The sequence below is a fragment of the Streptomyces sp. NBRC 109706 genome, assembly GCF_000974485.1.
Taxonomy (GTDB): domain Bacteria; phylum Actinomycetota; class Actinomycetes; order Streptomycetales; family Streptomycetaceae; genus Streptomyces.
In genome coordinates, this window is the sequence record NZ_BBOM01000017.1 from 1 (window position 1) to 40,826 (window position 40,826).

General features: G+C 71.0%; 27 protein-coding genes, 1 tRNA gene and 2 rRNA genes. 9 read left to right on the forward strand and 21 right to left on the reverse strand.

Annotation, left to right across the window (positions count from 1 at the left end):
• Together AOM46_RS31010 and miaB are read right to left on the reverse strand one after the other, a co-directional pair.
• The coding region (locus AOM46_RS31010) for an IS701 family transposase (RefSeq protein ID WP_234314152.1) at window positions 1–661 on the reverse strand (661 nt) is incomplete at its 3' end.
• Window positions 662–808: 147 nt separating this feature from the next.
• Window positions 809–2,329, reverse strand: a complete 1,521-nt coding sequence (miaB, locus tag AOM46_RS31015; RefSeq protein WP_062218216.1) for a tRNA (N6-isopentenyl adenosine(37)-C2)-methylthiotransferase MiaB — start codon at window positions 2,327–2,329, stop codon at window positions 809–811.
• Window positions 2,330–2,405: 76 nt separating this feature from the next.
• On the opposite strand from miaB, the gene AOM46_RS31020 reads away from it, so the two are divergent.
• Both AOM46_RS31020 and AOM46_RS31025 read left to right on the forward strand, forming a co-directional pair.
• Window positions 2,406–3,425 (forward strand): TAXI family TRAP transporter solute-binding subunit, encoded by a 1,020-nt coding sequence (locus AOM46_RS31020; protein WP_234314151.1) that lies wholly within the window; start codon window positions 2,406–2,408, stop codon window positions 3,423–3,425.
• A 147-nt stretch (window positions 3,426–3,572) separates the two neighbouring features.
• Window positions 3,573–6,617, forward strand: coding sequence for a glycoside hydrolase family 38 C-terminal domain-containing protein (locus AOM46_RS31025; RefSeq protein ID WP_062218219.1), 3,045 nt, complete (start codon window positions 3,573–3,575; stop codon window positions 6,615–6,617).
• Here the strand turns inward: AOM46_RS31025 and AOM46_RS31030 are convergent.
• Both AOM46_RS31030 and AOM46_RS31035 read right to left on the reverse strand, forming a co-directional pair.
• A complete protein-coding gene (locus tag AOM46_RS31030) occupies window positions 6,583–8,031 on the reverse strand; it encodes a HAMP domain-containing sensor histidine kinase (RefSeq protein WP_062218222.1) in 1,449 nt (482 codons plus the stop codon). The genes AOM46_RS31025 and AOM46_RS31030 overlap by 35 nt on opposite strands.
• Before the next feature lie 59 nt (window positions 8,032–8,090).
• Complete coding sequence (locus AOM46_RS31035) at window positions 8,091–8,789, reverse strand: response regulator transcription factor (RefSeq protein WP_062218225.1); 699 nt, start codon at window positions 8,787–8,789, stop codon at window positions 8,091–8,093.
• A 274-nt stretch (window positions 8,790–9,063) separates the two neighbouring features.
• Here AOM46_RS31035 and AOM46_RS31040 point away from each other — a divergent pair, with 274 nt between their 5' ends.
• From AOM46_RS31040 to AOM46_RS31060, 5 genes are all read left to right on the forward strand, one after another.
• Window positions 9,064–9,849: an amino acid ABC transporter ATP-binding protein gene (locus tag AOM46_RS31040; protein WP_062218228.1), complete on the forward strand. Its 786-nt coding sequence runs from the start codon at window positions 9,064–9,066 to the stop codon at window positions 9,847–9,849.
• A 67-nt stretch (window positions 9,850–9,916) separates the two neighbouring features.
• On the forward strand, window positions 9,917–10,768 hold the full coding sequence (locus AOM46_RS31045; RefSeq protein ID WP_062218231.1) for a glutamate ABC transporter substrate-binding protein: 852 nt from the start codon (window positions 9,917–9,919) through the stop codon (window positions 10,766–10,768).
• Between the two features lie 87 nt (window positions 10,769–10,855).
• Window positions 10,856–11,527 (forward strand): amino acid ABC transporter permease, encoded by a 672-nt coding sequence (locus AOM46_RS31050; RefSeq protein WP_062218234.1) that lies wholly within the window; start codon window positions 10,856–10,858, stop codon window positions 11,525–11,527.
• Window positions 11,524–12,513, forward strand: coding sequence for an amino acid ABC transporter permease (locus AOM46_RS31055; protein WP_078857371.1), 990 nt, complete (start codon window positions 11,524–11,526; stop codon window positions 12,511–12,513). Before AOM46_RS31050 ends, AOM46_RS31055 begins: the two co-directional genes overlap by 4 nt.
• A 69-nt stretch (window positions 12,514–12,582) precedes the next feature.
• On the forward strand, window positions 12,583–14,142 hold the full coding sequence (locus tag AOM46_RS31060; protein WP_062218237.1) for an FAD-dependent monooxygenase: 1,560 nt from the start codon (window positions 12,583–12,585) through the stop codon (window positions 14,140–14,142).
• A gap of 37 nt (window positions 14,143–14,179) precedes the next feature.
• Here AOM46_RS31060 and recX read toward each other — a convergent pair whose 3' ends face one another.
• The 6 genes from recX to AOM46_RS31090 all read right to left on the reverse strand — a co-directional run bounded on the left by recX (window position 14,180) and on the right by AOM46_RS31090 (window position 18,343).
• Window positions 14,180–14,773: a recombination regulator RecX gene (recX, locus tag AOM46_RS31065; RefSeq protein ID WP_062218240.1), complete on the reverse strand. Its 594-nt coding sequence runs from the start codon at window positions 14,771–14,773 to the stop codon at window positions 14,180–14,182.
• A gap of 3 nt (window positions 14,774–14,776) precedes the next feature.
• Window positions 14,777–15,922 carry a recombinase RecA gene (recA, locus tag AOM46_RS31070; RefSeq protein WP_062218242.1) on the reverse strand — a complete coding sequence of 382 codons (1,146 nt, stop codon included), beginning with the start codon at window positions 15,920–15,922 and terminating at the stop codon, window positions 14,777–14,779.
• Window positions 15,923–16,129: 207 nt separating this feature from the next.
• The gene (locus tag AOM46_RS31075) at window positions 16,130–16,324 is read right to left on the reverse strand and encodes a DUF3046 domain-containing protein (RefSeq protein ID WP_062218245.1); all 195 of its coding nucleotides are present in this window, start codon (window positions 16,322–16,324) and stop codon (window positions 16,130–16,132) included.
• 64 nt (window positions 16,325–16,388) lie between these two features.
• Window positions 16,389–16,700 (reverse strand): AzlD domain-containing protein, encoded by a 312-nt coding sequence (locus AOM46_RS31080; RefSeq protein WP_062218248.1) that lies wholly within the window; start codon window positions 16,698–16,700, stop codon window positions 16,389–16,391.
• On the reverse strand, window positions 16,697–17,431 hold the full coding sequence (locus tag AOM46_RS31085; RefSeq protein ID WP_062218250.1) for an AzlC family ABC transporter permease: 735 nt from the start codon (window positions 17,429–17,431) through the stop codon (window positions 16,697–16,699). Before AOM46_RS31085 ends, AOM46_RS31080 begins: the two co-directional genes overlap by 4 nt.
• Before the next feature lie 12 nt (window positions 17,432–17,443).
• Window positions 17,444–18,343: an AraC family transcriptional regulator gene (locus tag AOM46_RS31090; RefSeq protein WP_078857374.1), complete on the reverse strand. Its 900-nt coding sequence runs from the start codon at window positions 18,341–18,343 to the stop codon at window positions 17,444–17,446.
• Between the two features lie 47 nt (window positions 18,344–18,390).
• Here AOM46_RS31090 and AOM46_RS31095 point away from each other — a divergent pair, with 47 nt between their 5' ends.
• Window positions 18,391–23,088, forward strand: a complete 4,698-nt coding sequence (locus AOM46_RS31095) for a DEAD/DEAH box helicase (RefSeq protein ID WP_062218253.1) — start codon at window positions 18,391–18,393, stop codon at window positions 23,086–23,088.
• A gap of 141 nt (window positions 23,089–23,229) precedes the next feature.
• Here AOM46_RS31095 and AOM46_RS31100 read toward each other — a convergent pair whose 3' ends face one another.
• The 8 genes from AOM46_RS31100 to AOM46_RS31135 form a co-directional block, all read right to left on the reverse strand.
• Window positions 23,230–23,607: a helix-turn-helix domain-containing protein gene (locus tag AOM46_RS31100; protein ID WP_062218255.1), complete on the reverse strand. Its 378-nt coding sequence runs from the start codon at window positions 23,605–23,607 to the stop codon at window positions 23,230–23,232.
• Between the two features lie 95 nt (window positions 23,608–23,702).
• Window positions 23,703–24,263: a CinA family protein gene (locus AOM46_RS31105; RefSeq protein WP_062218257.1), complete on the reverse strand. Its 561-nt coding sequence runs from the start codon at window positions 24,261–24,263 to the stop codon at window positions 23,703–23,705.
• On the reverse strand, window positions 24,253–24,894 hold the full coding sequence (pgsA, locus tag AOM46_RS31110) for a CDP-diacylglycerol--glycerol-3-phosphate 3-phosphatidyltransferase (RefSeq protein ID WP_062218259.1): 642 nt from the start codon (window positions 24,892–24,894) through the stop codon (window positions 24,253–24,255). The genes AOM46_RS31105 and pgsA overlap by 11 nt, the downstream gene beginning before the upstream one ends.
• A complete protein-coding gene (rimO, locus tag AOM46_RS31115; RefSeq protein WP_062218261.1) occupies window positions 24,891–26,402 on the reverse strand; it encodes a 30S ribosomal protein S12 methylthiotransferase RimO in 1,512 nt (503 codons plus the stop codon). Before rimO ends, pgsA begins: the two co-directional genes overlap by 4 nt.
• A gap of 52 nt (window positions 26,403–26,454) precedes the next feature.
• Entirely contained in the window at window positions 26,455–27,273 is an 819-nt protein-coding gene (locus AOM46_RS31120) for a helix-turn-helix domain-containing protein (protein ID WP_062218264.1), read from the reverse strand.
• A gap of 119 nt (window positions 27,274–27,392) precedes the next feature.
• Window positions 27,393–30,167, reverse strand: coding sequence for a DNA translocase FtsK (locus AOM46_RS31125; protein WP_062218267.1), 2,775 nt, complete (start codon window positions 30,165–30,167; stop codon window positions 27,393–27,395).
• A gap of 100 nt (window positions 30,168–30,267) precedes the next feature.
• A complete protein-coding gene (locus tag AOM46_RS31130; RefSeq protein WP_062218271.1) occupies window positions 30,268–30,945 on the reverse strand; it encodes a two-component system response regulator in 678 nt (225 codons plus the stop codon).
• A 382-nt stretch (window positions 30,946–31,327) separates the two neighbouring features.
• A complete protein-coding gene (locus AOM46_RS31135) occupies window positions 31,328–36,772 on the reverse strand; it encodes a HAMP domain-containing protein (protein ID WP_234314156.1) in 5,445 nt (1,814 codons plus the stop codon).
• Between the two features lie 361 nt (window positions 36,773–37,133).
• On the opposite strand from AOM46_RS31135, the gene AOM46_RS31140 reads away from it, so the two are divergent.
• Window positions 37,134–39,743 carry a SpoIIE family protein phosphatase gene (locus AOM46_RS31140; protein ID WP_062218277.1) on the forward strand — a complete coding sequence of 870 codons (2,610 nt, stop codon included), beginning with the start codon at window positions 37,134–37,136 and terminating at the stop codon, window positions 39,741–39,743.
• A gap of 80 nt (window positions 39,744–39,823) precedes the next feature.
• On the opposite strand, the gene AOM46_RS31145 is transcribed toward AOM46_RS31140, so the two are convergent.
• From AOM46_RS31145 to AOM46_RS31155, 3 genes are all read right to left on the reverse strand, one after another.
• Window positions 39,824–39,896 (reverse strand) — tRNA-Thr (locus tag AOM46_RS31145).
• Between the two features lie 5 nt (window positions 39,897–39,901).
• Window positions 39,902–40,018, reverse strand: a 5S ribosomal RNA gene (gene rrf / locus AOM46_RS31150).
• A 51-nt stretch (window positions 40,019–40,069) separates the two neighbouring features.
• Window positions 40,070–40,826: ribosomal RNA gene (locus tag AOM46_RS31155) — 23S ribosomal RNA — on the reverse strand; the annotation flags it as partial.

Genomic DNA, 40,826 nt, shown 5'->3' on the forward strand with positions numbered 1-40,826 from the left:
CGGCCAGCACGTAGCCGACGCCGGCTTCCTCCAGCATGCGGCGAAAGCGCCACTCCTGGCCGTAGGCGGAATCCGCGGTCACCCAGGCGATCGGCAGGGGTGAGGCCAGGGCGCGGGCCACTATCACCTTGGCGAGATCGCCCTTGGTGGCGAACTCCCGCTCGTGGGGGATCTTCGCCGCGGTGCAGCGGTCCGCATCCTGTGTCCAGGACTTCGGCAGATACAGCTCCCGGTCGACCAGTGCCCGCCCCTTGCTGGTTGCGTAGGCGGCGAACACGCCGATCTGGCAGTTCTCCGTGCGGCCGGCCGTGCCGGAGTACTGCCGCTGCACCCCAGCCGACGTGGTGCCCTTCTTGATGAAGCCCGTGTCATCGACGATCAGCACGCCAGCCCGATCCCCGAGCCTCTCAGCAACGTATTCCTGCAGGTCATCCCGTAACTCGTCAGGATCCCAGCACGCCCGGCCGAGTAAGTGCTGCAACCCAGCCGGCGTGCTGTGACCTGCGTACTCGGCCAGCTGCCAGCCGTTCTTCCGGCCCACCTGGCCGAGCAGGCCCCGCACGTAGGCGCGCATCCGCCGCCGCAGATCGACCCGGCTGAACCGGTGGCCGACCCGCACGAGCACTTCTTCCAGCTCCGACAACCAGACATCGGGCTGCACATCATCCTGCACGACCAGCACAACGGCCCGCCACACCCGAAGTCACGAACCCGCTGAAGATAACGGCCCGTTACACCGCTACACTCAGAAACAGGCTCCTGACCAGCAGCGATAGCGAACTGCAACTGGAGTACTAGGGCAGCGCTCTCAGGAGTGCGCGACGCCACAGCCCCCGGTGGGCTCGGGCAGCGGCGCCGGCACGCCGACCTTGGGCAGGCCGAGGAGCACGCCGCCCGAGGAGTCGGCCGGCGCCTCCTGCCGCCGCTCCCAGGCGTCGCCGGCGCGGCTGCGGCGGACGGCCAGCGGGACGCCCTCGGCCAGCAGATGGTGCGGCGCCGCGTAGCTGATCCCGACCGTGACCAGATCCCCGGGCCGGACCGGCTCCTCGGGGCGGGTGAAGTGGACCAGGCGGTTGTCGGGGGCGCGCCCTGAGAGCCGGCGGGTGGCGTCGTCCTTGCGGCCCTCGCCCTCGGCCACCAGCACCTCGACCGTGCGGCCGACCTGGCGCTTGTTCTCCGCCCAGGAGATCTCCTCCTGGAGCGCGACCAGCCGCTCGTAGCGCTCCTGGACGATCTCCTTGGGGATCTGTCCCGGCATCTCGGCGGCCGGGGTGCCGGGGCGCTTGGAGTACTGGAAGGTGAACGCCTGGGCGAACCTGGCCTCGCGCACCACGTGCAGCGTCTCCTGGAAGTCCTCCTCGGTCTCGCCGGGGAAGCCCACGATGATGTCGGTGGTGATCGCGGCGTCCGGGATGGCGCGGCGGACGTTCTCGATGATGCCGAGGTAGCGGTCCTGCCGGTAGGAGCGGCGCATGGCGCGCAGCAGCCGGGAGGATCCGGACTGGAGCGGCATGTGCAGCTGCGGCATCACGTTGGGCGTGCCGGCCATCGCCTCGATCACGTCGTCCGTGAAGTCCCTGGGGTGCGGGGAGGTGAAGCGGACCCGCTCCAGGCCCTCGATCGAGCCGCAGGCGCGCAGCAGTTGGGAGAACGCCCGGCGGTCGCCGATGTCGGAGCCGTAGGCGTTGACGTTCTGGCCGAGCAGGGTGATCTCGATGACGCCCTCGGCGACCAGCGCCTCGACCTCGGCGAGGATGTCCCCGGGCCGGCGGTCCTTCTCCTTGCCGCGGAGCGCGGGCACGATGCAGAAGGTGCAGGTGTTGTTGCAGCCGACGGAGATGGCGACCCAGGCCGCGTAGGCGCTGTCCCGGCGGGTGGGCAGGGTGGAGGGGAACGCCTCAAGGGATTCGGCGATCTCCACCTGCGCCTCGCGCTCGATGCGGGCGCGCTCCAGCAGCACCGGGAGGCTGCCGACGTTGTGGGTGCCGAAGACCACGTCCACCCAGGGGGCGCGGCGGGTGATGGTGTCCCGGTCCTTCTGGGCGAGGCAGCCGCCGACGGCGATCTGCATGCCCGGGCGGGCGGCCTTCTTGGGCGCCAGCTGGCCGAGGTTGCCGTAGAGCCGGTTGTCGGCGTTCTCCCTGACCGCACAGGTGTTGAAGACCACGATGTCGGCGACCTCGTCGCGCTCGCCGGCCGGCACATAGCCGGCCTCCTCCAGCAGCCCGGCCATGCGTTCCGAGTCGTGCACGTTCATCTGACAGCCGAACGTCCGGACCTGGTAGGTGCGGTGGCCCGAGGCGGCGGAGGGCGCGGAAGGAAGGGGCATGGGGAGGACTCGATCCACATCGGTCTGGGAGCAGCTGGCCATGCCCAAGTCTATGGTCCGCTGATAGCTTGCTCGGGTGGCCTTGGGAGCACCGGATCAGCGAGGGGCCCGGCCTCGTTCGCCGCGCCGCCGTCGGCTGCTGCTCGGGGTGGTTCTGGCGCTCACGGCGCTGGTCGCCGTGTTCCTGCCGCCGGTGGTCAGGGACGACGGGCGGCCGTCGGGCGAGGTGACGCTGAGCACCGGGGTGAGCAGCGGAGTGTACGCCAGGTACGGGCAGTTGCTGCGCGGGCAACTGGCGCGAGACGCGCCGCAGTTGGCGATGGAGCTGCGGCAGAGCGCCGGTTCGTTGGAGAACATCGAGCGGCTGCTGGCCGGGGAGGCCGACTTCGCCATCGCCACCGCCGACTCGCTCGCCTCCTACCAGGCGGCTGGCGGCGAGGGCGCGGAGCGGCTGCGGGCCTGCGCGCGGCTCTACGACGACTACATGCATCTGGTGGTGCCGGCCGACTCCCCCGTCGAAAGGACCGCGGATCTGGCCGGGCTGCGGGTCGGGGTCGGCCAGGACCGGTCGGGGGTGCAGTTGGTGACGGGCGAGCTGCTGCGGGCGGCAGGGCTGGACGAGGGGTCGGATCTGGAGGCGGTCCGGGTCGGCATCAACAGCATGCCCAGGATGTTGGAGGCCGGCCGGCTGGACGCCTTCTTCTGGTCGGGCGGGCTGCCCACCTCGGCGATCGAGCAGCTGGCGGATCTCACCGCGATCCGGCTGGTGCCGCTGGGCGATCTGCTGCCGGTGCTGACCGAGTGGGGCGAGAACACGGCGCACTACCGGGCGGCCGTGATGCCGCCGGACGCCTATCCGGAAATTCCCGGCACCCAGGGCATCGACACCCTGGCGGTGGCGAACCTGCTGATCACCACGGACGGGACGGACGACCGGCTGGTGGAGCAGATCACCCGGTCGGTGATCAACGGGCGGGACCGGATCGGCCAGCAGGTGCACGCCGCGCAGCGGGTGGATCTGCGGAGCGCGATCTACACCCAGCCGCTCGCCCTGCACCCGGGCGCCCGGGACTACTACCGCTCGGTCAAGTCGTAGGCGACGGTCCTCGACGGCAAGTCCGGGCGCCGGTGGGTTGTTCATTCTTCCTGATATTTTCTGCGTTCTTTTCCGTTTGCTTCTGTTCTTTCTGGTCCACCTCTAACCGGGAACGTCCCGCACACGATGATCAGGGAGTGACGCGTCATGCACGACGACCGTGACCTTGTCGAGAAGCGACTCCGCAGAGTCCTCGACGAGCGGATCAGGCCGGCCGTATACGGCGAGGCGGTGCCGCTCGCCCTGGAACGTTGGGACGCGCCGGGCGAACCGGTGCCGGCGGCCGAGGCGTTGGCCGCCGACTACCGCCCGGCCCGGGTGGGCGAGCGCTGGGGACCGGCCTGGGGCACCACCTGGTTCCGGCTGACCGGACGGGTGCCCGACGGATGGGCGGGACGGGCCGTGCAGGCCCGCGTCGACCTGGGCTTCGACCGGCGCCTCCCCGGCTTCCAGTGCGAGGGGCTGGTGCACCGGCCGGACGGCACCGCCGTCAAGGGCGTGCATCCGTACAACGACTGGGTGCCTGTGGCCCGGGAGGCGGTCGGCGGCGAGGAGGTCTCCTTCCTGGTCGAGGCCGCCGCCAACCCGATCCTCAACGATCCGGTGCCCAGCGATCTCGGCGACCGGCTGACCGCCGGCGACGAGCCGCTGTACCGGGTGCTCAGGGCCGAGTTGGCGATCTTCGAGGCCGAGGTCTGGGAGCTGGTACGGGATCTCGAAGTGGTCGGCTCGCTGATCGCGGAGCTGTCCACCGAGGACGCCCGGCGCTTCGCGCTGACCCGCGCCGTGGAGAACGCGTTGGACGCACTCCGGCTCGACGATGTCGCCGGCACCGCCACGGCGTCACGCGCCCGGCTCGCGGATGTGCTGTCCGCGCCGGCGCACGCCTCGGCGCACCGGCTGAGCGCCGTCGGTCACGCGCATATCGACTCCGCCTGGCTGTGGCCGCTGCGCGAGACCGTGCGCAAGGTCGCGCGCACCACCGCCAATGTGGTCGGGCTGCTGGACACCTCCGACGAGCTGGTGTTCGCCATGTCCCAGGCCCAGCAGCTGGCCTGGATCAAGGAGCACCGCCCCGAGCTGTACGAGCGGGTCAAGCAGAAGGTCGCGGAGGGCGGGTTCGTCCCGGTGGGCGGCATGTGGGTGGAGTCGGACACCAACATGGTCGGCGGCGAGGCGATGGCCCGGCAGTTCGTCCACGGGAAGCGCTTCTTCCTGGAGGAGTTCGGGATCGAGACCGAGGAGGTCTGGCTGCCCGACTCCTTCGGCTACACGGCGGCGCTGCCCCAGCTGGTGAAGCTCTCCGGATCCAAGTGGTTCCTCACCCAGAAGATCTCCTGGAGCCAGACCAACGCCTTCCCGCACCACACCTTCTGGTGGGAGGGCATCGACGGCACCCGGGTCTTCACCCACTTCCCGCCCGTCGACACCTACAACTCCGACCTCGGCGGCGGCGAGCTGGCGCATGCCGCGCGCAACTACCGGGAGAAGGGACGGGGCACCCGTTCGCTGGTGCCGTTCGGCTTCGGCGACGGGGGTGGCGGCCCCACCAGGGAGATGCTGGGCCGCGCCCGTCGGGTGCGGGATCTGGAGGGCTCGCCCCGGGTCGAGATCGAGCCGCCGGCCGACTTCTTCGCCAAGGCGCACGAGGAGTACCCGGACGCGCCGGTGTGGGTGGGCGAGCTGTACCTGGAGCTGCACCGGGGCACCTACACCTCGCAGGCCAAGACCAAACAGGGCAACCGGCACAGCGAGTCGCTGCTGCGCGAGGCCGAGCTGTGGGCGGCCACCGCGGCCGTGCGGGTCCCCGGCTACGCCTATCCGTACGCCGATCTCGACCGGATCTGGAAGACGGTGCTGCTGCACCAGTTCCACGACATCCTGCCCGGCTCCTCCATCGCCTGGGTGCACCGGGAGGCCAGGGAGACCTACGCGCGAGTCCGCGAGGAGCTGCTGACCCTGGTCGACACCGCGCAGCGGGCGCTGGCCGGCGACGGCGCGGGCACCGTCGTCTTCAACGCGGCGCCGCACGAGCGCGACGGCATCCCGGCCGGCGGCGCGGGTCCGCGCCCGGCGCGCGAGTCCGCGCCGGTGACCGCCGGCGCGCGCGCCGGCGGCGGCTTCGTGCTGGCGAACGGGCTGCTGCGGATCGAGATCGACGAGCGCGGCCTGGTCGTCTCGGCGGTGGACGCCGACAGCGGGCGCGAGGCCATCGCCCCCGGCGGCGCCGGCAACCTGCTCCAGCTGCACCCCGACTTCCCCAACGCCTGGGACGCCTGGGACCTGGACGCCTTCTACCGCAACCGGGTCACCGACCTGGTGGACGTCGAGGCACTGACGCTGGCCGAGGCCGACGAGGAGGCGGCCACGGTCCGCCTGGAGCGCGCGTTCGGCGCGTCCCGGGTGGTGCAGCTGCTGACGCTGCGCGCCGGCGCGCGCGTGCTGGACATCGACACCACCATCGACTGGCGGGAGACGGAGAAGGTGCTCAAGGCCGCCTTCCCGCTCGATGTGAAGGCCGACCAGTCGGCCGCCGAGACGCAGTTCGGGCATGTGTTCCGGCCCACCCACACCAACACCTCGTGGGAGACCGCCAAGTTCGAGATCTGCGCGCACCGCTGGGTTCATGTGGGCGAGCCGGGCTTCGGCGTGGCCCTGGTGAACGACTCCACCTACGGCCATGACATCACCAGGGATGTACGGCCCGACGGCGGGCAGACCACCACGGTCCGGCTGTCCCTGCTGCGCGCCCCGCGCTACCCCGACCCGGAGACCGACCAGGGCGAGCACCGGCTGCGGTACGCCCTGGCGCCCGGCGCGGACCTGGGCGACGCGGTGCGCGAGGGGCATCGGATCAACCTGCCCGAGCGTGCGGTGCCCGGCGGGAACGAGGTGCCGCCGCTGGTCGAGGTCGAGAACACCCCGGGGGCCGCCAGCCTCACGGTGTCGGCGGTCAAGCTCGCCGACGACGGCAGCGGGGACCTGGTGGTCCGCCTCTACGAGTCGGGCGGGCGGCGCGCGGCGGGCGCGCTGCGCCTCACCGTGCCGGTGGAGTCGGCGACCGTCACCGACCTGCTGGAGCGCCCGCTGGCGGACGCGCCGGCGCACGAGGTGGCGGACGGGCGCGTGGAGGTGGCCCTGCGCCCCTTCGAGATCCTCACGCTCCGCCTGGGCCCGACCGCTCGGGACTGATCGGCACGAACGTGGCGGGCTCCGGCGCGTGCCGGGGCACCGTCACGGTCACCCGCAGCCCGGTCGGCTCGTGGTGGGCGTAGTCGATCCTGGCGCCGCCGGCGGCCAACAGCGCGCCGACGATGGAGAGGCCGAGCCCGGACCCGGACACGTTCTGGTGCCGCTGGCTGCGCCAGAAGCGCGAGCCCACCCGTTCCAGCTCGTCCTCGTCGACCCCGGGCCCGGTGTCCGCCACCTCCAGGACCACCCGCTCCCGGTGCGGGGTCACCGTCACCGTCACCAGGCCGCCCTCGGGGGTGAACTTCAGCGCGTTGTCGACCACCGCGTCCAGCGCGCTGGAGAGCCCCACCGGGTCGGCCCAGCCGGTCACCGCCGAGGCGCCCTCCAGGCGCAGCCGGACACCGCTCCGGTCCGCGACCGGCCGCCAGGCGGCGACCCGCTCGGCGACCAGCGCGGCCACGTCCACCACCCGGGTGTCGGCCGCGCTGTGCTCGGCGAGCGCCAGGCCGAGCAGCCCGTCCAGCACCTCGGCCAGCCGCTTGCCCTCGGCCCGCACCGAGGCGAACTCCTCGTTGCCCTCGGGCAGTTCGAGGCCGAGCAGGTCGATCCGCAGCAGCAGCGCCGCCAGGGGGTTGCGCAGCTGGTGGGAGGCGTCGGCGACAAAGGCCCGCTGCTGTTCCAGCACCTCCTCCACATGGTCGGCCATCTCGTTGAAGGAGACCGCCAGCCGGCGCAGCTCCGGCGGCCCGCCGGCCGGCGCGACCCGGGCCGTCAGCCGGCCGGTCGCGATGTGGTGGGTGGCCCGGTCCAGCACCCGCACCGGGCGCAGCACCCAGCGGGTGAGCTGGAAAGCGGCCACCAGCGCCAGCAGCAGCGCCGCGGCCTCGCCGACCAGGATCGGCAGCCAGCTCTGCAGGATGGTGGAGCGCAGCGGACCGGTGGGCGACTCGGTGACCACCACCGCGATCACATCGCCGTCCCTGATCACCGGCGAGGCCACCACCAGCGTGCGCTGGTCGTCCCAGGGCCAGACCTGCGCCGGGCCCTGGCTGCGGCGCCCCGCCAGCGCCTCGGTGAACTCCCGCCCCGCCACGCCCCCCGGAGCCTCCCAACGGTCCGGCGCCACCGCCATGGGGCGCCCGTCCCTCCGAAAGACGCCGGCGCTGATCCCGTACACCTCGTGGTAGCGGTTCAGTTCCTCCCGCAGCGTGGCCAACGGCCTGAGGTGGCTGCCGTCGTTGGGCGACTCGGCGGCGAACTGGGCCAGCGAGGCGAACCGCGCCGTATCGTCGATCCGGTCCACCACCACCCGCTGCTGCTCGCTGTGCGCCTGGCTGGTGGCCAGCGGGATGCCCAGGGCCAGCAGCACGCCCGTCAACAGGACGATCAGCAGCGGAAGCAGACGCGCGCGCACGGGGGGAGGTCCTGTCGTCTAGTCCTGGTGGTCCGGTCCTGAGGTTCGTGGCGGCCGGGTCAGCCCGTTCCCCGGGCCGGCAACGCCAGCCGGTAGCCGACGCCCCGGACGGTCTCCACCAGCTCCGGGCGGCGCAGCTTGGCGCGGAGCGAGGCGACATGCACCTCCAGGGTGCGCCCGGTGCCCTCCCAGCTGGTCCGCCAGACATCGCTGATGATCTGCTCCCGGCGGAACACCACCCCGGGACGCTGGGCCAGGAGCGCCAACAGGTCGAACTCCTTGCGGGTGAGCTGGACCCGCTCGCCGTCGACCCGCACGCTGCGGGTGGACAGCTCCACCTCCATCGGGCCCAGGGCGAGCACCCCGGGCGCCGGCTCCTCCGTCGGGGTCGACTCGTCGGCGCCGGTGCGACGGCTCACCGCGTGGATGCGGGCCAACAGCTCGGCGGTGTCATAGGGCTTGACCACATAGTCGTCGGCGCCGAGGTTGAGGCCGTGCACGCGGGATCTGACGTCGGCCCGGGCGGTGACCATGATCACCGGGGTCGAGGTGAGGCGTCGGATCCGACCGCAGACCTCGAACCCGTCCAGGTCGGGGAGGCCGAGATCGAGCAGGACCACGCCGAAGCCACCGGCCCGCACCTGGGCCAGCCCGTCCTCGCCACAGCGCACCCGCACCACGTCGAAGCCGTGCCGGCTGAGCACCGCCACCAGCGCGGCACCGACATGCTCGTCGTCCTCGACCAACAGCAGTCGCATCCTGCCTCCCTTCCGCCCGCTCCGCACACCGCCCGGCAGGATCCCCCCGGAACCCTGAAGCAGCGCTACGAGAACGATTGAAGCAGGAGCGAACACCACTCGGACGTCACGGAACAATTCCGTAACCCCACGCCGACCGTAGGCCACAGGCGGTCACTGCCCGTAGAGAGACGCGACCGGATCGTTATGCTCAATTTCCGCTCAGATCTGCAGACGCTACGTTGTACAGCTGGCTAGGGTCCCTGCCAACCGACGAGGATGGAGCTACTCCACGATGAGCGATGCGCCGCTGACCAAGGACCCCGCGGATGCCGCGCCCCTGGCGGAGGACCTGGTCGTCCTGGACAGCGTGAACAAGCACTTCGGTGCGCTGCACGTCCTCCAGGACATCAATCTGACCATCAAGCGCGGCGAGGTCGTCGTCGTGATCGGCCCCTCGGGCTCGGGCAAGTCCACGCTCTGCCGGGCCATCAACCGCCTGGAAACCATCGACGACGGCACCATCACCATCGATGAGAAGCCGCTGCCCGCTGAGGGCCGGGAGTTGGCCAGGCTCCGGGCCGACGTCGGCATGGTCTTCCAGGCGTTCAACCTCTTCGCGCACAAGACGGTGCTGCAGAACGTGACGCTCGGCCCGGTCAAGGTGCGGGGCGTCGCCAAGGACGAGGCGGAGGCCAAGGCCAGGCAGCTGCTGGACCGGGTGGGCGTGGGCAACCAGGCCGACAAGTACCCGGCGCAGCTCTCCGGCGGCCAGCAGCAGCGCGTCGCCATCGCCCGCGCCCTGGCCATGGAGCCCAAGGTGATGCTCTTCGACGAGCCCACCTCGGCGCTGGACCCCGAGATGATCAACGAGGTCCTTGAGGTCATGCAGCAGCTGGCTCAGGAGGGGATGACCATGGTCGTGGTCACCCACGAGATGGGCTTCGCCCGGTCGGCGGCGAACCGCGTGGTCTTCATGGCCGACGGCCGGATCGTCGAGGAGGCCGAACCGCACCAGTTCTTCGACAACCCGCGCAGTGACCGGGCCAAGGACTTCCTGTCGAAGATCCTCCAGCACTGAACCCCCAGACGAGCCGCTTGTTCTGTCAGCCCCCAAGCCCCCTTCTCGACATAAGGACATATGCACCATGAGACTCCGTAAGGCCACCGCCCTCGCCGCCAGCGTGCTCGCCCTCTCCCTCGCCGCCACCGCCTGTGGCAGCGACGACGGGGACGGCGACGGCGGTGACGGCGGCACCGGCAGCAACGCCGGCGAAAGCATCAGCATCGGCATCAAGTACGACCAGCCGGGCCTGGGCCTGAAGACCCCGGACGGCGAGTTCGTCGGCTTCGACGTCGACGTGGCCACCTTCATCGCCGGCGAGCTGGGCTACGAGCCGTCCCAGATCGACTGGGTCGAGTCCCCCAGCGGTGACCGCGAGACCATGCTGAGCCGTGGCGATGTCGACTTCATCGTGGCCAGCTACTCGATCACCGACGAGCGCAAGGAGCAGGTCGACTTCGCCGGCCCCTACTTCATCGCCAACCAGGACCTGCTGATCCGCGCGGGCGAGTCGGTCCCCGACGAGGAGGCCATCAACGACCTGAACCTCTGTTCGGTGGGTGGCTCGACCTCGGCGGCCAAGGTCAAGGAGAACATCGCCCCCGACGCGGACCTGATCGAGCTGGCCACCTACTCCGAGTGCCTCACCGGCCTGGAGAACGGCACCGTGGACGCGCTGACCACCGACGACTCCATCCTGGCCGGCTACGCCGCGCAGGAGCAGAACGTCGGCAAGTTCGAGCTGGCCGGTCTGGCGCTCGGCCCGGAGCACTACGGCGTGGGCGTCCCCAAGGGCGAGACCGAGCTGCGGGACGACATCAACGCCGCCATCACCAAGATGGTCGACGAGGGCGCCTGGGACGAGGCGGTCGAGGCCAACTTCGGCCCGGCCAACTACAACGCCGAGCCGGCCCCGGAAATCACCGAGACCAGCTGACCCGTTCCGGTTTCACTCGGTGGCGTGCCGTCCCAGCGGTGGCACGCCACACTCTTCCCTACCCTCTAGGCGAGACTGAGAGATTCCGTGTTCGATTTCCTTGATCTCGACCAGTACGACCTCTTCGGGGCGTTCTGGACCACGGTGCAGCTCACCGTTTTCTCCGCGATCGGCTCCCTGATCTGGGGGACCGTCCTGGCCGCGATGCGGGTCAGCCCGGTCCCGGTGATGCGCGCCTTCGGCACGGCCTATGTGAACATCGTGCGGAACATCCCGCTCACGCTGATCATCGTGGCCTGCTCCCAGGGGTTGGCTCTCACCCTGGGCCTGAACATGTGGGCGGACGACTCGGGGACCACCGCGTTCCGTCTGGCGGTGCTCGGCTTCTCCGCCTACACGGCCACCTTCGTCTGCGAGGCGCTGCGCTCCGGCATCAACACGGTGCCCGTCGGCCAGGCCGAGGCGGCCAGGGCGCTCGGGCTCAACTTCAGCCAGGTGCTGACCCTGGTGGTGCTGCCGCAGGCGTTCCGCTCGGTGGTGCCGCCGCTGGCCAACGTGCTGATCGCGCTCACCAAGAACACCACCGTGGCCGCGACGATCGGCGTGGCCGAGTCCGCGCTGCTGATGAAGGACATGATCGAGCGGGAGGCCCAACTGCTCCCGATCGCCGCCGTGTTCGCCTTTGGATTCATTGTCCTCACCCTTCCGACCGGGATCTTCCTCGGCTGGGTGAGCAAGCGTGTGGCGGTGAAGCGATGAGTAAGCCCTCTGTTCTGTATGACGTCCCCGGGCCGCGCGCCAAGGTGCGCAACTGGCTGCTGACCGTACTGTTCATCGTCGCCCTGCTGCTGCCCCTGTGGTGGCTGCTGACCGTGCTCAACGACAAGAACCAGCTCGACGCCTCGCGCTGGGACCCGTTTGTCACCGACTCCCGGATCTGGACCACCTATCTGCTGCCGGGACTGCAGGAGACCATGACCGCCGCCGCGCTGGCGCTGGTCATCGCGCTGCCGTTGGGCGCGCTGCTGGGGATCGGCCGGCTGTCCGACCACTGGTGGATCAGCCGGCCGGCCGGCACGGTCGTGGAGTTCTTCCGTTCCATCCCCGTCCTGATGCTGATGCTGTTCGCCAACCAGGCGTACGCGGAGTGGTCCAACATCGCTCGGGACAGCCGCCCGATGTACGCGGTGGTCACCGGTCTGGTGCTCTACAACGCCGCGGTGCTCGCCGAGATCGTCCGAGCCGGGGTGCTCTCACTGCCCCGGGGCCAGACGGACGCGGCACAGGCGATCGGCATGCGCAAGAGCCAGACCATGCTCTTCGTGCTGCTGCCCCAGGCGGTCACGGCGATGCTGCCGGCGATCGTCAGCCAGCTGGTGGTGATCGTCAAGGACACCGCACTGGGCGGCGCGCTGCTCGGCTTCGCCGAACTGCTGAGCGCAACGCGGCTGGTGTCGAGCAACTACAGCAACACCATCGCCGCCTACACCGTCGCCGCGATCCTCTTTGTCGTGGTCAACTTCCTGCTGACCGCCTTCGCCAGCTGGCTGGAGGGACGCATCCGGCGCGGTCGACGCGGCACCGGAGCGGTCGTGCCGCACGACATGGCCGAAGAGACACAGGCCGGCGGCGGCGGCATCGCGGCCCCCGTGCTCGGCACGGGAGCGACGGGCGCCATCGGCGCCGACCCCGACGCGCGTGACGACGACCCGGACCGTGGCGGCGCACGCGACGGGGGTGGCTAGGCCGCCGCGCAACCGGCGCGTTCCGACGCCGACTTGACGGTTGCGGCGGGGCTGGGTTGCATACGTGCTGTGCTGCCCGTGATCATCGTCGGCGCGGGCCCTACGGGGCTCGCGCTGGCGCTTGCCCTGGCCGGGCACGGCGTCCCGTCCGTCGTCCTCGACGGATCGACCGACCCGCCGACCTCGCGGCTGGCCCGCAGCTGTGTGCTGGCGCCCGACGTGGCCCGGTGGGGCGCGCTCCCCGGGGCCGCCAGGGAGGCGGCCGGCTGGGCCGGTTGGCGTGGCACCCACCGGGGGCGGACCGTCGCACACCGGGCATTCGAGCCCGCCGACGCGCCGCTCCATCTGCCGCAGCATGTGCTGGAGGCGACGCTGCGGGACGCCGTCGTCCGGCAGGAGCTGGTGCGGATGGCGCGGGGCCACCGGCTGACCGACTTCGAGCAGCACGGCGAAGAGGTGCTGGCGCACAGCGTGTCGCGACGCTCCGACGGGCGGCCCGAGGAGAGCAGGCAGTGGCGCGGCCGCTATCTGGTGGGGTGCGACGGCGCGCGCTCCACGGTGCGCAAGCTGTTGGGCGCGCCGTTCCCCGGGCGTACGGCGGTCGAGCGCTACGCGGTGGCGGCCCTGCGCGCCGAACTGCCGCACCCGGGCGAGGTGGGCCTCCATCGAGGGCTCCCGGTCGGCGAGGTCACGGCGCGGCCGCTGACCGAGGGCCGCTGGCGGCTGGACTGGCCGCTGCCGGCGGACGAGGGCCTTGTCACCCCCGAGGCCCTGCTTCAACGGGTGCACGGCACATTGGCCGCCTGGCACGACGGCGAGGTGCCCGACCACGAACTGCTGGACACCGGGGTGCACACCTGCCATCAGCGGCTCGCCCGCGCCTGGCGGGTGGACCGGGTCTTTCTCGCCGGGGACGCGGCCCACCTGTTGGGGGCCCTGGGGACGCAACAGGTGACGGAGGGGCTGCGGGACGCGGAGAACCTCGCCTGGAAGCTGGCCGTCGCCTGCCGCGAGGGGAACGCGGAACGGCTGTTGGACAGCTACCAGACGGAACGCAGGGGCGCCGTCGGCAGGCGGCTGCGCGCCGTGGACCAGGCGCTTCCGCTGGTGCGGGGGCGGGGCGGGCTGGCCACCAGGCTCGCCGGCCGTGGGCGGGGCAGGCTGGCGCTGCTCGGCGAGGCGCACGCGGGGCAGGGCGCGCTGGGCGGGCCGGCCGACTACGGGAACTCCCCGCTCAACGGGGCCGTCACCGCGGCCTCGGCCACTCGCCCCGGCACGCCGGTGACCGATGTGCCGGTGACCGCGCTCGACGGGACCAGGAGCCGGCTGCGGGATCGGCTGGGCGGGCCGCTGCTCCTGGTGCTGACCGCGCCGGGCGCCCGGGTCTGGGACGCCAGACACTGGCTGTCGGCCGGCCTGATGCCGGAGTTGGCCGCCGTCGCCGAGACCTTGGAACTACCGGCCGAACTGCTGGTCACCGAGGAGTACCCGGGCGCCGGGGCGCACACGCTGCTGGTGGTACGGCCCGACGGGCAGCTGACGGCCAGCCTGCCCGGCGCCGACCAGCGGGCCCTGCGCGAGACCGTGCACTGGCTGCGCGGCGCACCGGCCCCGGCGGCGCCGCGCTGACGCCCCCGGCCGCCCCGGCGCCCGGGATGCCGGCGTTTCAGGGGGTATCGGGGGCATAGTCCTCCCAGCTCTCCAGGGACTGGCCCTCGGCTTCCAGCGCCTCGCGCACCAGCCGTAGCGCCAGCCCCTCCGCGTATCCCTTGCGGGCGAGCATCCCCACCAGCCGGCGCATCCGCTTGACCGGCGGCAGCCCCCGGGTGGCCGGGAGCCGGCGCGCGACCAGCGCCCGGGCGGTCTCCTCCTCCCGCTCCGGATCCAGCTGGTCGACCGCCTGGTCGATCACCGCCGGAGCCACCCCCTTGGTGCGCAGCTCACGGGCCAGCGCCCGCCGGGCCAGCCCCCGGCCGTGGTGCCGGGACTCCACCCATGCCTCCGCGAAGAGCGCGTCGTCGATCAGGCCGACCTCCTCGAACCGGTCGAGGACCTCGGCGATCGCCTCCTCCGGGATCTCCCTGCGCCGAAGCGCCTCGGCCAACTGCCGTCTGGTGCGCGGCGTTCCGGCGAGCAGGCCCAGGCAGATGCTCCGGGCCCGCTGCACCGGATCGGCCGGCTCCGCCGGCGGGCCGGCCGGCCGGGCCTGGGCCGGCGCCGGCCCAGGCCCTGGCTCGGGCCAGTCGCTGCGCCGGGTCACGCGTCAGCTCTTGGCCGCGACGGCCTTGGCCGCCCGGGGCGCCTTGGCCGCTGCCTGCGCCTTGGTGGCCTGGGCCGGCGGGGCGGGGATGTCCTTGGCGGCGGCCTTGGCCGCGTCCTCGGCCGGCTCGCCCTCGGGCGAGACCTCCGGGGGCTTGGGGCCGATGCCCAGCTTCTCCTTGATCTTCTTCTCGACCTCGTCGGCCAGATCGGGGTTGTCCTTGAGGAAGTTCCGCGCGTTCTCCTTGCCCTGGCCCAGCTGGTCACCGCCGTAGGTGTACCAGGCGCCGGACTTGCGGATGAAGCCGTGCTCGACGCCCATGTCGATCAGCCCGCCCTCGCGGCTGATGCCCGTGCCGTAGAGGATGTCGAACTCGGCCTGCTTGAACGGCGGGGCGACCTTGTTCTTGACGACCTTGACGCGGGTGCGGTTGCCCACCGCGTCGGTGCCGTCCTTGAGGGTTTCGATGCGCCGGATGTCCAGCCGCACCGAGGCGTAGAACTTCAGCGCCCGACCACCCGTGGTGGTCTCGGGAGAGCCGAACATCACGCCGACCTTCTCCCTGAGCTGGTTGATGAAGATGGCCGTGGTCTTCGACTGGCTGAGCGCACCCGTGATCTTCCGCAGCGCCTGGCTCATCAGCCGGGCCTGGAGGCCGACATGGGAGTCGCCCATCTCGCCCTCGATCTCCGCCCTGGGCACCAGGGCCGCCACCGAGTCGATGACGATCAGGTCGAGCGCGCCGGAGCGGATCAGCATGTCCGTGATCTCCAGCGCCTGTTCGCCGTTGTCCGGCTGGGAGAGGATCAGCTGGTCCACGTCCACGCCGAGCCGCTTGGCGTACTCGGGGTCGAGGGCGTGCTCCGCGTCCACGAAGGCGACGGTGCCGCCGGCCTTCTGCGCGTTCGCCACCGCGTGCAGGGTGAGGGTCGTCTTGCCCGAGGACTCGGGGCCGAAGACCTCCACCACCCGGCCACGCGGCAACCCACCGACGCCCAGAGCCACATCGAGGGCCGTGGATCCGGTCTCGATGATCTCGATCGGCTCGTCCGGCCGCTCGCCCAGCCGCATCACCGCGCCCTTGCCGAACTGCCGTTCAATCTGCGCGAGTGCGGCGTCGAGCGCCTTCTCGCGGTCCGTACCTGCCATGGGTGCCACCCGGTCCGTCTGATTTGATCGCTTCACAACCACGGACGCTAGCGCCCGCCACTGACAATCGGCACGCGCCCGGGGCTCGCGGAGGGCTGGACGCCGTATCCGCACCCCCATAAGAACTTCCGTTCGATTTACGTGTCAAGCGAGCGGGCCGGCCGGAGCACCCTCCTGACAGCCCGACAAACCCGCAGGTCAGAGCCGTCAGCGCAGGTGGTGGGGCACGTCGATGGTGGAACACAGCGCGCGCCAGACGTCCTTGGGATCCCAACCGGCGTCCAACGCCTCGTACACCGTGCGTCCGCCCAGTTGGGACATCACATGATCCCTGGCGAAGGAGTCCGCGTAACCCGCGCCGAACTGCTCCGTCATCCGCTCCCAGAACTCCGTCAACCGCATGCCCCCAGTATCCCCAGCCGGCGCGGCGGGCCGGCACCGCCGGCCCGCCGACTCAGCCGCTGACTCAACCACCGAGTGTCCGACAACCGGCCGTGACCAGCACCGCCACCCCGATCACCAGCAGGAAGGGAGCGCGCAACAGCAGCGCCACCCCGGCCGCCGTCAGCCCGGCCACCCTGGCGTCCAGCGCCAGGGCGCCGTTGCCGTCGTCGACGGTCTGCAGGGCGGTGAGCGCGGCCAGCAGCGCCACCGGCAACAGGGCGGCGAGCCGGCGCACCACGGGGCGTTCCAGGGACGCCGGCGGGATCGAGAGGCCGAGCAGCTTGGCCAGATAGCAGCCGACCGCGGTGAGGCCGATGGCGACCCAGGCGGTCATGGCGCCACCTCCGGCCCCTCCGGCGCGGCATCCGCGCCGCCGCCCCTCCGGGCCGAGACGGCCAGCACCAGCGGCGCGGCGAGCGCGGCCACCAGCACCGGCACCCCGGAGGGCAGCACCGGCAGGCAGACCAGGGCCAGCACCACCGCGACGGCGGCGGTCGCCCGCTCGCTCGTGGTCCGCAGCATGGGCGCCAGCAGCGCCAGGAAGACCGCGGGCGAGGCGGCGTCGAGGCCCCAGGCGTCGGGGTCGCCGATCGAGTCGGCCCCGACGGCGCCCAGCAGCGTGGTCACGTTCCAGCAGACGAAGAGCGTGCTGCCGCTGACGGCGAAGCCCAGCCTGGCCAGCCGGGGTCCGCGCTGGGCGAGGGCCACCACCGAGGTCTCGTCGATCACCCAGTGCGCCGCCAGGGGGCGTATCCGTCGGGGCAGCCGCAGCAGGGCGGAGAGCCGCAGTCCGTAGAAGCAGTTGCGGACGCCGAGAAAGAACGCGCCGGCAGCCGCCGTGACCGGGCTTCCCCCCGCGGCCAACGCGCCGACCAGCGCGAACTGGGAGGCGCCGGTGAAGACGAGCAGGCTGAGCACACAGGCCTGTGGCACGCTCAGCCCGTTGGTCGCGGCGGTGATACCGAAGGCGAATCCGGAGATCCCCACGGCGAAGCCCACGCCGAGGGCGTCCCTGACCGTGGCGCGGCGCTCCTCCACGGTCGGCTGATCTGTCAGGTTTTCCATCACGGCTGAACGTTATGCGCCCGGATGGTTCTGTTTCTTGTACGTTCTTGCACCTTGAACGACATCGGGAGGAAGCGCCGTCGCGCGGCGTTCCCGCTGGTAGGCCCCGGGTGGCACGCCGACGGTGCGCCGGAAGTGCCGGTGGAGATGGGACTGGTCGGTGAAGCCGACGGCGAGCGCGGCATCGGCGGGACGCACCCCGCTATCGAGCAGCTCCCTGGCCCGGTGCACCCTGGCATCGGTCAGCCAGGCGTGCGGCGGCATCCCGTACCGCTCGCGGAACGCCCGCAGCAGGGCGAAGGGGCTGGTGTCCAGCCCCGCGGCCAACCGTTCCAGGGTGGGCGGTCGAGCCATCCGCTCCAGCAGACACTCCCGGGCGCGTTGAGCCAGGCGCGCGCCGGCCTGGCGCCTCACCCGCCGGGGGCGCGCGCCACCGGCGGTCAACAGCAGCCGTGCGACGGTCAGTCGAAGGAGGCTGTCGGCGGCCAGCGCGTTCCCCTCCTCGGTGGCCCGCAGCACCCGCCCCACCAGCCGCACCGCCTTCGGATCGTGCACCACGGGATCGGTGAACCAGGCGGCTCCGCGCAGCCCGACCACCTCGGCGGCGATCGCGTCCACCACCTCGGGCGAGGGGTAGAGGGCGCCGTAGGCCCAGCCCTCGGGCACGGCGGCGTGCCCGGTGTGCGGAACATCCGGATTGATCATCACCAGCCCGCCCGCCCCGGCCCGCTCCACCGTTCCCCGATGGTGGAACGCCTCCACGCCCTGGGTGATCCCGGCGATCACAAAGGTGCGGTGGGTGTGCCGGATGAAGGTCCGCCGGACATAGCGGGCCCGCAGCAGGTCGACGCCGGGGAGTTCCGGCGCCAGCCAGTGCCGGGCCGTCTCCTGCCCGGGCTCGGAGGAGGTCATGGCCGCCATTGTGCGTCGCTGTCAGTGGTCGGGTGCACGATGGGCCCATGGACAAACGGAGCACTCCGGGGTCGAGCACCGTGCTCGACGGCTTCTCCCCGGCCACCAGGGCGTGGTTCACCCATGCCTTCCACGCGCCCACCGCCGCGCAGGAGGGCGCCTGGCTGGCGATCCGGGAGGATTCCGATGCGCTGGTGGTCGCTCCCACGGGCTCGGGCAAGACGCTCGCCGCCTTCCTCGCCTCGCTCGACCGGCTCGCGGCCACGCCGCCGCCGGCCGAGCCGCACAAGCGCTGCCGGGTGCTCTATGTCTCGCCGCTCAAGGCCCTCGCGGTGGATGTGGAGCGCAACCTGCGCAGCCCGCTCACGGGCATCCGGCAGGAGTCGGCCAGGCTCGGGCTCCCCGAGCCGGATATCCGGGTCGGCATCCGCACCGGGGACACCCCGGCGGCGGACCGCCGCACGCTGGCCAGACGGCCGCCCGACATCCTGATCACCACGCCGGAATCGCTCTTCCTGATGCTCACCTCGGCCGCCAGAGAAGCCCTCTCCGGCGTGGAGACGGTCATCCTGGACGAGGTGCACGCCGTCGCCGGCACCAAGCGCGGGGCCCATCTGGCGCTCTCCCTCGAACGGTTGGACGCGCTGCTCCCCCGCCCGGCGCGCCGGATCGGGCTCTCCGCCACGGTCCGCCCGGTCGACGAGGTGGCGCGCTTCCTCTCCCCGCAGCGCAAGGCCACGGTGGTGCAGCCGCCCGCCGGCAAGGAGTTCCAGCTGTCGGTCGTGGTGCCGGTCCCCGATCTCGGGGAGCTGGGCGGCTCCCCGGTGCCGGATGCCGCCGGCTCGGAGGATCGCCCCTCCATCTGGCCCTCGGTCGAGGAGCGCATCGTCGATCTGGTGCTGGCGCACCGCTCCACGATCGTCTTTGTCAACTCCCGGCGGCTGGCCGAGCGGTTGTGCAACCGGATGAACGAGATCGCCCATGAGCGGTCCACGGGAGAGGCGCTGCCCGCCGATCACTCCCCGGCCGAGCTGATGGGCGGTTCGGGCGCGGGAAAGGGCGCTTCCGCCGTGCTGGCCCGGGCCCACCACGGTTCGGTGGCCAAGGAGCAGCGGGCCGGCATCGAGGAGGATCTCAAGGCCGGCCGGCTGCCCGCCGTCGTCGCCACCTCCAGCCTGGAGTTGGGCATCGACATGGGCTCCGTCGATCTGGTGGTGCAGGTCGAGTCCCCGCCCTCGGTGGCCTCCGGGCTGCAGAGGGTCGGCCGCGCGGGCCACCAGGTGGGCGCGGTCTCGGCCGGCGTGGTCTTCCCCAAGTACCGGGGCGATCTGGTGCAGTCGGCCGTGGTCACGGAGCGCATGCGGGCCGGCGCCATCGAGGCGCTGCACGTCCCGGCCAACCCGCTGGACGTGCTGGCCCAGCAGATCGTCGCCAGCACCGCGATGGATTCCTGGGACGTGGACGAGCTGTTGGCGCTGGTGCGCCGCGCCGCCCCGTTCGCCGCGCTGCCCGAGTCGGCCTACCACTCGGTGCTGGACATGCTCGCGGGGCGCTATCCCTCCGACGCCTTCGCCGAGTTGCGCCCGCGGCTGGTCTGGGACCGGGTGGCGGGCACCCTCCAGGGCCGCCCTGGCGCCCAGCGGCTCGCCGTCACCTCCGGCGGCACCATCCCCGATCGTGGCCTCTTCGGCGTCTTCCTCGCCGGCTCCGACCCCAGAAAGGGCGGCGGCCGGGTCGGCGAGCTGGACGAGGAGATGGTCTACGAGTCCCGCGTCGGCGACGTGTTCACGCTGGGCACCACCTCCTGGCGGATCGAGGACATCACCAGGGATCGGGTGCTGGTAACCCCCGCCCCCGGCGTCCCCGGCCGGCTGCCCTTCTGGAAGGGCGACCAGCTGGGCAGGCCGCTGGAGTTGGGTCGTGCCCTCGGCGCCTTCCTCCGGGAGATCGGCGCCCTCGACGAGAAGGCCGCCCGCGCGCGCCTGGCGGAGGCCGGGCTCGACGCGTGGGCGGTGGACAACGTCCTGTCCTATCTCGACGAGCAGCGCCGGGCCTGCGGTCATGTCCCCGACGACCGCACCATCGTGGTGGAGCGGTTCCGCGACGAGCTGGGCGACTGGCGGGTGGTGGTGCACTCCCCGTTCGGTGCCCAGGTGCACGCCCCCTGGGCGCTGGCGCTCGGCGCCCGGCTGAGCGAACGGCACGGCCTGGACGCCCAGGTGCTGCACGCCGACGACGGCATCGTGCTGCGGCTGCCGGACGCCGATCCGCTCTCCGCCGACGCCGGCTGGGACGAGGACGCCCCCGCCGGCGGCCCGCTGGACGCCGCGTTCGACGACGGCCGGGCACCGGTCGGCGCGCAGGACGTGCTCTTCGAGGCGGCCGAGGTCGACCAGCTGGTCACCGAGCAGGTCGGCGGCTCGGCGCTGTTCGCCGCGCGCTTCCGGGAGTGCGCCGCCCGGGCGCTGCTGCTGCCCAGACGCGACCCGGGGCGCCGCACCCCGCTCTGGCAGCAGCGCCAACGCGCCTCCCAACTGCTCTCCGTCGCCAGCGAGTTCGGCTCCTTCCCCATCGTCCTCGAAGCGGTCAGGGAGTGCCTGCAGGACGTCTTCGACGTGCCGGGGCTCGCCGAGCTGATGCGGGACATCGAGGCCCGCCGGGTCCGGCTGGTCGAGGTGACCACCCCCGATCCGTCGCCCTTCGCCCGCTCCCTGCTCTTCGGCTATGTCGCCCAGTTCCTCTACGAGGGCGACTCCCCGCTGGCCGAACGCCGGGCCGCGGCCCTGTCGTTGGACTCCCGGCTGCTGGCCGAGCTGCTGGGCCGCGCCGAGCTGCGCGAACTGCTCGACCCCGAGGTGCTCACCGAGCTGGAGCGCGAGCTGGGCTGGCGCACGGAAGAGCGCCGGGTGTCGGACGCGGAGGGCGTCGCCGATCTGCTGCGGGTGCTCGGCCCGCTCACCGACGAGGAGTTGGTCGAACGCGGCGCCAGCCGTGCGTGGGCCGAGGAGCTGGCGACGGCCCGTCGGGTGCTGCCGGTGCGGATCGCGGGCGAGCCCCGCTGGGCCGCCATCGAGGACGCGGGGCGGCTGCGCGACGCCCTGGGCACCGCCCTGCCCGTCGGGGTGCCCGAGGCGTTCACCGAGCCGGTCGCCGACCCCCTGGGCGATCTGCTGGCCCGGCACGCCCGCACCCACGGCCCCTTCACCTCGGCCCAGGCCGCCGCCCGGCTCGGCCTCGGCACCGCCGTCGCCGACGGGGCACTGCACCGGATGGCCGCCGAAGGCCGGCTGGTGCAGGGCGAGTTCCGCCCGGGGGCGAGCGGTCAGGAGTGGTGCGATCCCACGGTGCTGCGCCGGTTGCGACGCCGCTCGCTGGCGGCGCTCCGCCAGGAGGTGGAGCCGGTCGCCCCCGGCGTGCTGGCGGCCTTCCTCCCCGCCTGGCAGCATGCGGGAGCCCCCGCCGGCCGAGGGGAACTGCGCGGCCCCGAGGGGCTGTCCCGGGCCGTGGAGCAGCTGCAGGGCGCCTCAGTGCCGGCCTCGGCCCTGGAGCGGCTGGTGCTGCCCGCCCGGGTCTCCGGCTACACCCCGCAGATGCTGGACGAGCTGACCGCCTCGGGCGAGGTGGTGTGGGCGGGAGCCGGCGCGCTCCCCGGCAAGGACGGCTGGATCTCGCTGTTCCTGGCCGACACCGCGCCACTGCTGCTTCCCGCCCCGCATCCCCTGGAGTTGACGGAGGAGCACCGCGCGGTGCGGAGCGCGCTCGCCGGCGGCTACGGCCTCTTCTTCCGTCAGATCGTCGAGCAGGTCCGGGCGTTGGGCCTGGAAGCCTCCGAGGCGGCGCTGGCCGAGCGGGTGTGGGAGCTGGCCTGGTCGGGCCGGCTCACCAACGACACCCTCAGCCCGTTGCGTGCCCTCCTCGGCTCGGGTCGCACCGCCGGGGCCACGGCGCATCGCGCCAGACGCGCCACGCCGCGTGGCCGCTATGGCGCGCTGGCCGTGGGCGCGGGCGGCGCGATGCGCCCCACCGCCTCGCGCGGCGGCCCGCCCACGGTGGCCGGCCGCTGGTCACTGCTGCCGGAGCGGGAGGCCGATCCCACGCTGCGCGCGCACGCCCTGGCGCGCACCCTGCTCGACCGGCACGGCGTGGTCACCAGGGGCGCGGTGGCCACCGAGGGTGTCGCCGGCGGCTTCTCGGCGGCCTACCGGGTGCTGTCGGTCTTCGAGGAGAACGGCCAGGCCAGACGCGGTTATGTGGTCGAGGGCCTGGGGGCGGCCCAGTTCGCGATGGACGGCGCGGTGGACCGGCTGCGGGCCATCGGCTCCGCCGCTGACCGCTCGGCCGGCCAGGCCGCCCCCCGGGCGGTGCTGCTGGCCGCCGCCGATCCGGCGAACGCCTATGGCGCCGCGCTGCCCTGGCCGGAGCCGCCGGCGGGCGCACGGCACAAGCCGGGGCGCAAGGCGGGCTCCCTGGTGGTGCTGGTCGACGGGGCGCTCACGCTCTATGTGGAGCGCGGCGGTCGCACCCTGCTCGCCTGGCCGGGTGGCGAGGAGCAGCCGGAGGCGGCGGAGGCCCCGCTGCGCGCGGCGGCCGAGGCCCTGGCCCAGGCGGTACGGGCCGGCATGGTCGGCACCCTCACGGTGGAACGGGTCAACGGACAGCCCGCACTCACCGATACGTGGTGGGTGGGCCTGCTGGAGAGCACGGGATTCCACGCGACACCGCGCGGTCTGCGGCTGCGCCGCTGAGCACATCGGGCAAGCCGGGCACGAGGGGCGGGAAGAGCACGAAGAGCGGGCGAGAGAGCCCCGGGCGCCGCCGCAACTACCCGGCACAACACACGACAACGGCCGGTGCATCTGCTCCGGCCGAGGCGCGTTGTGTGGTTGTCAGGCGGCGACCACGTCCACGGCCTCGGAAGGGGCCTTGATCGTGACGCGCTCTTCGGGACGGTGGGTGACGCTGGTGACACGCACCGGGTTCAGCATGGGACGCATCGGGGGCACCGTGTCACTCGCGGCGGACTGGGCCAGCTCGGCGAGGGACAGCTCATCGCTGACCTCCCGCATGAGCTCCGACATCCGCAGTTCGAGAGCATCGCAGATGGCAGCCAGCAGCTCGGAGGAAGCTTCCTTCTGCCCGCGCTCCACCTCGGAGAGATATCCGAGGGACACGCGAGCGGAAGAGGACACTTCGCGCAGGGTGCGGCCCTGACGTTGGCGCTGCCGACGCAGCACGTCACCCAACAGGCGACGGAGCAGGATCATCGGTGGCTCCCTCCTCGGACCGTTGGCCTCGCTTGCTTCATGCCCCACCGTACCGCCTCGGACTCCCCCCGTGCGGGGAGCGATGTCTTGTTCACTCAGGGCTGCAAACATCCATCCTCTCCGTTCTGTTCCGTATCCTGACCCGCTTCGAAGTCCGCATGAATCAGTTCGTTGCGAAGCAGGGCGAGCACGGCCCGAACGCTGCCGGCTCGGATCGCCGCCCGGTCACCCCGCAGATTCAGCCGCTGAGCCACGACTCCCCCCATACGAGGCGCCGAAACCGCCACATGGACCGTGCCGACCGGCATTCCGTCCTGCTCCTCGGGACCGGCGACCCCGGTGGTCGCAAGCCCCCAGTCCGCGCCCAGCCGGGTCCGGACGCCGACGGCCAGCTGCCGGGCCACCTCGGCGTCCACCGCACCCCGCTCGGCGAGCAGGGTGGCGTCCACCCCCAGCACCTCCCGTTTGACCTCGGTCGCATAGGCCGTCACCGAGCCGCGAAAGGCCCGCGAAGCCCCGGGAACGTCCGTGATCGCCGCCGCCACCAGACCGCCGGTGAGAGACTCAGCGACGGCGAGGGTCTGCCCGCGCCCGAGCAGTATCCCCAGCACCTGCGCCGCCGTCGACGGCTCCGCGCGCACTCCGCTAGCGCCCATCGGCCCGCTCCCTGGCCAGCCCCCGACGGCGCAGGGTGACCGCCTGCCGCACGTAGTCGAGCCCCGTCGCCACCGTCAACACCACGGCCAGCGCCATCACCCACCAGCGCAGCGTGGCCAGTGGCCCGGTGAGCGCCAGTATGTACATGCCGACGGCGATGCCCTGGGCGAGCGTCTTGAGCTTGCCGCCCCGGCTGGCCGGGATGACGCCGTGCCTGATCACCCAGAACCGCATCAGCGTGATGCCCAACTCCCGGGCCAGGATGGTGGCGGTGACCCACCACGGGAGCTCGGAGAGCAGCGAGAGACAGATCAGCGCGGAGCCCATGATCGCCTTGTCGGCGATCGGGTCGGCGATCTTCCCGAAGTCCGTGACCAGGTTGTGCCGCCGGGCCAGCTCCCCGTCGAAGAGATCGGTGATCATGGCGATGGTGAAGGCCGCCCAGGCCAGCGAGCGCCAGGCCGGATCGTGGCCGCCCTCGGCGAACATCAACAGCACGAATCCCGGCACCAGCAGCAGCCGCACCATGGTCAGAATGTTGGCGATGTTCCACAGTCCCGGCCCCGTGGGGGAATGCTCCGGGTCCGCCGTCCGGCCGCCCCCCGCGGCCGAGGCCGGCGTGGATGTCACCTCCCCGCCCCCGGGGCACCGCCGCCGGCCGCGGGCACGACCTCGGCGATCAGGTCGACACCCTGTGACCCGACGATCTCGGCGGACAGCAACTGACCGATCTTGGGCGCCTCTTCGGGCGCCCCGACCAGCAGGATCTGGCCGTCCGTCTCCGGCGCCTGGTGCGCTCCCCGACCGACGGCGAACACCTCGCCCGTGGCCGCCGACACATCCGTCTCGTCGTCCACGCCCAGCGACTCGACCAGCACCAGGGCGGACTCGCCCAGCCGTTCCTCGGCGCGCTGCGCGATCAGCTCGTCGGCCAGCTCGGAGATCCTGGCCAGCCGCTCGGCGACCTCCTCGGTCGGCAGCTTGTTGTCGAATCCGGCCGCCTCGGTGCCGTCCTCGTCCGAGTATCCGAAGACGCCTATGGCGTCCAGCCTGGCCTCCGTGAGGAACCGCTCCAGCTCGGCCAGATCGGCCGCCGACTCGCCGGGGAACCCCACGATGAAGTTGGAGCGCACACCGGCCTGCGGGGCCTTGCTCCTGATGGTCGCCAGCAGTTCGAGGAACCGGTCGGTGTCGCCGAACCTGCGCATCGCCCGCAGCACGGCCGGCGCCGAGTGCTGGAACGAGAGATCGAAGTAGGGCGCGACCTTGTCGGTGCCGGTGAGCACGTCGATCAGCCCTGGGCGCATCTCGGCCGGCTGGAGGTAGCTGACCCGGATCCGCTCAAGACCGTCCACCGCGGCCAGCTCCGGCAGCAGCGTCTCCAGCAGCCGGATGTCGCCCAGGTCCTTGCCGTAGGAGGTGTTGTTCTCCGAGACCAGCATGATCTCCGAGACACCCTGCTCGGCCAGCCACCTGGCCTCGTTCAGCACATCGGAGGGGCGGCGGGAGATGAACGAGCCCCGGAAGGACGGGATGGCGCAGAAGGTGCAGCGCCGGTCGCAGCCGGAGGCCAGCTTGACCGAGGCCACCGGGCTGCTGTCCAGCCGGCGGCGCAGCGGGGCGCGCGGCCCCGAGGCGGGCGCCAGGCCCTCGGGAAGGTCGCTGGGGGCGCCGTGCCCGGGCAGCGCGACCTCGGTACCCTGGCGCTCGGCCGGGCTGATGGGCAGCAGCTTGCGGCGGTCCCGGGGGGCGTGCGGGGCGTGCGAACCGCCGGCCAGGATGGTGCCCAGCCGCTCGGAGATGTCGGCGTAGTCGTCGAAGCCCAGCACCGCGTCCGCCTCGGGCAGCGCCTCGGCCAGCTCCTTGCCGTAGCGCTCCGCCATGCAGCCGACGGCGACCACGGCCTGGGTGCGCTGCCCGGTGCCCTTCAGCTCGTTGGCCTCCAGCAGGGCGTCGACGGAGTCCTTCTTGGCGGCGTCGACAAAGCCACAGGTGTTGACGACGGCCACCTCGGCCTCGGCGGCGTCCTCGACCAGGTCCCAGCCGTCCGCGGCCAGCCGGCCCGCTAGCTCTTCGGAATCCACCTCATTACGGGCGCATCCAAGGGTGACCAGGGCGACGGTGCGGCGTTCGGACATGCCCTCAAGCCTACTTCGTTCCCGGCGGGCCGACCCGCGCGGGCCACCTGGCTCAGCCCTCCTCGGGATCGCCCAGCGTATAGCTGAGCCGCTGCACCTGGCCCGGCTCGAAAACGTCCTCGATCTCGCTGCCGTTGACATGCAGCTTGACGGCCCCGGCGTTGCCGAGCACCAGATCGATCCGCTCGTCGTCGGTGAAGGTCTCCGAATCGCCGTCCTCCAGGACGCCCTCGAAGAGGAGCCGGCCGTTGCTGTCCTTGGCCGAGATCCAGCTGTTGCCGCCCTCTATCGAGAGCCGGACGGTGACCTTGTCGGCCGGCACCCCGGCCACCGCGCTCTCCGAGGGGGCCTCGGTCGGCGTGGGCACCTCGGGCCCGTTCTTCTCCGGCCCCTCACCGCCGGGCGAGTCCGCGCCCGGCGTCTCGGTGCGCTCGGCGACCGAGCCACCGCCGTCCTCGTCGTCCCCCGGGCTGAAGAACGTGAACCCGACGAAGCCGATCACCACCGCGATGGCCGCGACCATAGCCGCCGTCCAGTTGGGGCGGCGCGGCTCGGGACGGATGCGCTCGGCCTCGAACAGCGGCCCGGAGGAGAGCGACGGCGGATGGGCGTCCTGCTGGACGTTGTACAGCTCGATCAGCTCGGCCGCGTCCAGACCCACGGCGCGGGCCAGCGTGCGGATATGACCGCGCGCGTAGACGTCGCCACCGCAACGGGAGAAATCGTCGTTCTCGATGGCCTGAACGATCGGAATGCGCACACGTGTGGCCGAACTGACCTCATCCACGGTCAGCTTTGCGTCGATGCGCGCCTGCTGGAGGGTACGACCGACAGAAGGCCGGTCCTTGGCTTTGTCGTTGCCGTTGGACACGGGTGCGCCTTTCGAGCGTGAAGCCACCTGCTGTGCTTATAAGTCTAGGGGGGCCGGTAAAGGAACGGGCAACCGGGCGGGCAGCTTTTGTCCGCCAACAGGATGGCGGCCCCAGGCTGCTACTCCCCCCGAATCAGCGCCAGCACACCATCCAACTCGTCGGGCTTGATCAACACGTCCCTGGCCTTGGACCCCTCGCTCGGCCCGACGACCCCCCTGGACTCCATCAGGTCCATCAGCCGGCCCGCCTTGGCGAAGCCCACCCGCAGCTTGCGCTGCAGCATGGACGTGGACCCGAACTGGGTGGAGACCACCAGCTCGGCGGCCTGGCAGAGCAGATCCAGATCGTCGCCGATCTCCTCGTCGATCTGTTTGCGCTGCTTGGTCCCGGTGGTCACGTCCTCCCGGAACGCCGGCGCCATCTGCGCCTTGCAGTGCTCGACGGCCGCCGCCACCTCGTCCTCGGTGACAAAGGCGCCCTGCATCCGCGCCGGCTTGTTGGCGCCCATCGGCAGGAAGAGCGCGTCGCCCTTCCCGATCAGCTTCTCCGCGCCCTGCTGGTCGAGGATGACCCGGCTGTCCGCCAGCGACGAGGTGGCGAAGGCCAGCCGGGACGGAACGTTGGCCTTGATCAGACCGGTGACCACGTCCACGCTCGGCCGCTGGGTCGCCAACACCAGATGGATGCCGGCGGCCCTGGCGAGCTGGGTGATCCGGACGATGGAGTCCTCCACGTCGCGCGGCGCGACCATCATCAGATCGGCCAGCTCGTCCACGATCACCAAGAGGTACGGGTAGGGCGTCAGTTCACGTTCGCTGCCCTCGGGAACGGTGAGCTTCCCGGCGCGCACGGCGGCGTTGAAGTCGTCGATATGGCGATATCCGAACGCTGCCAGATCGTCGTAGCGCAGATCCATCTCCCGCACGACCCACTGCAGCGCCTCCGCCGCCCGTTTGGGATTGGTGATGATCGGCGTGATCAGATGGGGAATGCCCTCATAGGCCGTCAACTCGACCCGCTTGGGGTCCACCAGCACGAGCCGCACCTCCTCCGGCGTCGCGCGCATCATCACCGAGGTGATCAGGCAGTTGATGCAGGACGACTTTCCGGAGCCGGTCGCGCCGGCGACCAGCAGATGCGGCATGCGCGTCAGATCCGCCGTCACATAGCCGCCCTCGACGTCCTTGCCGAGACCGACCAGCAGCGGGTGTTCGTCCTGCACGGAGTCGGCCGTCCGCAGCACATCGCCCAGATTGACCATCTCCCGGTCGCTGTTGGGAATCTCGATCCCCACCGCCGACTTGCCCGGGATCGGGCTGATGATCCGCACATCGGGACTGGCCACCGCGTAGGCGATGTTCTTGGTGAGCGCGGTGATCTTCTCCACCTTGACGGCGGGGCCCAGCGCCACCTCGTAGCGGGTGACCGTCGGCCCCCGGGTGAAGCCGGTGACCCGCGCGTCCACCTTGAACTCGCGGAACACCGTCTTCAGCGACTCCACCACCAGATCGTTGGCCGCGCTGCGGGACCGGCCGGGGCCGCCCCGGGACAGCAACTCCAGGGAGGGCAGGGCGTAGCCGACGTTGCCGGCGAGCTGCAACTGCTCGGCCCGGGGCGGCAGCACCGCGCTCGGCTCGGGCGCCGGCTTGGTCAGATCCGGCACCGCGCCCACCGAGGACGCCTCGTCCTCCCAGCGGGCCCGGGCCTCGCGCCCGCTCTCCCTGGCCGTCTCCGCGGCCCCCGAGGCCGGTGCGGATGCCTCCGTGGCCCGGCGCCGATCGCTCGCCGAGATCCGGCTGCTGATATCGGCCACCACCGGCGAGGGATGCACCCCGTGCAGCACGGCCGGGTCCAGAGCCGCCGCGGCGGCCGCCGCCACCTCGATCGGATCGCTCTCCGAGCCCTTGGAGCCCCCGGAGGTCCTGGACGTACGCCGCTTCCCCCGGCGCCGCTCCGAGCCGCCGCTCAGACCGCTCGCCGGGGCGCCCTGCCCCACGGCCCAGTCCGAATCCTCGGGCTCCCCGGCCTCCTCGGGCTCCCCGGCCTCGTCCTCGTGCCGCCCGTCCGGCGGCGGTCCCGCCGCCCCCCGACGCCCGCCCCTGGTCCGCCGCTCGACCGGCCGGTCGGCGAACGCGCCTTCCGGCTCCTCCGCCTCCCCGGCCCACAACCCCACCCGGATCAGCCCCTGACGCAGCCGCCGGTGGATGGCGTTCACCGGGGTCGCGGTGACCACCAGCAGCCCGAAGAGCGTCAACAGCACCAGCAGGGCCATCGCCAACGGCTCGCCCATGGCGAGGATCAGCGGCCGGGACGCCGCCCAGCCGATATGCCCCCCGGTGTCCCGCAGCGCCTGCGCCCCCTCGCTGCGCCCCGGCGCCCCGGTGAACACATGCACCAGCCCCAGCACGCCCACCAGCAGCGCCGTCAGGCCGATGACGATCCGCCCGTTGGCCTCCTGCCGCTCCGGGTGCACGAAGAGCCGTACCGCCATGAAACCCAGCAGCAGGGGAAAGACCAGATCCAGCCGACCCAGCGCCCCCGTGACCACCACCGTGACCAACTCACCCACGGGACCCTCGGGGTTGGACCACGTCCCGGCGAAGACGACCAGCGAGAGGCCCAGCAGCAGCAGCGCCAGGCCGTCCTTGCGGTGCGCGGGGTCGAGCCCCTTGGCGCCACGCCCTATGCCCCGCAGCACCGCCCCGATCGGCCGGGCGATCCCGAGCCAGAGCGCCCGGAGGACGCGCAGCGCCGCGTTCCTGGACGGCGGGGGCTTGGGCGGGGCCTTCTTCGCCGATGGCTTCCTGGCCGCGCTCTTCCTGGCGGGCGCCGACTTCCTGGCTCCGCCGGCACGCGCACCGGAGGAACCCTTGCCGGACGAGGATGGGGACATGAGGGTGAGGCTACCGGGGTCCGAGTGGCTGAGCACGGAACACGAGCCACCGGCGGCCCACCACCGCCGACGGATGACGCGGCGTCACCCGCCCGGCTCGTCAACCCTGGCGGGACTCCATGGACTTGGCCTCGTTGGTGCCCGGCTGGAGCGCGTCCAGCGCCCGACGCAGGCCGGACAGCTTCCGCTCCAGATGGGCCGCCGTCGAGACCGCGGCGCTGCCGCCGGACTCGGCCAACTCCTTGGAGAGCGCCTCCGCCTGCTCCTCGGCCGCCGCCAACCTGGCGGACAGCTCGGGCAGCAGCCCACCGGCGCCGTGCTCGACATCCGTGTGCGCGTGGCCGCCGTCCAGCTCCCGCCGCAGCAGCATGGCCTGCTCCCGCAACTGCACGTTCTTCATGTGCAGATCGACGAAGACGGAGACCTTGGCGCGCAGCACCCAGGGGTCGAACGGCTTGGAGATGTAGTCCACGGCGCCGGCCGCGTAGCCGCGGAAGGTGTGATGCGGGCCGTGGTTGATCGCCGTGAGAAAGATGATGGGAATATCCCTGGTCCGCTCGCGACGCTTGATATGGGCCGCGGTCTCGAATCCGTCCATCCCCGGCATCTGCACATCCAGCAGGATGACCGCGAAATCCTCTGTGAGCAGCGCCTTGAGCGCTTCCTCCCCTGACGACGCCCGGACCAGTGTCTGATCGAGCGCTGAGAGGATGGCCTCCAGCGCAAGCAGATTCTCGGGCCGGTCATCGACCAGGAGGATCTTGGCCTTCTGCACCATGGCCCGTCCTCCTCGCCCCTGCGGCGCCGGTGGGCACCGCCATCGTGGACGGCACCCTCACGCCGCCCGGTCCTTGCCGGACATGTTGACATCACCACGAGCGCTGGTGCCAGCAAGCCCGCCACGTCGCCCCAAACGTGCGACATTTCCGGAGACTCCCGCTGCTCACACGAGAGGCTGACAACGCTTCGGCTGTGACTTCGACCGTACCGGCATTGCTCGTCCGCCCGTCCGACAAACAGCAACGCGGGCACCGTGTGACCAGTGCATCGCGCTGCGTCACGATAGCACGCACCCGGAAACCCCGCGAACTGAACTGGACGCACTGCGAAAACGGTTGCTCCCCCCGGATAGTTCCACAGCCGGGGGGGCGGGCAACAGATCATTCCTCGTCGTTCACCCAGTGGCTCATCACGGAAAACAGCTCCGCGACATCAACCGGCTTCGTCACGTAGGCCGAGGCACCGGACTCGATGGTCTTGTCCAGATCACCCTTCATCGCCTTGGCCGTCAGTGCGATGATCGGCAGGTCAGCGAACTGCGGCATCCGACGAATGGCCTCCGTGGTCGCATAGCCGTCCATCTCGGGCATCATGATGTCCATCAGCACCAACATCACATCCTCGTTGGACTCCAGCACCTCGATGCCCTCCCGCCCGTTCTCCGCGTAGAGCACCCGCACCCCGTTGTGTTCCAGAACACTGGTGAGGGCGAACACATTACGCACGTCGTCGTCGACGATCAGCACCTTGCGGCCCTCGAAGTCCCGGTAGAAGTGCGGCGGCTCGAAGCCCTCGGAAGGCGCCTCGGGCGCGGCCTCGGCGGGCCCGTCCAACGGGAAACCGGCGCCCCCGTCCTGGAACCTCTCCCGGTCCCGGTGCCGCTTGGTGAGCGATTCGGCCGCCCGCTCCGCCGCGACCGAGGCCCGGCGCCTGGCCCCGTCCTGGTCCTCGTCGACGAGCGGCGGAGCCGGCCGCTCCTGCTCGATCGGCCGCTCGTCCCTCGTCTCCTCGTTCGGCACCGCCGGCAGCGCCCTGACGGGCTCCTTCGGGGCGGCCGGCAGCGCCGCCCGCCTGACGCCGGCCACCGCGCCGGCGCCGGTCGCCAACTGCCCATAGCCGGGCGGCGGAAGCTCCGCCGGCTGCAGCGGCAGGAACAGCGTGAACGTGGACCCCCGCCCCGGCTCGCTCGCCGCGTGGATCTCACCGCCGAGCAGCCGGGCGATCTCCCGGCTGATCGACAGGCCGAGGCCCGTACCGCCGTACTTCCGGCTGGTGGTCCCGTCGGCCTGCTTGAACGCCTCGAAGATCACCAGCATCTTGCTGGCCGCGATGCCGATCCCGGTATCCGAAACGGCGAAGGCGATCAACGGCGCATCGGCCGAGAGCACCGAACCGTTCTCCAGCATCTGCTCCCTGATGACATCGGGCACCTCACTGCCGGCCGGCCTGATCACCAGTTCAACGGAGCCGGTCTCGGTGAACTTCACCGCATTGGAAAGCAGGTTCCGCAGCACCTGCAAAAGCCGCTGCTCATCGGTGTTGAGCGTGGCCGGCAGCTCGGGCGACACCCGCACCGAGAACTCCAGGCTCTTCTCCGCCGTCAACGGGCGGAACGACGCCTCGATATAGTCCACCAGCTGCACCAACGCGATCCGCGTCGGGCTGACATCCATCTTGCCCGCCTCGACCTTCGACAGGTCGAGAATGTCATTGATCAACTGCAACAGGTCAGAGCCCGCGCCATGAATGGTCTCGGCGAACTCCACCTGCTTCGGCGAAAGATTCCCCTCCGCGTTGTCCGCGAGAAGCTTCGCCAGGATCAACAGCGAGTTCAGCGGAGTGCGCAGCTCATGCGACATGTTGGCCAGGAACTCCGACTTGTAGCGCATCGACACGGCCAACTGCTCGGCGCGCTCCTGGAGCCCCCGCCTGGCCTCCTCGATCTCGGAGTTCTTCACCTCGATATTGCGGTTGGTCTCGGCCAGCAGATCGGCCTTGTCCTTCAGCTCGGCGTTGGACTCCTGAAGCGCCTTGCGCTGCCGCTCCAACTCCTCCGAACGGTCCTGCAACTGCTCGGCCAACTCCTGCGACTGCTCCAGCAGCATCTCCGTCCGCGTATTGACGCTGATGGTGTTGACGCTGGTCGCGATCATCTCCGCCATCTGGCTGAGGAAGTCCCGCTCGATCTGCGTGAACGGCTTGAAGGACGCCAACTCCAGCACGCCCAGCACCCGGTTCTCGAAGAGCACCGGCAACACGATCGCGTTGACCGGTGGCGCCTCCCCCAACCCCGAGGAGATCTTCAGATAACCCGGCGGCGTGGGCCCGACCTCGATGGTGCGGCGCTCCTCCGCCGAGGTGCCGATCAGCGACTCCCCCGGGCCGAACGACATCGCCTGGCTGCCCGCCGCGTATCCGTAGGATCCGATCATCCGCAGCTCGTAGTCGCCGCCCTCGCCCGGGCCCGCCACCACGTCCAGATCCCGGTCCGCCGGCACCGCGAGGAAGAACGCCCCGTGTTGCGCGGTGACCGCCGGTGCCAGCTCGCTCATGATCAGCCGCGCGACGTCCTTGAGATCGCGCCGCCCCTGCATCAGCGCCGAGATCCGCGCCAGATTGCTCTTCAGCCAGTCCTGCTCCTTGTTGGCCAGCGTGGCCTCCCGCAGGTTGCTGATCATCGTGTTGACGTTCTCCTGCACCACCAGGATCTCGCCGGCCGCGTCCGTGTCGATCCGCACACTGTGATCGCCCCTGGTCACGAAGGTGGCGACCCGGGCGATACCGCGCACCTGACGGGTCAGATTGCCCGCCATCTCGTTCACCGAGTCCGTGAGGTCCTTCCAGGTGCCGGCCACCCCGGGCACCCGGGCCTGGCCGCCCAACTGCCCCTCGGTGCCCACCTCGCGCGCCACCTTGGTGACCTGCTCGGCGAAGAGCGACAGCTGGTCCACCATCGTGTTGAGGGTGTCCTTCAGCTCCAGGATCTCGCCCCGCGCGTCGATGTCGATCTTCTTGGTCAGATCGCCCTTGGCGATCGCCGTGGTGACCATCGTGATGTTGCGCACCTGACCCGTCAGGTTGGACGCCATCGAGTTCACCGATTCGGTCAGGTCCTTCCAGGTGCCCGAGACCCCCGGCACCTTCGCCTGACCGCCGAGCCGCCCCTCCGTCCCCACCTCGCGCGCCACCCGCGTCACCTCGGCCGCGAAGGACGACAGCGTGGTCACCATCCGGTTGACGGTGTCGGCCAGCCGCGCGACCTCGCCGCTCGCCTGCACGGTGACCTTCTTGGTGAGATCGCCGTTGGCGACCGAGGTCGCGACCTCGGAGATGTCCCGCACCTGGCTGGTGAGGTTGCGGGCCATCAGGTTCACGTTGTCCGTCAGGTCCTTCCAGGTGCCGGAGACCCCCCGCACCTGCGCCTGACCGCCCAACTGCCCCTCGGTGCCCACCTCGCGCGCCACCCGCGTCACCTGGTCCGCGAAGAGCGACAGCTGATCCACCATGGTGTTGACCGTGGTCACCAGCTCCAGGATCTCGCCCCGCGCGTCCACCGTGATCTTCTTGGTGAGATCACCGCGCGCGACCGCCGTGGTGACCTCGGCGATGTTCCGCACCTGCGAGGTCAGGTTGTTGGCCATGCTGTTGACGGACTGCGTCAGGTCCTTCCAGGTGCCGGAGACCCCGTCGACCCGCGCCTGACCGCCGAGCCGACCGTCGGTGCCCACCTCGACGGCGACCCTGGTCACCTGCTCGGCGAAGGAGGACAGCTGGTCCACCATCGTGTTGAGCGTCTCCTTCAACTCCAGGATCTCGCCCTTGGCATCCACGGTGATCTTCTGCGACAGATCACCACGCGCCACCGCCGTGGCCACCCCGGCGATGTTCCGCACCTGATCGGTCAGATTCGACGCCATGCCATTGACGGAATCCGTCAGATCCCGCCACACCCCGGCCACACCCGGAACCTGGGCCTGCCCCCCCAGCCGCCCCTCCGTACCCACGTCACGCGCCACCCGCGTCACCTGGTCGGCGAACGAGGACAACTGGTCGACCATCGTGTTGACGGTGTTCTTCAGTTCGAGGATCTCGCCCCGGGCGTCCACATCGATCTTCTGCGACAGATCACCACGCGCCACCGCCGTCGTCACCTGCGCGATGTTCCGCACCTGATCCGTCAGGTTGTCCGCCATCTGGTTGACGGAGTTCGTCAGGTCCTTCCAGGTGCCGGAGACGCCGTCCACCCGCGCCTGGCCCCCGAGCCGGCCCTCGATGCCGACCTCGGTGGAGACCCTGGTCACCTGCTCGGCGAACGACGAGAGCTGATCCACCATGGTGTTCACGGTGTTCTTCAACTCCAGCATCTCGCCGGAGACATCCACCGTCACCTTCTGCGACAGATCACCCTTGGCCACCGCCGTCGTCACCTGCGCGATGTTCCGCACCTGGCCCGTGAGGTTGCGGAACGCCGTGTTGACGGAGTCCGTGAGGTCCTTCCAGGCCCCGGCCACCCCCAGCACCGACGCCTGACCGCCCAACGCCCCCTCGTCACCGATCTCCCGCGCCACCCGCGTGACCTGGGACTGGAACGACGAGAGCTGATCCACCATGGTGTTCACGGTGTTCTTCAACTCCAGCATCTCGCCGGAGACATCCACCGTCACCTTCTGCGACAGATCACCGTTCGCCACCGCCGTCGTCACCTGCGCGATATCACGCACCTGATCGGTGAGATTGCGGAACGCCGTGTTGACGGAGTCGGTCAGCTCCTTCCACCGCCCCGAAACACCCTGCACCCGCGCCTGACTGCCCAGCGTGCCCTGGGTGCCGATCTCGACGGCCGCCGCCGTCACCTCGTCCGCGAACGCGCGCAGCGTGCCCGTCATCGCGTTGACCGTGTCCGCCAGCTGCGCCACCTCGCCCCTGGCGCTCACCATGATCCGCTGCGAGAGGTCCCCGCCCGCCACCGCCGTGGTGACCCGCGCGATCTCCCGCACCTGGTCGGTGAGGTTGCCGGCCATCAGGTTCACCGAGTCCGTGAGGTCCTTCCACACCCCGGAGACACCGTCCACCCGCGCCTGACCGCCCAACACGCCCTCGGTGCCCACCTCCCTGGCCACCCGGGTCACCTCGGACTGGAACGACGACAGCTGGTCCACCATCGTGTTCACGGTGTTCTTCAGGTCCAGCATCTCGCCGGCCACATGCACCGTGACCTTGCGCCCCAGATCACCGTTGGCCACCGCCTTGGTGACCACGGAGATGTCCCGCACCTGCGCGGTCAACCGGGAGGCCATCGTGTTGACCGAGTCCGTGAGGTCCTTCCAGGTGCCCGAGACCCCCGGCACCCTGGCCTGGCCCCCCAGCTTGCCCTCGGTGCCCACCTCGCTGGCCACCCGGGTCACCTCGTCGGTGAACTCCGAGAGCTGGTCCACCAGCCCGTTGACCGTTCGCCCCACCTTCAGGAACTCACCCCGCAGCGGACGCCCGACCCCGGAGTCCGACTGCGCGCGCAGATCCATCCGCTGCCGCAGATCGCCCTCGGCCACCGCCGTGAGCACCCGGCCCACCTCGGAGACCGGACGCACCAGGTCCTCCACCAGATCGTTGGCGTCGTCGATCGCCTTGGCCCAGGCCCCCTCGCAGAGGCCGGTCTCCATCCGCTCGGAGAGCTTCCCCTCCCGCCCGACGACCCGCCGCACCCGCGCCAACTGCCCGGTGAGCTGCAGATTACGTTCGGCGACATCGTTGTACACGGCGGCGATCTCGGCCATCGGCCCTTCGCCCGTCACCGTCAACCGTTTCCGCAGGTTGCCGTCCCGCATCGACTCCAGGGCCGAGAGCAGCCGGTTCAGCGCTGCGGCATCCACCTCGACGGTGGCACCCCTACCGGGCCGCGCCGCACGGGTACGTCGCTGACCACGCGACACTGCTCCGTCAGACACCACTGCGTCCCTCCCACGGGGGTCGATCATTTCGCCCGGCCGATCACATCGAGCCCTCCCAGTGTTTCACTCCGGAAGGACCGGGTGATAACAGTTCGGCAGCATCGCATACCACTGATTCCCAGCCGGGGGGAATTCATCGGATGCGCCGTCCGCACCGCCGCCGGACGTCAGTAACCTGGGCACCCGAGCAGCCCACCGGGCACCTGCCCGTGCTGAGTACGACCTTTGGGGGAGTGACGTGATCACCGCGCGAGCTGCGGCCACCTTCGAGCCGGTTGGACGCTCGGTCGCGACCGCGCGGGGCTTTGTCCGCGACACCCTGCAGGGCTGGGGGCTCGCCGAACTGATCGAGGACGCCGTCGTCCTCACCAGCGAACTCGTCACCAACGCCGTCGTGCACGCCGGCACCTCCGCCGAGGTCCGCTGCCTCCGCGACAGCCGCGGCATCCGGATCGAGGTCGTCGACAGGCACCCGGAGCGCGAACTGCCCCTCGCCGAGGTCTCCCGGGGCCGCCTGGACCTCAACAGCGAGGGCGGACGCGGCCTCATGCTCTGCGCCGCCCTCGCCACCCGCTGGGGCGTCGACTACACGGCCGCCGACAAGTGCGTCTGGTTCCGCCTCGACCAGCAGATCGTCCCCGTCGGCACCCGCGCCGCCGGCCCCGTCCTCCCCCTGGAGGCCCTGCCGGTCACCGACGCCAGGGTGCGGGTCGCCGTCGTCGAGGTCGACCGCGCCGACACCATCACCCGCTGGAACGACGACGCCCGGCAGCTCTTCGGCTACACCGCCGAGCAGGTCGAGGGAAAGGCCCTGGCCGATCTCGCCGCCTGGCCCCAGACCCCCGGCACCGGCACCGGCATCGCCGAGGCCCTGGTGCTGTCCCGCTGGGAGGGCAGCTACGGGGTACGGGACGTCGAGGGCCGCACCGTGCCGGTCTACGCCTGCCACCTCCGGGTCAGGGACGCCCAGGGCGAGCCGTCCACCGTCTGCCTGATCGTCCGCGACCACGAACGCGCCATCCTGCAGAGCCCCACCCGGCTGCCCGCCCACGGGAAGTCGGCCGAGGGCCTGGATCGCGCCGGTGCCGACTCGCTGGACGCCCTCATCGGCTCCCCGCCCCCGGACGACCTCGACGGCCTCCTGCAACGCACCGTGGAACGCGCCCGCGACATGCTCGACGGCGACGCGGCCTTCCTGCTGCTGGCCACGGACGACGAGACGGAGCTCGAGGTCCGCGCCACCACGGGGTTGCCGTCGGCGCGACAGCGCTTCGCCCGCGTCCCGGTGGAGACCGGCAGCGGCCGCTACGGCTCCGCGCGGATGCCGTCCGTCCACGAGGACATCGCCACCTCCCCCGGCGCCGTACCGCTGCTCTCCGGCACCGGGATGCACGCGGTCGTCACCGTCCCGCTCAAGGTCGAGGGCCGGCTCACCGGCTCCCTCGGCGTCGCCTCCGAGACGTCGGGCCGCTACAGCAACGAGGAGGCGCTGCGGCTCCAGTTCGCCGCCGACCGGATCGCGCTGGCCGTGGAGTCGGCCCGGCTCACCGAGTTGGAACGGCTGCGCAGGGGTTCCCTCGCCTTCCTCGTCGAGGCGTCCGAGCTGCTCGCCGGCACGCTGGACCGCAACCAGACCCTCGCGCTGATGGCCCAGATGACGGTGCCCACGCTGGCGACCTGGTGTGCCGTCTACACCATCCCCGAGCCGGGCTCCGAGCCCGTGCTGTCCTATGTGCTGCACGAGGACGAGGACCGCATCGACGGCATCAAGGCCCTGTTGGAGCGCGTCGAGCCGCCCGCGCCGGATCTCGCGCTGGGCGTGCGCCCCTGGCATGCGCCCTCCGACGCGGCGCGCAACACCGCGCTGCGCACCTCCCTGCGCAGCCTCGCGCTCGGCGGACGCCCCAGTTCCCAGACGCCGGGCACCAGCCTGGCCACCGCGTCCGCCGTGGGCGGCGAGACGGTAGTGCTGCCGCTGATGGCCCGCAACCGCGTCATCGGCCTGCTGGCCCTGGGCAAGCCCACGGACGAGCGCTTTCGCCAGGACATCCTGGAGCTGGCCGAGGACCTTTCCCGCCGGGCGGCGCTCGCACTGGACAACGCCCGGCTCTACAGCGAGCGCACGGCCATCAGCCAGTCGCTGCAACGGAGTCTGCTGCCCCCGGAGTTGCCCGATATCGACGGAGTGGACGTCGAGGTCATCTACCGCGCGGCCGGCGAGGGCAACGAGGTGGGTGGCGACTTCTACGATGTCTTCCCGATCCGCGAGGGGGTCTACGGCTTCGCCATCGGCGATGTCTGCGGCACGGGGCCCGAGGCGGCGGCGGTGACGGGCCTCGCCCGGCATGCGCTACGGCTGCTGGCCCGGGAGGGCCTTGGCGGCCCCGCGGTGCTTGAGCGGCTCAACGCGGCCATCCTTGAGGAGGGCCCGCGGGCGCGCTTTCTCACCCTGCTCTACGGGGAGTTGTGGCCTCAGCCGTCGGGCGGGGCCCTGCTCAAGATGGTGTGCGCCGGGCATCCGCTGCCGTTGCGCCTGGCCCCGGACGGCACGGTCGAATCGGCCGCCAGCCCGCAGCCGCTGCTGGGTGTGATGGACGATCTGGAGCTGTTCGAGCAGACCGCCGCCCTCGATCCCGGCGACGTGTTGTTGTGTGTCACGGACGGAGTGACCGAACGCCGGGAAGGCACCCGCATGTTGGGCGACGACGGCCTGGCGGATGTGCTGAGCAACTGCACGGGGCTGACCGCCGGCGCGGTCGCGGCCCGGGTGCTGCGTGCGGTGGAGCGCTTCGCCAGTGACGCCCCGTCGGACGATATGGCCATTCTGACGCTGCGTATCCCGGAATAGCGGCCGGCGGCCCCGCTCTGCGGGGCCACCCAATGCCGGAACAACAAAAAACCCCCGCCATAGGCGAGGGTTGAAAAATGAGCCCCAAAACGGAATCGAACCGTTGACCTTCTCCTTACCATGGAGACGCTCTGCCGACTGAGCTATTGGGGCGATATGTCCGGCGGCGACCTACTCTCCCACACGGTCCCCCATGCAGTACCATCGGCGCTGAAGAGCTTAGCTTCCGGGTTCGGAATGTAACCGGGCGTTTCCTCTTCGCCATGACCACCGGAACCCTAAAAGGCGTGGCCGTACAACGAACTTCACAGTGGACGCGAGCATCTATGGACAAGTCCTCGGCCTATTAGTACCGGTCAACTCCACCTATCACTAGGCTTCCATCTCCGGCCTATCAACCCTGTGGTCTACAGGGAGCCTTACCCCATCAAGTGGGTGGGAGTCCTCATCTCGAAGCAGGCTTCCCGCTTAGATGCTTTCAGCGGTTATCCCTCCCGAACGTAGCCAACCAGCCATGCCCTTGGCAGAACAACTGGCACACCAGAGGTTCGTCCGTCCCGGTCCTCTCGTACTAGGGACAGCCCTTCTCAAGACTCCAACGCGCGCAGCGGATAGGGACCGAACTGTCTCACGACGTTCTAAACCCAGCTCGCGTACCGCTTTAATGGGCGAACAGCCCAACCCTTGGGACCAACTCCAGCCCCAGGATGCGACGAGCCGACATCGAGGTGCCAAACCATCCCGTCGATACGGACTCTTGGGGAAGATCAGCCTGTTATCCCCGGGGTACCTTTTATCCGTTGAGCGACGGCGCTCCCACAAGCCACCGCCGGATCACTAGTCCCTGCTTTCGCACCTGCTCGACCCGCCAGTCTCACAGTCAAGCTCCCTTGTGCACTTACACTCACCACCTGATAACCAACCAGGCTGAGGGAACCTTTGGGCGCCTCCGTTACTCTTTAGGAGGCAACCGCCCCAGTTAAACTACCCACCAGACACTGTCCCCGATCCGGATCACGGACCCAGGTTAGACATCCAGCACGATCAGAGTGGTATTTCAACAATGACTCCACCCAAGCTGGC

Bases quoted from the DNA above. Each gene is read 5' to 3' on its own strand.
- miaB (WP_062218216.1), bottom strand. From the start codon at position 2,329: ATGCCCCTTCCTTCCGCGCCCTCCGCCGCCTCGGGCCACCGCACCTAC.
- AOM46_RS31025 (WP_062218219.1), top strand. From the start codon at position 3,573: ATGCACGACGACCGTGACCTTGTCGAGAAGCGACTCCGCAGAGTCCTC.
- AOM46_RS31035 (WP_062218225.1), bottom strand. From the start codon at position 8,789: ATGCGACTGCTGTTGGTCGAGGACGACGAGCATGTCGGTGCCGCGCTG.
- AOM46_RS31040 (WP_062218228.1), top strand. From the start codon at position 9,064: ATGAGCGATGCGCCGCTGACCAAGGACCCCGCGGATGCCGCGCCCCTG.
- AOM46_RS31045 (WP_062218231.1), top strand. From the start codon at position 9,917: ATGAGACTCCGTAAGGCCACCGCCCTCGCCGCCAGCGTGCTCGCCCTC.
- AOM46_RS31055 (WP_078857371.1), top strand. From the start codon at position 11,524: ATGAGTAAGCCCTCTGTTCTGTATGACGTCCCCGGGCCGCGCGCCAAG.
- recA (WP_062218242.1), bottom strand. From the start codon at position 15,922: ATGGCAGGTACGGACCGCGAGAAGGCGCTCGACGCCGCACTCGCGCAG.
- AOM46_RS31075 (WP_062218245.1), bottom strand. From the start codon at position 16,324: ATGCGGTTGACGGAGTTCTGGGAGCGGATGACGGAGCAGTTCGGCGCG.
- AOM46_RS31080 (WP_062218248.1), bottom strand. From the start codon at position 16,700: ATGACCGCCTGGGTCGCCATCGGCCTCACCGCGGTCGGCTGCTATCTG.
- AOM46_RS31085 (WP_062218250.1), bottom strand. From the start codon at position 17,431: ATGGAAAACCTGACAGATCAGCCGACCGTGGAGGAGCGCCGCGCCACG.
- AOM46_RS31090 (WP_078857374.1), bottom strand. From the start codon at position 18,343: ATGACCTCCTCCGAGCCCGGGCAGGAGACGGCCCGGCACTGGCTGGCG.
- AOM46_RS31095 (WP_062218253.1), top strand. From the start codon at position 18,391: ATGGACAAACGGAGCACTCCGGGGTCGAGCACCGTGCTCGACGGCTTC.
- AOM46_RS31100 (WP_062218255.1), bottom strand. From the start codon at position 23,607: ATGATCCTGCTCCGTCGCCTGTTGGGTGACGTGCTGCGTCGGCAGCGC.
- AOM46_RS31105 (WP_062218257.1), bottom strand. From the start codon at position 24,263: ATGGGCGCTAGCGGAGTGCGCGCGGAGCCGTCGACGGCGGCGCAGGTG.
- rimO (WP_062218261.1), bottom strand. From the start codon at position 26,402: ATGTCCGAACGCCGCACCGTCGCCCTGGTCACCCTTGGATGCGCCCGT.
- AOM46_RS31125 (WP_062218267.1), bottom strand. From the start codon at position 30,167: ATGTCCCCATCCTCGTCCGGCAAGGGTTCCTCCGGTGCGCGTGCCGGC.
- AOM46_RS31130 (WP_062218271.1), bottom strand. From the start codon at position 30,945: ATGGTGCAGAAGGCCAAGATCCTCCTGGTCGATGACCGGCCCGAGAAT.
- AOM46_RS31135 (WP_234314156.1), bottom strand. From the start codon at position 36,772: ATGCGGGACGGCAACCTGCGGAAACGGTTGACGGTGACGGGCGAAGGG.